This is a genomic window from Azovibrio restrictus DSM 23866, from assembly GCF_000429665.1.
GTDB classification, from domain to species: Bacteria; Pseudomonadota; Gammaproteobacteria; order Burkholderiales; family Rhodocyclaceae; genus Azovibrio; species Azovibrio restrictus.
In genome coordinates this window covers 218,859-276,246 of sequence record NZ_AUCH01000003.1, presented here as the reverse complement: position 1 = coordinate 276,246, position 57,388 = coordinate 218,859, and the positions used below count along the sequence as shown (strand labels likewise).

At 68.0% G+C, this 57,388-nt stretch carries 44 protein-coding genes (2 of these 44 only partly in view); 12 read left to right on the top strand and 32 right to left on the bottom strand.

The genetic code is table 11. The annotated features are described in order from the left end of the window. The 9 genes from G474_RS19585 to G474_RS0104895 all read right to left on the bottom strand — a co-directional run. Positions 1 to 898 carry the 5' portion of an HD-GYP domain-containing protein gene (locus G474_RS19585; protein ID WP_051281863.1) on the bottom strand. Its footprint begins 371 nt before the window's first position, so 898 of the gene's 1,269 nt are visible here — the first part of the coding sequence; it begins with the start codon at positions 896 to 898; the stop codon falls past the left edge of the window. Next, a complete protein-coding gene (locus G474_RS24395; RefSeq protein ID WP_026686010.1) occupies positions 895 to 2,157 on the bottom strand; it encodes a TolC family protein in 1,263 nt (420 codons plus the stop codon). Before G474_RS24395 ends, G474_RS19585 begins: the two co-directional genes overlap by 4 nt. Then, positions 2,154 to 2,468, bottom strand: coding sequence for a DUF3240 family protein (locus G474_RS0104925; protein ID WP_026686009.1), 315 nt, complete (start codon positions 2,466 to 2,468; stop codon positions 2,154 to 2,156). Before G474_RS0104925 ends, G474_RS24395 begins: the two co-directional genes overlap by 4 nt. Continuing rightward, entirely contained in the window at positions 2,461 to 5,547 is a 3,087-nt protein-coding gene (locus G474_RS0104920; protein ID WP_026686008.1) for an efflux RND transporter permease subunit, read from the bottom strand. The genes G474_RS0104925 and G474_RS0104920 overlap by 8 nt, the downstream gene beginning before the upstream one ends. Then, positions 5,547 to 6,647, bottom strand: a complete 1,101-nt coding sequence (locus G474_RS0104915) for an efflux RND transporter periplasmic adaptor subunit (RefSeq protein WP_026686007.1) — start codon at positions 6,645 to 6,647, stop codon at positions 5,547 to 5,549. The genes G474_RS0104920 and G474_RS0104915 overlap by 1 nt, the downstream gene beginning before the upstream one ends. Before the next feature lie 80 nt (positions 6,648 to 6,727). Next, positions 6,728 to 7,513 carry a phosphatase PAP2 family protein gene (locus G474_RS19580; RefSeq protein WP_051281861.1) on the bottom strand — a complete coding sequence of 262 codons (786 nt, stop codon included), beginning with the start codon at positions 7,511 to 7,513 and terminating at the stop codon, positions 6,728 to 6,730. Then, the gene (locus G474_RS0104905; RefSeq protein WP_084513564.1) at positions 7,501 to 9,192 is read right to left on the bottom strand and encodes a phosphoethanolamine transferase; all 1,692 of its coding nucleotides are present in this window, start codon (positions 9,190 to 9,192) and stop codon (positions 7,501 to 7,503) included. The genes G474_RS19580 and G474_RS0104905 overlap by 13 nt, the downstream gene beginning before the upstream one ends. 33 nt (positions 9,193 to 9,225) lie before the next feature. Then, a complete protein-coding gene (locus G474_RS19575; RefSeq protein ID WP_245589303.1) occupies positions 9,226 to 10,512 on the bottom strand; it encodes a sensor histidine kinase in 1,287 nt (428 codons plus the stop codon). A 1-nt stretch (position 10,513) separates the two neighbouring features. Continuing rightward, positions 10,514 to 11,182: a response regulator transcription factor gene (locus G474_RS0104895; RefSeq protein WP_043463302.1), complete on the bottom strand. Its 669-nt coding sequence runs from the start codon at positions 11,180 to 11,182 to the stop codon at positions 10,514 to 10,516. A gap of 78 nt (positions 11,183 to 11,260) precedes the next feature. On the opposite strand from G474_RS0104895, the gene recC reads away from it, so the two are divergent. From recC to G474_RS0104870, 5 genes are all read left to right on the top strand, one after another. Further along, on the top strand, positions 11,261 to 14,536 hold the full coding sequence (gene recC, locus G474_RS0104890; protein WP_026686004.1) for an exodeoxyribonuclease V subunit gamma: 3,276 nt from the start codon (positions 11,261 to 11,263) through the stop codon (positions 14,534 to 14,536). A 133-nt stretch (positions 14,537 to 14,669) separates the two neighbouring features. Beyond that, positions 14,670 to 15,578, top strand: coding sequence for a cation diffusion facilitator family transporter (locus tag G474_RS0104885; RefSeq protein ID WP_026686003.1), 909 nt, complete (start codon positions 14,670 to 14,672; stop codon positions 15,576 to 15,578). Continuing rightward, entirely contained in the window at positions 15,575 to 19,234 is a 3,660-nt protein-coding gene (gene recB / locus G474_RS0104880) for an exodeoxyribonuclease V subunit beta (RefSeq protein WP_026686002.1), read from the top strand. The genes G474_RS0104885 and recB overlap by 4 nt, the downstream gene beginning before the upstream one ends. 5 nt (positions 19,235 to 19,239) lie before the next feature. After that, a complete protein-coding gene (locus G474_RS0104875; protein ID WP_026686001.1) occupies positions 19,240 to 20,709 on the top strand; it encodes an FAD-binding domain-containing protein in 1,470 nt (489 codons plus the stop codon). 35 nt (positions 20,710 to 20,744) lie between these two features. Further along, positions 20,745 to 21,158, top strand: coding sequence for a c-type cytochrome (locus G474_RS0104870; RefSeq protein ID WP_026686000.1), 414 nt, complete (start codon positions 20,745 to 20,747; stop codon positions 21,156 to 21,158). A gap of 75 nt (positions 21,159 to 21,233) precedes the next feature. Here G474_RS0104870 and G474_RS0104865 read toward each other — a convergent pair whose 3' ends face one another. From G474_RS0104865 to G474_RS0104840, 6 genes are all read right to left on the bottom strand, one after another. After that, complete coding sequence (locus tag G474_RS0104865) at positions 21,234 to 27,098, bottom strand: Hpt domain-containing protein (RefSeq protein ID WP_026685999.1); 5,865 nt, start codon at positions 27,096 to 27,098, stop codon at positions 21,234 to 21,236. Positions 27,099 to 27,111: 13 nt separating this feature from the next. Then, complete coding sequence (locus tag G474_RS0104860; protein WP_026685998.1) at positions 27,112 to 29,268, bottom strand: methyl-accepting chemotaxis protein; 2,157 nt, start codon at positions 29,266 to 29,268, stop codon at positions 27,112 to 27,114. 14 nt (positions 29,269 to 29,282) lie between these two features. Then, a complete protein-coding gene (locus G474_RS0104855; RefSeq protein ID WP_026685997.1) occupies positions 29,283 to 29,798 on the bottom strand; it encodes a chemotaxis protein CheW in 516 nt (171 codons plus the stop codon). Positions 29,799 to 29,810: 12 nt separating this feature from the next. Further along, positions 29,811 to 30,176: a response regulator gene (locus G474_RS0104850; RefSeq protein ID WP_026685996.1), complete on the bottom strand. Its 366-nt coding sequence runs from the start codon at positions 30,174 to 30,176 to the stop codon at positions 29,811 to 29,813. Positions 30,177 to 30,203: 27 nt separating this feature from the next. Continuing rightward, positions 30,204 to 30,566, bottom strand: coding sequence for a response regulator (locus tag G474_RS0104845; RefSeq protein ID WP_043463299.1), 363 nt, complete (start codon positions 30,564 to 30,566; stop codon positions 30,204 to 30,206). A 133-nt stretch (positions 30,567 to 30,699) separates the two neighbouring features. Further along, entirely contained in the window at positions 30,700 to 30,897 is a 198-nt protein-coding gene (locus tag G474_RS0104840; RefSeq protein ID WP_051281885.1) for a rubredoxin, read from the bottom strand. Positions 30,898 to 31,001: 104 nt separating this feature from the next. Here G474_RS0104840 and thiD point away from each other — a divergent pair, with 104 nt between their 5' ends. Genes thiD through G474_RS0104820 form a run of 4 tightly spaced genes read left to right on the top strand, consistent with a single transcriptional unit; the run spans position 31,002 to position 34,497 of the window. Next, positions 31,002 to 31,844 (top strand): bifunctional hydroxymethylpyrimidine kinase/phosphomethylpyrimidine kinase, encoded by an 843-nt coding sequence (gene thiD / locus G474_RS0104835; RefSeq protein ID WP_043463219.1) that lies wholly within the window; start codon positions 31,002 to 31,004, stop codon positions 31,842 to 31,844. Beyond that, positions 31,837 to 32,493, top strand: a complete 657-nt coding sequence (gene thiE, locus G474_RS0104830; RefSeq protein ID WP_043463217.1) for a thiamine phosphate synthase — start codon at positions 31,837 to 31,839, stop codon at positions 32,491 to 32,493. Before thiD ends, thiE begins: the two co-directional genes overlap by 8 nt. Continuing rightward, a complete protein-coding gene (gene hemL / locus G474_RS0104825; protein WP_026685991.1) occupies positions 32,490 to 33,770 on the top strand; it encodes a glutamate-1-semialdehyde 2,1-aminomutase in 1,281 nt (426 codons plus the stop codon). Before thiE ends, hemL begins: the two co-directional genes overlap by 4 nt. A 40-nt stretch (positions 33,771 to 33,810) precedes the next feature. Then, positions 33,811 to 34,497 (top strand): UPF0149 family protein, encoded by a 687-nt coding sequence (locus tag G474_RS0104820; protein ID WP_026685990.1) that lies wholly within the window; start codon positions 33,811 to 33,813, stop codon positions 34,495 to 34,497. 122 nt (positions 34,498 to 34,619) lie between these two features. Here G474_RS0104820 and G474_RS0104815 read toward each other — a convergent pair whose 3' ends face one another. The 5 genes from G474_RS0104815 to folD form a co-directional block, all read right to left on the bottom strand. Next, complete coding sequence (locus G474_RS0104815; RefSeq protein ID WP_026685989.1) at positions 34,620 to 36,260, bottom strand: methyl-accepting chemotaxis protein; 1,641 nt, start codon at positions 36,258 to 36,260, stop codon at positions 34,620 to 34,622. A 113-nt stretch (positions 36,261 to 36,373) separates the two neighbouring features. Beyond that, the gene (locus tag G474_RS0104810; protein WP_051281859.1) at positions 36,374 to 37,363 is read right to left on the bottom strand and encodes an L-threonylcarbamoyladenylate synthase; all 990 of its coding nucleotides are present in this window, start codon (positions 37,361 to 37,363) and stop codon (positions 36,374 to 36,376) included. 2 nt (positions 37,364 to 37,365) lie between these two features. Next, a complete protein-coding gene (locus G474_RS0104805; protein ID WP_026685987.1) occupies positions 37,366 to 38,517 on the bottom strand; it encodes a 5-(carboxyamino)imidazole ribonucleotide synthase in 1,152 nt (383 codons plus the stop codon). Between the two features lie 2 nt (positions 38,518 to 38,519). After that, positions 38,520 to 38,984, bottom strand: coding sequence for a 5-(carboxyamino)imidazole ribonucleotide mutase (gene purE, locus G474_RS0104800; RefSeq protein WP_051281883.1), 465 nt, complete (start codon positions 38,982 to 38,984; stop codon positions 38,520 to 38,522). A 29-nt stretch (positions 38,985 to 39,013) separates the two neighbouring features. Then, positions 39,014 to 39,889: a bifunctional methylenetetrahydrofolate dehydrogenase/methenyltetrahydrofolate cyclohydrolase FolD gene (folD, locus tag G474_RS0104795; RefSeq protein ID WP_026685985.1), complete on the bottom strand. Its 876-nt coding sequence runs from the start codon at positions 39,887 to 39,889 to the stop codon at positions 39,014 to 39,016. 369 nt (positions 39,890 to 40,258) lie between these two features. Between folD and aceE the strand changes: the two genes are divergently transcribed. From aceE to lpdA, 3 genes are read left to right on the top strand one after another with little or no spacing between them, the layout of a single operon-like run. Next, positions 40,259 to 42,940, top strand: a complete 2,682-nt coding sequence (gene aceE / locus G474_RS0104790) for a pyruvate dehydrogenase (acetyl-transferring), homodimeric type (RefSeq protein WP_026685984.1) — start codon at positions 40,259 to 40,261, stop codon at positions 42,938 to 42,940. A 13-nt stretch (positions 42,941 to 42,953) separates the two neighbouring features. Continuing rightward, entirely contained in the window at positions 42,954 to 44,597 is a 1,644-nt protein-coding gene (gene aceF, locus G474_RS0104785; protein WP_026685983.1) for a dihydrolipoyllysine-residue acetyltransferase, read from the top strand. Positions 44,598 to 44,615: 18 nt separating this feature from the next. Beyond that, the gene (lpdA, locus tag G474_RS0104780) at positions 44,616 to 46,358 is read left to right on the top strand and encodes a dihydrolipoyl dehydrogenase (RefSeq protein ID WP_026685982.1); all 1,743 of its coding nucleotides are present in this window, start codon (positions 44,616 to 44,618) and stop codon (positions 46,356 to 46,358) included. A 68-nt stretch (positions 46,359 to 46,426) separates the two neighbouring features. On the opposite strand, the gene G474_RS0104775 is transcribed toward lpdA, so the two are convergent. The 12 genes from G474_RS0104775 to G474_RS0104720 form a co-directional block, all read right to left on the bottom strand. Next, positions 46,427 to 46,864 carry a nucleoside deaminase gene (locus tag G474_RS0104775; RefSeq protein WP_026685981.1) on the bottom strand — a complete coding sequence of 146 codons (438 nt, stop codon included), beginning with the start codon at positions 46,862 to 46,864 and terminating at the stop codon, positions 46,427 to 46,429. A 139-nt stretch (positions 46,865 to 47,003) separates the two neighbouring features. Beyond that, entirely contained in the window at positions 47,004 to 49,904 is a 2,901-nt protein-coding gene (locus G474_RS21880; RefSeq protein WP_051281857.1) for a DUF4132 domain-containing protein, read from the bottom strand. A 139-nt stretch (positions 49,905 to 50,043) separates the two neighbouring features. Beyond that, complete coding sequence (locus G474_RS0104765) at positions 50,044 to 50,646, bottom strand: 2OG-Fe(II) oxygenase (protein WP_026685980.1); 603 nt, start codon at positions 50,644 to 50,646, stop codon at positions 50,044 to 50,046. Positions 50,647 to 50,722: 76 nt separating this feature from the next. Further along, positions 50,723 to 51,385 (bottom strand): PT domain-containing protein, encoded by a 663-nt coding sequence (locus tag G474_RS19565; protein WP_211228052.1) that lies wholly within the window; start codon positions 51,383 to 51,385, stop codon positions 50,723 to 50,725. A 105-nt stretch (positions 51,386 to 51,490) separates the two neighbouring features. Then, positions 51,491 to 51,724, bottom strand: coding sequence for a hypothetical protein (locus tag G474_RS0104755; RefSeq protein ID WP_026685979.1), 234 nt, complete (start codon positions 51,722 to 51,724; stop codon positions 51,491 to 51,493). Beyond that, the gene (locus tag G474_RS0104750; protein WP_026685978.1) at positions 51,721 to 52,443 is read right to left on the bottom strand and encodes a GGDEF domain-containing protein; all 723 of its coding nucleotides are present in this window, start codon (positions 52,441 to 52,443) and stop codon (positions 51,721 to 51,723) included. Before G474_RS0104750 ends, G474_RS0104755 begins: the two co-directional genes overlap by 4 nt. Further along, complete coding sequence (locus tag G474_RS0104745) at positions 52,440 to 52,820, bottom strand: DUF1987 domain-containing protein (protein WP_043463213.1); 381 nt, start codon at positions 52,818 to 52,820, stop codon at positions 52,440 to 52,442. Before G474_RS0104745 ends, G474_RS0104750 begins: the two co-directional genes overlap by 4 nt. A gap of 7 nt (positions 52,821 to 52,827) precedes the next feature. Then, positions 52,828 to 53,379 carry a SiaB family protein kinase gene (locus tag G474_RS0104740; RefSeq protein ID WP_026685976.1) on the bottom strand — a complete coding sequence of 184 codons (552 nt, stop codon included), beginning with the start codon at positions 53,377 to 53,379 and terminating at the stop codon, positions 52,828 to 52,830. Further along, entirely contained in the window at positions 53,376 to 55,547 is a 2,172-nt protein-coding gene (locus G474_RS21875) for a SpoIIE family protein phosphatase (RefSeq protein ID WP_051281855.1), read from the bottom strand. The genes G474_RS0104740 and G474_RS21875 overlap by 4 nt, the downstream gene beginning before the upstream one ends. A gap of 79 nt (positions 55,548 to 55,626) precedes the next feature. Then, positions 55,627 to 56,112, bottom strand: a complete 486-nt coding sequence (locus G474_RS19555; protein ID WP_051281853.1) for a chemotaxis protein CheX — start codon at positions 56,110 to 56,112, stop codon at positions 55,627 to 55,629. Continuing rightward, positions 56,109 to 56,480 (bottom strand): response regulator transcription factor, encoded by a 372-nt coding sequence (locus tag G474_RS0104725; RefSeq protein WP_026685975.1) that lies wholly within the window; start codon positions 56,478 to 56,480, stop codon positions 56,109 to 56,111. Before G474_RS0104725 ends, G474_RS19555 begins: the two co-directional genes overlap by 4 nt. Beyond that, positions 56,477 to 57,388 carry the 3' portion of an Hpt domain-containing protein gene (locus G474_RS0104720; RefSeq protein ID WP_026685974.1) on the bottom strand. 1,140 nt of this gene lie beyond the right edge of the window, so only the last 912 of its 2,052 coding nucleotides appear in the window; its start codon lies off the right edge, out of view; its stop codon occupies positions 56,477 to 56,479. The genes G474_RS0104725 and G474_RS0104720 overlap by 4 nt, the downstream gene beginning before the upstream one ends.

Genomic DNA, 57,388 nt, shown 5'->3' with positions numbered 1-57,388 from the left:
TTTCCTGCCCCAGGGTCACATGGGTTTTCATGGTCTGGAACTCTTCCGGGGTGAGGCGACCGGGTTTGAGCAGGATGGTGTCGGAGATGCCGATTTTTCCCACGTCGTGGAGGAAGGCGCCGGCGATCAGGTTGCGCATTTCCTGGGCGGGAATTCCGGCGGCTTCACCCAGGGCCACGGCGTACAGGGTGACCCGGTAGTTGTGCACGTTGGTGTCGGAGTCCCGCTGGGCGATGGCGCTGCCCAGCACTTCCAGCAGTTCCAGGTTGCCCTTGAGGATGGAACGGCTGCGCTGCAGCACTTCCCGGTGCAGGGCCAGGACCACCGGATAGACCGTCAGGGTGGTCAGCACGATGGCCAGCACCACCAGGACCACGGCCCGGGTGATGTCGTCGCGGATCTGGGCCATGCTCTCCGGACTGGGCAGATACACCCCTTCCAGGTAACCCCGGGGGGCCTCCCCCGGCCGGGCGATGGGAACCGCCACCACCAGGGCGAACTGGCCCTGGACCAGGCGCTTCATGTAGCTGGGTTTGAGGGCCAGTTCCACGTGCCCGCCCTGCTTCAGCTCTTCTTCCAGGGCCTCCAGGGCGGGGGGCACGTATTCGATCAGGCGGTTCTTGTGGCGGTCGTAGAGCTCGACAATGCCGAAGTGGTCGGCCGCCACGTACTCCAGCATGGTCCCCAGGGCGGCATCGGAGAGGCTGCCCTGCTCGTGGGCTTCCAGGTTGGCGGGGGAGATGCGGTGGGCGGCGCTCACGGCCTGGGCCAGGACCTTCTCGTCAATGCGCTCGGTTTCCGTGTACCAGGTGATCAGACCGACCAGGATGGCGGTGATCGTGCCTACCAGGAGCAGGCGGCGGCGCAGGATCTGCTGGGCATTGTCAGTTTGGATCATGGCAGGGGCGGTGTCGGCGTTTCGTTCCGGGTGAAGTCCCAGAGTTTATGGCGGTCGATTTCCAGCCGGTAGTATTTTTCCAGGGCATCGAGCTGGGCCAGGGCAGCGTCCAGTTTGGCAGAAAATGCCAGGCGCCGGGCGTTCAGCAATTCCGCCAGGCTGCCTTCGCCCAGTTCGTAGGCCCGGGCTTGCAGGCTGGCGGCCCGGGCCATGCCGGCGGCGGCCTCCCGGCTGCGCAGCCAGGCCTGATAGGCCCCTTGGGCCTGCAGCCAGGCGGCCCGGACCGAGGCCCGGGTTTCCCGCAGCATCTGGGCCTCGTGCTCGCTGCTCAGGCGGGCTTCGGCCCTGCTGCGGTCTGCCTCGGCCTGGCGGGCGCTGCCGCCCAGGGGAATGGTGAGGGTGAGACCGAGCAGGCGCTCTTCACCATCCTTTTCCCGGGCGACCCGGACCCCCAGGCTGGGGTCGGCCAGGCGTTCCCGGTCTGCGCGCTGGGCCTGCAGCTGGCTGTAGGCGGATTCCAGCCGGGCCCGGCGCAGGCCGGGCTCATGGAGCAGCAGTTCCTGCTCCCATTGCTCCAGGGAGCCTTCCAGGGGGCGGGGCTGGCTCAGACTGGGCTGCTCCGGCAGGGGCAGGCTGGGAAACAGCTGCTTCAGCCGCTCCCGGGCGGACAGCAGTTCCCCCTGCCGGGCCTGAGTCTCGGCTTCCTTCTGGGCCAGGGCCGCAGCGACCTGCAGGGTTTCCAGCTCGGAGGCATCGCCCAGCTCCCGGCGCCGTTGCACGGCCCGGCTTTCCCGCTCCAGGGTTGCCCTGGCTTCTTCGGTCTGTTGCAACTGCTCCCGGGCCCGCAGCCAGGCGAACCAGCTTTCCAGCAGCAAACGGGCGCCGCCGGACATGCGCTCGGCGGCGGCGGCCTCTGCCAGGGTCCGCTGCTCCGCCCCGAGGCGGGAATCCAGCTCGGCCTTGCCCGGCAGTCGCCAGGCCCGTTCCAGCCCCACGGCCCAGTCGCGGCTGCGGCTGTCCGGGCTGCCGTCCACGCCGCTGGTGCGGCGCCGCTGGCCTTCCAGGGTCAGGGCCCATTCATGGGGGCCGGCTTCCAGCTGCCGTTGCTGGGCTTCTCCCCGGGCCAGTTCGTCCCGTCCGGCCCGGACCGAGGGCAGGTCGAGCAGGGCCTGGCGGACCGCCGGTTCCGGCGGCAGGTCGGTGGTGGCCTGGGACGATACCGCCCAGCAAATTCCCAGGAGCAGGAGGGCGTGTTTCATGCCAGCCTCCCGTGGGCCAGCACCGGGACTATCCAGTAATAGAGATTGGCCCCGGCAAAGGCTTGCCGCAGCAGGGCCAGGATGGCGTCGGCCTTGGCCTGGTCGCTGCAGACGGTATCGAGGCGTTTGCGGTGCACGTGGCCGCACACCAGCTCGGCGGCTTCCACCAGCTGGATGGAGCTGCCGTGGCCCTCGGTGGAGGTGGAAGAAAAGCCCGTGGTCAGTTCCGGGTGGGCCAGCAGGGTGTCGGCCACGGCTTCCTCCAGTTCATGGGGCACGATCAGGGTGAGCAGAAGAGGGGTGTCAGACATGGGCAGTCTCCCGGAAGGGGGTCTGGGGCCGCAGGCCGAAGCGGCGGTAGAGGATGGGCAGGATCAGCAGGGTCAGGAAGGTGGAGGTGACCAGTCCGCCGATCACGACGATGGCCAGGGGCCGCTGCACCTCCGAGCCCGGGCCGCTGGCGAACAGCAGCGGCACCAGGCCCAGGGCGGCAATGCTGGCGGTCATCAGCACCGGGCGCAGGCGGCGCTTGGCGCCTTCCACCACCACCTGGCCGATGGGCATGCCGGTGGCCAGCAGCTGGTTGAAGTAGCTGACCATCACCACCCCGTTCAGGACGGCGATCCCCAGCAGGGCGATGAAGCCCACGGAGGCGGGCACCGAGAGGTACTCGCCCGCCAGCAGCAGGGAAAACACGCCGCCTACCAGGGCGAAGGGAATGTTGGAGAGCACCAGCACCGCCTGGCGCACCGAGCGGAAGGTGGAAAAGAGCAGGAAGAAGATCAGCGCCAGGGCCATGGGCACCACCACGGCCAGCCGGGCGGCGGCCCGCTGCTGGTTCTCGAACTGGCCGCCCCAGGCAATCCGGTAGCCCGGGGGCAGCTGGATGCCGGCTTCCACGGCCCGGCGGGCGTCCTCCACGAAGCCCACCAGGTCCCGGCCGCGCACGTTGGACTGGACCACCACGAAGCGCTGGGCGTTTTCCCGGTCCACCTTCACCGGGCCGTCCACCCGTTCGATGCGGGCGACACTGGTGAGCGGGATGGCCTGGCCCTCCGGTGCGGTGATGAAGAGGCCGGCGAAGGCCGCCGGGCTGTCCCGCACATCCTCGGTGCCCTTGATCAGCAGTGACAGGCGGCGTCCCTTTTCGATCACGGTGCCCACCGTCTGCCCTTCCAGCAGGCCCTTCAGGGTGTCCTGGACGTCCTCCACGTTGAGGCCGAAGCGGCCGGCGGCCAGGCGGTCCACGCTAACCTGCAGGTACTGGACCCCTTCATTCTTGACGGTGAAGGTGTCTTCCGCCCCCGCTGTTCCCTTGATGGCGGTTTCCACCTGGCCGGCCAGCTGGTTCAGGGTGTTCAGGTCGGGGCCGTAGATCTTCACCGCCAGATCGCCGCGCACCCCGGTGAGCATCTCGGAAACCCGCATGTCGATGGGCTGGGTGAAGGAAAAACCGATGCCGGGGAAGTCGGCCATGACCTGGCGCAGCTGGTCCGCCAACCAGTCCGGGTCGGGCTCCCGCCATTCGTCCCGGGGTTTGAGCACCATGAAGGTGTCGGTCTGGTTCAGGCCCATGGGGTCCAGGCCCAGCTCGTCGGCGCCGGTGCGGGCGACGATGGCCTTCACCTCGGGCACCTGGGCCATGATGGCCTGCTGGATGCGGCCATCCAGGGCCAGGCTCTGTTCCAAGGTGATGGAGGGCAGCTTTTCCAGCTGCATGATCAGATCTCCTTCATCCATGGTTGGCATGAAGGTCTTGCCCAGCAGGGTATAGGCGCCCCCCGCCGCCACCAGACTGACCAGGGCGCCGATGATCAGGGGCCGGGTGTGGCTCAGGGCCCAGCCCAGCAGGCGGTCGTAGCCCGTATTGAGCTTTCTGACCAGCCAGGGCTCCTGATGCACGCCCCGCTGCAGCAGCCAGGAAGCGAGCACCGGCACCACGGTGAGGGAAAGCAGCAGGGAGGCCGAGAGGGCGAACACGATGGTGAGCGCCACCGGGCCGAACATCTTGCCTTCCAGGCCCTGCAGGGAGAGGAGTGGCAGGAAGACGATGATGATGATGAAAATCCCGGAAGCCACCGGCGCTGCCACTTCCCGGGCGGCCCGGTAGATCAGGTGCAGGGTGGGCAGATTTTCCGGGGCGTGGGCCAGCTCGGTTTCCACGTTCTCCACCACCACCACGGCCGCATCCACCAGCATGCCGATGGCGATGGCCAGTCCGCCCAGGCTCATCAGGTTGGCCGAGAGGCCGAAGCTGCGCATCAGGATGAAGGTGGCCAGGGCAGAAAGGGGCAGCATCAGGGCCACCACCAGGGCGGCGCGCAGGTTGCCGAGGAAGGCCAGCAACAGCACCACCACCAGCACGATGGCTTCGAGCAGGGCCTTGGAGACCGTCTGCACGGCCCGGTCCACCAGGGAGCTGCGGTCATAGAAGGGGACGATGCTGATGCCGGGGGGCAGCGACGGAGCGATTTCCGCCAGCCGGGTCTTGACCCCGGCCACCACGGCCCGGGCGTTGGCGCCCCTGAGCCCCAGCACCAGGCCCTGGACCGCCTCGCCCTCGCCGCTCCGGGTCACCGCCCCGTAGCGGGTCAGGTGGCCGTAACGCACGGTGGCCACATCGCCCACCCGCACCACGCCACCGGGCCCCTTGGCCAGCACGATGGCGGCCACGTCTTCCAGGCTCTGGATGGCGCCCTCGGTGCGCACCAGCAGGGACTCCTCTCCCTCATTGAGGCGCCCGGCGCCGTCATTGCGGTTGTTCTGCTGCAGCACCTGGCGCAGGGTGCCCATGGAAATGCCCCTGGCCGTCAGCGCCGTGTTGTCGGGAACCACCTCGAAGGTCCTGACGTAGCCGCCCAGGCTGTTCACGTCGGCGACGCCGGGCACCGTGCGCAGCTGCGGCCGGATCACCCATTCCAGCAGGCTGCGCTTCTCATCCAGGGGCAGGTCCCCCTCGATGGTGAACATGAACATTTCTCCCAGGGGGGTGGTGATGGGGGCCAGTCCACCATTGACGCCGGGGGGCAGGCTGTCCATGACGCTGGAGAGGCGTTCGCCCACCTGCTGGCGGGCCCAGTAGATGTCCGTGCCGTCCTCGAAATCGATGGTGATGTCGGTGATGGCGTACTTGGAGGTGGAGCGCAGCAGGCGCTGATTGGGAATGCCCAGCATTTCCTGCTCCACCGGGGTGACGATGCGGGCCTCCACTTCCTCCGGCGTCATGCCGGGGGCCTTGAGGATGATCTTCACCTGGGTGGTGGAGACATCGGGAAAGGCGTCGATGGGCAGCTGCAGGAAGGCGCGCACCCCCAAGCCGGCGAGGATCAGGGTGAGTACCAGCACCAGGAGGCGCTGGGTCAGGGAAAAGCGGATCAGGCGTACCAGCATCACTCGCCCTCCGCCGCGCCCAGCAGCATCGCCTTGAGGCTGGCGACGCCCTGGACGGCGACCCGGTCTCCCGGAGCCAGTCCTTCCACCATGACGGTGTCGCCCAGCTGGGAATGAATCCGCACCGGGCGGGGGGTGAAGTGGAGCTGATCACCGCTGCCCTGCTGGACGAAGGCCAGCAGCCGCCCCTCGTGGCGAACCAGGGCGCGGCTGGGGAGGGCCAGCCCCGGCTGGCCGCCGACCTGGATGTCCACTTCCACGGCCTGGCCCGGGCTCAGTTGTTCGCTGCCCTGGTCTACCTGGGCCCGCAGGGTGGTGTTCTGGCTCATGGGGTCCACGCTGCGGCTCACGGCCAGCAGCTTTCCTTCCACCCCCAGCAAGGGCAGGCTGACCCGGTCACCGGCCTTGACCTGGGCGGCCACGGCGGGCGGAACCTGCAGGCTGATCCAGAGGGGGCGCAGCTGGCCGATGCGGGCGATGGGGGTGGCGGCGGGGAGGCGGTCTCCCACCTGGGCCAGTTGATCCAGCAGGATGCCGTCCATGCCGGCCCGGAGTTCCAGGAGCGGTGCCAGCTGCCCTGGCTTGCCGCCCGCCAGGGTCAGGGACTGGCGGCTCTGGCTGAGCTGGGCGCCGGCCTCGCTGGCGCTGGCCCGGGTGCTTTCCAGCCGGGCGGCGGGGATGATGCCTTCCTTGAACAGCTGCTCGTCCCGGGCCAGGGCGTTTCTGGCCTGGGCGCTCCGGGCGCTGGCTTCGGCATGCTGGCGCTGCAGTTCCAGGGCCTGGGGACTGACCAGCAGGGCCAGGACCTGGCCTTTCTTGACCGGCATGCCGGGGGCTACCCGCAGTTCCTGCAGGGTACCTTCCAGAGGCGCCACCAGGACCTGCAACTGTCCGGCGGGGACTTCCACCTTGCCGGGCAGGTGCCGCAGCTGGGCGGTGTTTTGGGCGTCCAGGGTCTGGGTCTTGATGCCCAGGGAGAGCAGCTGGCGTCCGCTCAAGGTCTGTTGTTGGGGGCCGGCGGCCAGGGCCGGGAAGGCTGCGAGGCCCAGGGGCAGCAGCAGGCAGAGGACGGGGAGGGACAGGGAGCAAGGACGGGACATGGGTTGGGAGCGCCGGTAGCAAAACGGCTCCCACCTTAGCGTCCCGGCCTTAAGGCAGTCTTAAGGCCGGGGCTGGCCCCTCATTCGGCGCTGCAGGGGGCTTCTGCCGCGCCGCTCAGCATGCCTTCCCGCCCGGCTTCTCCGGCAGCGCTGCCCAGGCCCAGCTCGGCCTTGAGCAGCACGGCCAGGGTCAGGCTCATGGCCCAGGCGAACCACAGGGACCAGAGGGTGTGGGAGAGGAAGTGGGCGCCCTGGGCCATGCGCGCCAGTCCCATCACCCCGCCCAGTCCCAGGCCCAGGGCCAGGCCGAAGCGGGCCAGGCGGCGCCCGGCGGGGCGCAGGGCCAGGGCCCAGACGATCCACAGGAAACCGGCCGAGGCATGGCCGGCGGGGAAGCACTGGCCGGCCTTGATGCCTTCCGGGGGCGGGGCCAGGAGCGGCAGGTAGGGGGCGAAGCCGCCGAAATCCACCAGATCCCAGGGGCAGTGGCGGTGGGTCAGGTCCTTCAGGATGGTGGTGCCGATGGGGATCAGCAGCATGCCCAGGGCGGCCAGCAGGGCATTGCGCCGGGGCAGCCAGGCCAGCTCCCCCTTCCAGCCCAGGTAGCAGAAATAGAGGGCCCCGGCCACGGCCACGTAGGAGGCCTGCTTCATGCCGTGGTGCAGCACGTAGTCGAACAGCCAGTGGTGGCGCAGGGGGAATTCCCCCTGTCCCGGGTCGTAGAGGTGCCGGGCGATGTCCATGTCCAGGCTGGTGTTTTCGAACACCAGCAGCAGGAGCAGGGCGCTGACGATGAGCAGCAGGGCCTGGCTGGCGGGCCAGCGCCAGGGGGCGGTCCGGGAGGGGAAGGGGGTCAGCTGTGGCATGGGGCGGAAATGTCCAGTTGGGGGTCCCGGGCCTGGGTGCTCACATCCAGGAGGCCCAGCACCGTGTGGAACAGGTTGTCGTGGCTGGCGGGCTTGCCGGCCTCCCGGCGCAGGCAGGCGGTGTCCAGGCCGAAGCTTCTGGCGTAGCCGGGGGAAAGCCACATCAGCATGGGCACCCGGGTCTGCTCCCGGGGGGCGATGGCGTAGGGCATGCCGTGCAGGTAGAGGCCGTTCTCCCCCAGGGATTCCCCGTGGTCGGAGAGGTAGATCAGGGCCGTGTCGTAGCGCTCCGCCCTGGCTTTGAGGAAGTCCTGGGTGCGGGCCAGGAAATGGTCGGTGTACAGGAGCGCGTTGTCGTAGCTGTTGGCGATGGCTTCCTGGCTGCACTGACTCAGGTCGGCGGTGTCGCAGGTGGGGGTGAAGCGGCGGAAGCGTTCGGGATAGCGTTTGTAATAGGCGGGGCCATGGTTGCCCAGCTGGTGCAGCACCAGCACCAGGTTGCCCTGGGCGTCGGCGGCCAGCTGTTCGGCCCCTTCCAGGAGGATTTCATCCAGGCAGCGTTCCCCGTCGCACAGGCCCGGGAGCTGGGCATTGTGCAGGCGCTCTTGTTCCAGGCCCGAGCAGGTGCCCTTGCAGCCAGCCTGGTTGTCGCGCCAGACCACCTTGAAACCGGCCCGGTCCAGGACATGCAGCAGGGATTCGCTGTTCCTGATGGCGTCCTCGTCGTAGTGGCGGCGGCCCTGGGCCGAGAACATGCAGGGTACGGACACCTCGGTATTGGTGCCGCAGCTCGTCACCTCGGAGAACTGGATCAGGTCTCCCCGGCTGCCCAGCTCCGGGGTGCTGTTGCGGGGGGCGCCGTCGGGGCCCGGGTGCTGGCCCCAGTTGGCGGCCCGGGCGGTTTCTCCCACCACGATCACGAACAGCACCGGCTTTTGCCGCTGGCTCCAGGCGGCGCCCAGGGCGGCGTCGGGCCCGGTCACCTGTTTCGGGCCGGTTTCGGCCCGGGCATCCTTGCCCAGCACCCGGCCCAGGGAATAGAGGCTGTTGCCCGGGGTGATCAGGTAGCGCATTTCCTTGTTGTTGCGCATCAGGGCGGCCAGGTCCTGGAAGTTCAGGGCCAGACCCCCGGCCCCCAGGATCAGGGCCACGAGCAGCCCGGCGCCCCGGATCAGCAGCGCCCGGCCCCGGCTGACCGGGCGGAGCTGTACCCGTTGCAGCAGCACCAGGGGCAGGAGCAGGTAGAGGATCAGGTGGGGCAGCAGGTCCCAGGTGAGCAGCTCTTTAGCCTCGGCCGGGTCGGTGCGCAGCACGTTCCTGAGCATGTCCGGGTCCACGTAGATGCCGAACTTGGCCATGTAGAAGCTGGCGCAACAGGCCAGGGTGAGGAGCAGGGCAAGCAGGGGCTTCAGGGTATAGCGGTTGCCCAGCAGGCCGGGAATCAACGCATGCAGGGCGGTGATGCTGAGCCCCAGCCCCAGGGCCAGGCTCCAGGCGCCGGGGCTGGAGAGGGGCCGGGCTTGCAGCAGGGCGTGCCAGAAGGGGCCGTTGCAGGCCAGGGTGAACCACAGGCTGACGATCAGGATCAGGGTTTCCTGGCGGCAGGTGTAGTGGGGCAGCCGGAGCCGGGAGCGGAGGCCGTCCCCAGGATGGGCGGCGGACAGGGTCTGGGTGTTCATGGCCCGGGAGTCTGCCGGGCCGGGCGTGAGGCTTTAGTGAGATACCTGTGAGGAAATTGTGATGCCCCGGCCAAACTCCACTTCCAGCAGGGCGCCCCCTTCCGGGGCGTTGCGGGCCGTGGCCTGCCAGCCGCAGGCCTGGCAGATGTGGCGCACCAGGGCCAGGCCCAGGCCGTGGCCGGCGGCGGGGCCCTGGCGGGCAAAGCGGGCGAACAGCTGCTCCGGGTCCGTGGCGCCGAAGCCCGGGCCCTGATCTTGCACCTGCAGCCGGCTACCTTCCAGCCGGCAGCGCACCGGGCTGCCGTTCCCATGCTTCAGGGCGTTGTCCAGGAGATTGCGCAGCACCAGGTTGAGCAGGGCGGGGTCGGCCCGCAACAGGGTGCCGGGAGGCAGCTGCAGTTCCAGGCGGGCATCCGCCGGGGCCAGGCTCTGCCAGCTTTGCTCCAGGGCCTGGCCCAGGTCCACGTCTTCCTGCCACTGGGCGGCGGGGCGGGCTTCCCGGGCCAGCAGCAGCAGGCTTTCCGCCAGGCTGGTGATGCGGTCGCTGGCGGTCATGATGCGGCTGGCCCGGCGCCGGACGGCTTCCGGCAGCTCCGTCTGACTGGCCAGCAGTTCCGCATCGGTGCGGATGCCGGTCAGGGGGGTGCGCAGCTCGTGGGAGAGGTGGGCGTTGAAGTCCCGTTCCCGGGCCAGCAGGTCCCGCTGGCGCAGCTCGGCCGCATCCAGGGCCCGGGCCACGGCCAGCAGCTCCCGCTCCATGTCGGGCTGGGCGTAGGGCGCTTCGCCCCGGCCCTGGGCCAGGCGGGTGCTGAGGTTTTCCAGGCCCCGGGTGAGGCGGCCCGCCAGGGCGTGCACCAGCACCAGCACCAGGGCGCAGAGGATCAGGGCGCCGGAGAGGATCACCGTGCTCACCGCCTCCACCCGGGCCTGGTGCTCCGATTCGTCGTAGCGCAGGATGAAGCGGGCCCCCGGCGTGTCGCGCACCGCCAGGTGGTATTCCTGGTCGCCCAGGTAGATCTCGTGGTTGCCCACGGGCAGGGCGGCCAGCTCCGGGGTGAGTCCGGCGGGCAGGGGTTCCCCGGGGCGCAGGCGGTAGAGCTGCATGTTGGGGGTGTTGGGCAGGGCCAGCTGCTCCGAGGCGCCGCTGACGCGGATGCTGTATTCCAGCTGCTCGGCGAGGATGCTGTCGATGAATTCCTCTTCCATTTCCTCGTACATGAACACCAGGGCCAGAGCCTGGCCGAGGATCAGCAGCAGCACCAGAGCCGTCACCGAGACGGCGATTTTCAGGCGCATGCTGGGGGGGCGGCGGGGGCTCATCTCAGGCGCACACCAGCTTGTAGCCCAGGCCGTGCACATTGACCACCTGGACGCCGCTTTCTTCCCCCAGGGCCCGGCGCAGGGTATGCAGGACGCTGCGCAGGTTGTCGCTGGACTCCTGCTCGTGGCCCCAGATGGCGATTTCCAGCTCCCGCCGGGAGAACACCCGGTTCGGGTGGGGCAGCAGTTCCGCCACCAGCTTCAGAGCCTTGGGGGGCAGGCGCAGGGGCTGGCCGGCGAGCCGTACCTCCTGGGCGCTGCCGTCGTATTCCAGCGGCCCCTGGCGGCAGACGCCCGCTTGGGGCTGGGCTCCGGCGCGCCGGACCAGGGCCGAGAGGCGCACTTCCACCTCCTGCAGGGCAAAGGGTTTGACCAGGTAATCGTCGGCCCCGGCGGCGAAGCCCGTGAGCTTGTCTTCCAGGGTGTCCCGGGCGGTGAGGATGAGCAGGGGCAGGGCATTGCCAGCGGCGCGCAGGCGCCGGGCCAGGCCGATGCCGTCCCCGTCGGGCAGGTTGCGGTCCAGGATCGCCGCGTCGAAGCTGCTGCCCTGGAGCAGCAGGGTGGCGGCCGCCAGGGTGTGGGCGTAGTCGCACTGGTGCCCCCGGGCGTCCAGGTACTCGTAGAGGTTCTCGGCAATGGCCCGGTCGTCTTCGACGATGAGGATGCGCATGGCGGGGCGGCGGCGGGAAACGGGAGCGGCCATTATAGACGCCGGCCCGGCTTCCCCGGGCGCAGTACAATCCGGCCCATGCTGCATGTGCACACCTCCAACCGCTACGAGATCCTCAAGGCCCGCCTCCTGGCGCGCCTGGCCGAGGCACCGGCCGACCCCTTCCGGGCCCAGGAGGTGATCATCCCCAGCGCCGCCCTGAAGCGGGACCTGCAGCTGGCCATGGCCAGCCTGTACGGGGTGGCCGCCGGGGTGGAGTTTCCCTTCCTGGCCCAGTGGCTGTGGGACCGGATCGCCCAGCTGGTGCCCACGGTGGAAGCCGTTTCCCCCTTTGCGCCGGAGCGGGGCACCTGGCGCCTCTGGCGCCTGTTCCAGGAGGCGGATCTGGTGGCGGCCCACCCGCGCCTGGCCGGCTATCTGGCCGAGGCGGACCCGCTGATGAGCCTGGAGCTGGCCCGGCGGGTGGCCACCCTGTTCGAAACCTACATCACCTACCGGCCCGACTGGCTCGTAGCCTGGAGCCGGGGCGAGCCGGCCCGCCTGCCCGGCGCCGGGCCTCGGGAGCGCCAGGACGAAGCCTGGCAGATGGCCCTGTGGCAGCGCTTCACCGGAGGCTTGGGCACGGCCAGCCAGCATCCTTCCGCCGCCTTCTTCGACGCCCTGGAAGCCCTGGGCCCCGAGGGCGTGGCCCGGGCCGGGCTGCCGGCCGAGGCGCACATCTTCGGCCTCTCCTCCCTGCCGCCCCTGTACCTGAAGCTGCTGGCCCGGCTGGCGGACTGGACCGAGGTGCATCTCTACCTGCTCAATCCCTGCCGCGACTACTGGCTGGAGCTAGTGGCCAGCAAACGCCAGGCCCGGCTCGAAGCCGCCGGCCGGGACGCCTACCTGGACGACCGCTACCCCCTGCTGGCCGACTGGGGCCGCCAGACCCAGGCCCTGTTCGGGCTGATCCTGGAAACCGTGGCCGAAACCAGTGCCGAGGAGGGCCTGTTCCAGGCCAGCGGCGGCCCCCTGCTGCTGCAGCGCTTCCAGGACAGCCTGCTGGACCTGCAGCCGCCAGCCCCCGGGGCCTGGCCCCTGGCCGGGGACGACCGCAGCATCGAAATCCACGTGGCCCACTCCCTGGCCCGGCAGCTGGAAATCCTCCAGGATCAGCTCCTGGCCCGCTTCGAGGCCGACCCGGCCCTGGGACCCGGCGACGTGCTGGTGGCCCTGCCCGACCTGGATGCCGCCGCCCCCCTGATCGAAGCCGTGTTCGGCAGCGCCGGGCGGTTGCCCTACACCATCACCGGCCAGAAGGCGGCCCGGGACAACCCCGTGGCCCGGGTGCTGCTGCAGCTCCTGGACCTGGCGGCGCCGCCGGCCCGGCTGCCCGCCAGCCAGGTCTTCGCTCTGGTGCAGGAACCCCTGGTGGCCGCCGCCCTGGGGCTGGACGAAGCCGATCTGGAGCGCCTGCACCAGGCCCTGCAGGAAGCTGGCGTGCACTGGGGCCTGGACGCCCGGGCCCGGGCCGGTGCCGGGCTGCCGCCGGACGAGCGCCACACCTGGCGCGACGCCCTCGGCCGGCTGCTGCTCGGCTATGCCCGGGGCGATGCCGGGGAACCCTTTGCCGGCATCGCCCCGGCGGCTCGTCTGGGCGGCAGCCGGGCCCGGGTACTGGGCGCCCTGTGGCGGGTCCTGGAAAACCTGGAAGCCCTGGCCCGGGAGCTGGCCCAGCCGCGTCCGGCGGCGGCCTGGCGGGAACTGTGGCAGGGGCTGCTGCTGAACTGGCTGGGGGAGCGCCTGCCGGACCCGGAACAGGCCGAAGCCCTGCGCCAGATCCTCGCGGCCCTGGGGCCCCTGGCCCAGGCCATGGCCGAGGCGGACCCGGCCACCCCTATCCCCGCTGCGGCGGCCAGTCTGGCTCTCGAAGAAGCTCTGGAGGCCCAGGCCCGGGGCGGCATGCCGGCCGGCAGCATCACCTTCACCGCCCTGCCCAGCCTGCGCCAGCTGCCCTACAAGCTGATCTGCCTGCTGGGCCTGGACGACGGGGTTTTCCCCCGTCCCGAACGGCCCCTGGAGTTCGATCTCACCCCCCTGGAAACCCGGCCCGGGGACCGGCAGCGGCGCCAGGACGAACGCAACCTGTTCCTGGACCTGATCCTGGCGGCCCGGGAGGGGCTGTACCTGAGCTACACGGGCCGCAGCCAGCGGGACGATGCCCCCCTGCCGCCCTCCATCCTGGTGGCCGAACTGCTGGAATTCCTCTGCCGCGCCACCGGCGCTCCCCTGGAACGGCTGCGCCTGCAGCATCCGCTGCAAGCCTTTTCCCCTGTCTATTTCGACCCCCGGCGGCCGGACCCCCGGCTGTTGAGCCACGACGCCGCCCATGCCGCGGCCCTGGCCGCCCAAAGCCAGACCGCCGCCTGGAGCGCCCCCCTGGCGGCCGGGGAGGACGACGATGAAGCGGGCGGACCGCCCCCGGGCCAACCCCCGTTCTTCAACGCCGGCCTGCCGCCAGCGGTGCCGGATTCCCTGGGCCTGGCCCAGCTCCAGGCCTTCTTCCGCCACCCGGCCCGGGCCCTGCTGCGGGACCGCCTGGGCCTGGTGCTGCCCGGCAGCGAGGCGGAGCTGGAGGACGAGGAGCCCCTGCTCCTGGATGGCCTGGGCCGTTACGGTCTGGCCGGGCGGCTGCTCCCCGCCGCCCTGGCCGGGGCGGCGCCGGAGCAGCTCCTGGCCCAGGCCCGCAGCGGCCCCGAACTGCCCAGCGGCCAGGTGGGCGAGGCACTGCTGACCCGGGAGGTGGATGCCCTGCGCCGCTATGCCCGGGATCTGGCGCCCCGGCTGGCGGAGCTGGCCCCCGAACCCCTGGAGCTGCGCCTGGAACTCCAGGGGCTGGAACTGCACGGCCAGCTCCAGGGCTGGGGCCCCGCCGGCCTGCTGCGCTACCGCTGTGCCTCGGCCCGGGCCGGGGACTACCTGGCCGCCTGGCTCGATCACCTCTGCCTCAACCTGCTGGCTCCCCCCGGAGTGGCGCGGGAAACCCTGCATGTGGCGCGCAACAAGACCTTCCGCCTGCTCCCCGTGTCAGATCCTGCTGCTCTGCTGGCGGTCTGGTTGCAGGCCTGGCAACAGGGGCAGCTGCGCCCCCTGGCTTTTTATCCGGCTACGGCCTGGGCTTGGCACACGGCCGGTGAGGCCAAGGGGCGCCAGCACTGGCTGGGAACGGCCCAGCGCGCCGGCGAAGCCGCCGATCCCTGGTGGGCCCTGGCCCTGCGCGGCCAGGGCGAGCCCCTGGGAGCGGAATTCCTGGACTGGCAGGAGTGCCTGTTGGCCCCCTTGCTGGCCCATCTGGACGATCCGGAACTGGGCTGAGGCGGGCCCCCAGGCCGTGGGGGCAGGGGCAAGAACGGTGGCGGCCGTCCCGGGGCCGTCCGGCTTCCCGGTCCGATCCGGCGGGCTGCTAGAATCCGGGCCTCGGGGTTCCCCATTTCCGGCCTGTTGATCCATGACCCAACCTTCCCTCAAATCCTATGTCTGGCTGTCCATCGGCGCCGCTATTGCCACCATCGCCCTGAAGGCCTGGGCCTGGTGGCTCACCGGTTCCGTGGGGCTGCTCTCCGATGCCCTGGAATCCCTGGTGAACCTGGCCGGGGCCCTGATGGCCCTGTGGATGATCACCCTGGCGGCCCAGCCCGCCGACGACCGGCACGCCTATGGGCACAGCAAGGCCGAATATTTTTCCAGCGGCTTCGAAGGCTTCCTGATCCTGGCGGCCGCCTGCAGTATCGCCTATGCCGCCGTCGGCCGTCTGCTCGCGCCCCAGCCCCTGGAAGCCCTGGGCGTGGGCCTGCTGGTCTCGGTACTGGCTTCCCTGATCAACCTGTTCACCGGCTGGGTGCTGCTGCGGGCCGGGCGCCAGCACCGCTCCATCACCCTGGAGGCGGATGCCCACCACCTGCTCACTGATGTGTGGACTTCCGCCGGGGTGCTGCTGGGGCTGGTGGCGGTCTGGGCCACCGGCTGGCTGTGGCTGGACCCGGTGCTGGCCCTGCTGGTGGCGGCCAACATCGTGTGGACCGGGGTGAAGCTGGTGCGCCGTTCCGCCTCCGGGCTCATGGACGAGTCCCTGCCGCCGGAGCAGCTGCAGACCATCCATGGCGTCCTGGCGGCCTACGAGGCCCAGGGCATCGCCTTCCACGCCCTGCTCACCCGCCAGGCGGGGGCCCGGGCCTTCGTCACCGTGCATGTGCTGGTGCCCGGCCACTGGAGCGTGCAGCAGGGCCATGACCAGGTGGAGCTGATCGAGACCGACATCCGCCGGGCCCTGCCCCACGTGCACGTGCTCACGCACCTGGAACCCATCGAGGACCCCCTGTCCCTGGCCGACCAGGAGCTGGAACGACCCTGCCCATGAGCCTGCCCCTGGACGTCCATGACTGCCCCCTGGATGGCCTGGCCCTGATCGAGGCCTCCGCCGGCACGGGCAAGACCTGGGCCATCTGCGGCCTGGTGCTGCGGCTCCTGGTGGAGCGGGAGCTGTCCATGGACCAGGTGCTGGTGGTCACCTTCACCAATGCCGCCACCGCCGAACTGCGCGAGCGGGTGCGGGCCCGGCTGGTGGAGGTGCTGGACTGGCTGGCGGGGGAGGCGCACCGGGAAGATCCCTTCATTCCCCGCTTCGTGGCCGCCCAGGAGGCCCGGGGGCGGGACCGGGAAAGTCTCCGGGCCCGGCTTCGGGCGGCCTTGACCGCCTTTGACGAGGCTTCCATCTTCACCATCCACGGCTTCTGCCAGCGGGCCCTGGGGGAAAGCCCCTTTGCCGCCGCCCAGCCCTTTGCCCTGGAACTGGGGGATGGCAGCGACCTGGTGCGCCAGGTGGTGGCGGATTTCTGGCGGCTGCAGGTGGCCCACGGGGAGCTGCCGGCCCCCCTGGTGGACTGGCTCACCGGCCAGGGCCTGAGCCCGGAGCAGCTGGAACGGCTGCTGCAGCGGGCCCTGAAGAAACCCCTGGCCACAGTCCTCTGGCCGGAGCTCCCGGCGGCCCTGGCAGCCCCGGATACGGGTCCCCTGGAGCAGGCTTTTGCGGCTCTGGCCGGGTGCTGGCAGCAGGAGCGGCAGGCGGTGCTGGCACTCCTCAGCGCCCGCCTGCCGGACCTGAAGTATTTCAAGGAGGAGGACCTGGCCGCCGGCGCCCGGGACTGGGACGCCTACCTGGAGGCCGGGCAGCCCCTGGGGCCCCTGTCCGAGAAGGCCCTGGCCTTCCGGGCCTCGGTGCTGGCGGAAAAGAAGACCCGGGCCGGCAAGCAGCCCCCGCTCCATCCCTGTTTCGATCTGGCCGATGCCCTGGCCCGGGCCCGGGAATCCCTGGAAACACTGCTGGAAGCCCACCGCCTGGCCCTGTTCCGGCGCTTCCTGGAATGGGCGCCGGGGCAGGTGGCGGCGCGCAAGCGGGCCAGCCACCGGGTGGATTTCGACGATCTCCTGGGCAACCTGCACCAGGCCCTCACCGGGCCCCGGGGCGAGGCCCTGGCGGCCAGCCTGCGGCAGCGCTATCCGGCGGCCCTGATCGACGAATTCCAGGACACCGACCCGCTCCAGTTCGGCATCTTTCAGCGCATCTACGGCGGCGGCGAGCAGCCGGTGTTCCTGGTGGGCGACCCCAAGCAGGCCATCTACAGCTTCCGCCAGGCGGACCTGCACACCTACATGGCGGCCCGGAATCTGGCCAGGGCCCACTATCATCTGGATGCCAACCAGCGCTCCACGGAGGGGGTGATTGCCGGCATCAATGCCCTGTTCGGCGCCAATCCCCGGGCCTTCATGCTCGACGGACTGACGTTCCAGCCCACCCGGCGGGGGGAAAAACCCCTGGCGGAGCTGGCAGACAGCAGCACCCCGGAGCGGGCCGCCCTGCATTTCTGGCAGCTGCCGGAAGCGGACGGGACGCTGCTGGACAAACCCACGGCCCTGGCCCGGGCGGCCCAGGCCACGGCGGAGGAAATCGCCCGCCTGCTCCAGGCCGGGCGCCAGGGCCAGCTGCGCATCGGCAGCGCAGCCCTGCAGGCCGGGCGGATCGCGGTGCTGGTCCGGACCCACAAGCAGGGACGGCTGATCCGCCAGGCCCTGGCGGCGGTGGGCCTGAAAGCCGCCGAACTGGCTCAGGACAACGTCTTCCAGTCCGCCGAGGCGGAAGACCTGGAACGCTTCCTGGCGGCCCTGCTGGAACCGGCCCGCACGGGATTCCTCAAGACCGCCCTGGGGACGCCCCTGCTGGGCCAGACGGCCGAGGCCATTGCCGCCCTGGCCGAGGATGAGGCGGCCCTGAACGCCTGGGTGGAGCGCTTCGGCCGCTGGCACCGGCTGTGGCAGGAGCGGGGCATCATCCCGGCCCTGGGCGCCGCCGGGCGGGAGCTGCACCTTTCGGCCCGGCTGCTGGGCCTGCCCGAGGGGGAGCGGCGCCTCACCAACCACCTGCATCTCCTCGAGCTGCTGCACCAGGCCGAAGCCCTCACGCCCCAGCCGGTGCGCCTGTTGCGCTGGTTTGCGGCCCAGCGGCGCGAGCCCCGGGCCGACGAGGTGGCCCAGCTGCGCCTGGAGTCGGACCGGGACCTGGTGAGCATCGTCACCATCCACAAGGCCAAGGGCCTGGAATACGACCTGGTGTTCTGCCCCTTCCTCTGGGAGGGGGGCATCAAGCCCCGCAGCGACGGCCTGCCCGGCCATGCCTACCACGACGAAGAAGGGCGATTGCTGCTCGACTACCGTCCGGAAGGGGAGGCCCCGGGCAAGCAGGCGGCCAAGCTGGAGCAGGCGGCGGAACTGCTGCGTCTCTACTACGTGGCCCTGACCCGGCCCGTGCAGCGCTGCTACCTGGTCTGGGGCGCCTATGGCCGCGCCGTGGCGGGAGGCAGCATGAGCCGGGCCGAGAGCAGCCGCAGCCTGCTCAACTGGCTGGTGGCCGGGGCCGGCCTCAGTCCTGAGGACTGGCTGGGCATGGAAAGCCGCAAGCTGCCCGACGGCCCCACCCTGGCGGCCGCCTGGCAGCAGCTGATTAAGGACCTGGGGGCGAGTAGTGAAACCCTGCCCGAGCCGGGCCGCTACCGGCTCGACGCCCTGCCGGCCGGGCCTGATCCGGAAGTGGCCCAGGCTCGCCGCCCCCTGCGCCCGGACTGGCGCATCGATAGTTTTTCCGGGCTGGTGCGGGGCGCCAGCCTGGGGGACGGCAGCGACCACGACGGCCTGCTCGGGGTGGAGCCCTTGCCCCAGCTCCAACCCGAAGTCACCCTGCCGGCCAGCGACGTGCTGCACTTTCCCCGGGGCCCCCGGGCCGGGGACTGCATCCACCACCTCTTCGAATTCGCGGATTTCACCAGCCCGGACAGCTGCCGCAACGCGGCCCGGGCCGCCTTGATCCAGCATCCCCCCGGCGACCCGGCCCAGGGGGAGCTGTACCTGGCCATGCTGGAGGGCCTGGCGGCTGACGTGCTGGCCACGCCCCTGGCCCTGCCCGGTGCCAGCGCCCCCCTCTGCCTCAGCCGCCTGGGCTGGGAACGGCGCCTGGTGGAGATGGAATTCCACCTGCCCGTCGCCCGGCTGGCGCCGGAGCGGCTCCAGGCCATCATGCACCGGTACGGGGAGGCCATACCCCAGCTGGCCTTTCCCGCCCTGCAGGGCTTTCTCAAGGGTTTCATGGATCTGGTGTTCGCCCACGAGGGGCGCTACTACGTGCTCGACTGGAAGAGCAACCACCTGGGCTGGCAGCCCGCCGACTATGGCCCCGGCCCCATGCAGCGGGCCATGTTCGAGCACGGCTACAACCTCCAGGCCCGGCTCTACCTGCTTGCCCTGCACCGGTTCCTGGCCTTCCGTCTGCCCGACTACGACCCGGCCCGGCATCTGGGGGGCGCCTGCTACCTGTTCGTGCGCGGCGTGCGCCCGGGCTGGCGCCTGGAGGACGGTAGTCAGGCCGGGGTCTGCCTGCTGCCGCCCCGGCCGGAGTTGATCCTGGAACTGGAAACCCTGCTGGCCGATCCGGTCCGGGAACGGCTGGCCCTGGAGATCGCCCCATGACTACCCTGGATGCCGCCCTGGTCTGGTTCCGCCGGGACCTGCGCGACTACGACCACGCCGCCCTGTACCAGGCCCTGAGCCAGGCCCGCCGGGTCTATTGCGCCTTCGTCTTCGACCGGGACATCCTCGACCTCCTGCCCCAACCCTGGGATCGGCGGGTGGAGTTCATCCACGGTTCCCTGGTGCAGCTGGCGGCCGCCCTGGAAGCCCGGGGCGGCGGGCTCCTGGTGTTACACGGCCGGGCCGGGGAGGAAATCCCTGCCCTGGCCCGGGAGCTGGGGGTCCAGGCCGTATTCGCCAACCGGGATTACGAGCCCGCCGCCAAGGCCCGGGATGCCCGGGTGACGGCACGCCTGGAGGAAGCGGGCATCACCTTCGTCTGTCCCAAGGACCAGGTGATCTTCGACCGGGACGAGGTGCTGACCCAGGGAGGGCGTCCGTACACGGTATTCACCCCCTACAAGAATGCCTGGCTGAAAAAGCTGGCGGCCCCGGGGGGCGACTTCTGGCTGCGCCCCTATCCGGAACAGCCTGCTGGCGGCGGCCAACTGGTTCCGCCGCCCCGGGCGAGCGCCCTGCCGGATCTGGCGGCACTGGGTTTTGCCCCCAGCAACCTGGCGGAACTGGGCATCCGCCCCGGCATGGCCGGGGCCCGGGCCGCCTGGGCAGATTTCCAGGATCGCCTGGGCCGTTACAAGGCCCTGCGGGACTTTCCCGCCGCGAAGGGAGTTTCCTACCTCTCGGTGCATCTGCGCTTCGGTACCCTGTCCATCCGCGAACTGGCAGCGGCGGCCTGGCGCCAGGGCGGGGAGGGAGCGGAAACCTGGCTTGCGGAACTGGTCTGGCGGGACTTCTACTTCATGCTGCTGGACCACTTCCCCCACGTGGAAGGCGCCAGCTTCAAGCCTGAGTTCGACGCCCTGGTCTGGGACGACTGGCCCGAGGGGCTGGCCGCCTGGCAGCAGGGGCGCACCGGCTATCCCCTGGTGGACGCGGCCATGGCCCAGCTGAACCAGAGCGGTTACATGCACAACCGCCTGCGCATGGTGGTGGCGAGTTTTCTCACCAAGGACCTGGGGATCAGCTGGCAGGCCGGGGAGCGCTATTTTGCCGGGCAGCTCAACGATTTCGACCTGGCCGCCAACAACGGCGGCTGGCAGTGGGCCGCCTCCACGGGCTGCGATGCCCAGCCCTGGTTCCGCATCTTCAACCCGGTGACCCAGTCGGAAAAGTTCGATCCCCAGGGCAAGTTCATCCGCCGCTACCTGCCCCAGCTGGCGGCCGTGCCGGACAAGTACATCCACGCCCCCTGGACCCTGCCGCCCCTGCTGCAAAGGCAACTAGGGGTGCAGATCGGGCGCGATTACCCGGCCCCCATCGTGGACCACGCCCAGGCCCGGGCCCGTACCCTGGCCCGTTTCGAGGCCATCAAGGGCAAGGGAAAACCTGACGCGGGGCCGGGCGAAGAGGGATAATCCCCGGGCCAAGTGAGTACGAAAAGGAGATGAGCATGATCAAGCGCCTGCTGCCGCTGACCCTGGTGTCCCTGTTGCTGGCTGCCGGGATGGCCCGGGCCGACGATGCGGACCTGGGCAAGCTGGAGTTCAAGAACAGCTGCGCCGCCTGCCATGGCATGGACGGCAAGGGAGGAACGGAAATGGGCGAATTCCTGCGCATCCAGCCCCCGGACCTGTCCCAGCTGCAGAAGAACAATGGCGGCGTCTTCCCCACCGCCCGGGTGTACAACACCATAGACGGCCGCCAGGCCGTCAAGGCCCACGGTCCCCGGGCCATGCCCGTCTGGGGTCAGCGCTACACCGACGACGCGGCCCAGGTCTATGCCGATCCCCTGCTGGGCGAGCGCACCGTCCGGGTCCGCATCCTGGCCCTGATCGACTACCTGTACCAGCTGCAGCGCCCCTGAACCAGGGTTTTCCCTTCACCATGCAAAAGGCCCGGCATTGCGCCGGGCCTTTTTGCTGGGGCTGGGAGGGACGGGTCAGCTGCGGCCCGTATAGCCCGCCAGCAGGCGCAGCAGCTCCTCTTCGTCGTAGGGCTTGCCCAGGTAGTGGTTGGCACCGATTTCCATGGCGTAGTTGCGGTGCTTGTCCGCCGTGCGCGAGGTGATCATGATGATCGGCACCTGGGTCAGCCGCTCGTCGGCGCGGATGTTGCGCACCAGGTCGAAGCCGTCCATGCGGGGCATCTCGATGTCCGACAGGATCACGTCGGGAATCTTGTCGATCAGCTGTTCCAGGGCATCGACCCCGTCCTTGGCCAGTTCCACCAGGTAGCCTTCCCGGGCCAGCAGCTTGCTGGTGATCTTGCGCACCGTGAGGGAGTCGTCCACCACCAGCACCGTGGGCTGATGGGTGACGGGGGCTGGCGCCGGGGTTTCCTGGGGCGCCACCGGGGCGGCGGACTCGATGCTGGCGCTGATGGCCGGCTGGCGGGTTGCCAGGGCCACCGGGTTGAGGATCAGCACCACCTGGCCGTCCCCCAGCACCGTGGCGCCGGCGATGCCGACCACCCGGGCCATCTGGGGCCCCACGTTCTTGACCACGATTTCCTGGTTGCCGCGCATTTCGTCCACCAGCACGGCCACCCGCTGGGCGCCGGAGCGCAGCAGCAGCACCCAGTACAGGCGCCGGTGCGCCGGCTGGGTCTGGTTGTCCCCCAGGAGGCGGGGCAGGTAGTGGAAGGGGTAGTGCTGGTCCTGCCAGACGGCTTCGCCCTTCTCGCGCATCTCGTTCAGGGGCTTGTCGCGGATTTCCATGACCTGTTCGATCATGGCCGAGGGAATCGCGAACAGGCGCTCGCCCACCTGCACCAGAACGGTCTGGGTGACCGCCAGGGTGAGGGGCAGGTAGAGGCGGAAGGTGGTGCCCTGGCCGGGTTGAGTGATGACTTCGATACGGCCGCCCAGGGAGGTGACCTCGGTCTTCACCACGTCCATGCCGACACCCCGGCCGGCCACCTGGGAGACTTCGGCGGCGGTGGAGAAGCCGGAGTGGAAGATGAAGTCCACCAGCTTGTGGTCGTCCACCTGTTCGCCGGGGGCGATCAGGCCGGCGCTTTCGGCCTTGGCGCGGATGCGGGCCAGGTCCAGGCCGGCCCCGTCGTCGGACAGGGTGAGGATGATTTCGTTACCTTCCTGGGCCAGACCCAGGCTGATTTCACCGATTTCCTCCTTGCCGGCGGCCAGCCGCTTGTCCCGGGTTTCCAGACCGTGGGCCACGGCATTGCGCAGCATGTGTTCCAGGGGGGAGAGGACTTTTTCCAGCACCGAACGGTCCAGTTCCACCTGGCCCCCGTGCAGTTCCAGGTTGGCCCGCTTGCCCACTTCCTTGGCCGTCTGGCGCACCAGCCGGTAGAGCCGTTCGCTCTGGCTGGCGAAGGGCACCATGCGCACGCTCATCAGGGACTGCTGCAGGCTGCGGTTGAGGCGGGCCTGGGCGGTGATGGCGGCGTTGGCGTCATCCAGGTTCTTGAGCAGGTTCTGCTGCACCGTGGCCACGTCGTTTACCGACTCGGCCATCATCCGGGTGAGTTCCTGGAAGCGGGTGAAGCGGTCCAGCTCCAGAGGGTCGAAATCGGCCTTGGTCTCGTGGCTGGTGTTGGCCTGGATCTGGGTTTCCGCCTGGATTTCGATTTCCCGCAGCTGGCGCCGCAGGCGGATCACGTTTTCCGTCAGGTCCAGGAGGGAGTCCTTCAGTTCCCGCATTTCCCCTTCGATCCGGGCTCGGGCGATGGAGAGCTCGCCGGCTTCGTTCACCAGCTGGTCCACCAGGTCGGCCCGTACCCGCAGCAGGGCCCGCTGGCCCCCTTCGGCTTCCGCCGCTTCCGGGTGCTGGGGTGCCGCCGGGGCGGCAGTGCTGATGCTGGCGGCCGGAGCGGCCTGGACCGGGGCCGCAGGGGCTGCCGGGGCGCCGGTTTCGGCGGGGCTGCTTTCTTCGGTGGCGGCGGCCGGTAGGCCGGGCAGGCTGTAATCACCGGCCTGGTAGCGTTCCACGGTCTGGGCCAGGATGTCGCAGGCGGCCTCGATTTCTTCCAGGTCCCCGTCGCTGATCTGCTGGCTGCGGGTCAGTTCGCTGACCCGGCTTTCCACGGCGTGGGTGAGCTGGCCCAGGTTCATGGCGCCGGCCATGCGGGCGCTGCCCTTGAAGGTGTGCAGCAGGCGCGCCAGGGAGTGGGGGGCTTCCTCACCGGCCTTGTCGGCCTGCCAGGCGGCGATCTGGGTCTGGAAGCCTTCCACCAGTTCCTGGGCTTCTTCCAGGAAGATGGGCAGCAGCTGTTCGTCCAGCTCGTCCTGGAGCATGGGGGGCAGGTCGCCGCTGGGGGCTTCATGGACCGCCGCCGGAGCGGCGGCTTCGGGGGCGGCAGGAACCGCCGGCTCCGCCACCGGGACCGGGGGCTGTTCCGCTTCCAGGATTTCTTCGTGGGCGGCGGCGCCGAGCACGGCGGCCAGGTCCTGGTCGGGTGCGGGCTGGCTGCAGGGGTCCGGTTTGGGCGGATAGAGCTGGGACAGGGCGTCGATCAGGCTGGGCTGGGCTTCGGGCATGTGCCCTTCGGCCAGCCGGGCGAGCATGCCTTCGAGCATGTCCAGGGTCTGGCGCAGGATTTCCTGGCCTTCCAGGCTGTCCGGGTGCTGGGCGGCGTCCCGGCGCAGCAGGGCGTGCTCCAGGGCCTGGCCCAGCTTGTTGACCGGAATGATGCCCACGGTGCCGGCGATGCCGGCCAGGGTATGGGCGGCCCGGCCCACTTCGAAGGGGGTGCTCATGGCCGGGGCCTGGGCCAGCTCTTCCAGGAAGTGCTGCAGATTGTCCAGGTGGCCCCGGGCCTCGTCCCGGAAGATTTCGTAGAGCTGGGGCGAAACGGTCAGGGTCTGGCCTCGGCCTTCGTCCTCGGGGATCGTCGGGGCCTCGGGTTCGCTGAGCGCTTCAGGTTCGGGCTCGGCTTCCGGCTCGGGGGGCGCTGCTTCTTCGGGGAAGGTGATTTCCTCTTCCACCGCTTCCGCTTCCGGGGGGAATTCGATTTCCAGGGGGCCGGGTTCCGGGGCCGTTTCCGGCAGCGCCGGCTCGGCCATGAAGGACGGGGCTTCCGGTTCGGCGGCGGGAGGCGCGGGCAGGTCCTCGTCCAGGTCGAAGCTCATGTCCAGGGCCGGCATCAGTTCCAGGGATTCCACTTCCTGGGGCTGCATCTGGACGGGGGCCGGTTCCGGTTCTTCTTCGATGTCCAGGGAGCCCAGTTCGAAGCGGGAAGCCAGCAGGTCGGCGGGCATTTCCTCTTCGTCGGCTTCGGGGCCGGCCACCGGGGCGGGAGCTTCTTCCCGCAGCAGCTCGGCTGCCGGGGCTTCCAGCTCCGGAGGCGGTGGCGGGGCGGCGGGGGCTTCGCTTTCCACGCCGCGCAGCCGTTCCGCCAGGGTGATCAGGGGAGCGGGGTCGGGCATCAGGCCGTCGCCGCTGGCCAGGTGCTCCACCCAGACGCTGAACACCTGGTGGGTGAGGCTGATCATTTCCAGCAGTTCGGGGCTGGTTTCCTGTTCCTGGCGCAGCCACAGGTTGAGGGTCTGCTCCACGGCCCAGGCGGTTTCGCCCAGATCCTTGAGCCCCACCATGCGGCCGCTGCCCTTGAGGGTGTGTACCGAACGGCGGATGGTGGTCAGGGTGTCGGTGTTGTGGGGCTGCTGGCGCAGGGTGGCGAGGCTGTCGCCGATGGTGCCCAGCACTTCCTGGGCTTCTTCCAGGAAGATGGAGAGCAGTTCCGCATCCAGCTCGTCGGTGCTGGCCTGGGCCAGCTGCAGGGTTTCCTCGGACGGGGCTGGGGCTTCGGGCTGGGCACCGATGGGGGCCAGGGCTTCGGCCACGGCCTGCATCTGCGGCTGGTCGGCCTTGCTCTCGGCCAGGGCGGAGAGGGCGGCCTTGGCCTGGGCCAGCAGGGCCTGGTCGGCCACCAGGTCGGCATCTTTCTGCAGGGCCTGCAGGTGGGCCTGCAGGTCGTCCCGCAGGGCCGGGTCTTCGGGCCGTGTCTTGATGGCTTCGAGCAGGTGCCGGGTCTCGGCCTTGAGCCGTTCGAGCTGGCTTTCGACGCTGGCGACCGGGGCTTCTTCCTCTTCTTCCGGCTCCGGGCTGGCCAGTTCTTCCTCGGGCTCGGCCTGGGCTTCGGCTTCGCTGTCCTGGCCCTGGAGCTTCTGCAGGAATTCCTGGAAGTCCACGTTGCCGTGCTGCAGGGCGTCGATGAAGAAGCCCAGGATGGAGAGCTGCTGGGCCACGGCTTCGAAGTCCGCGGCTTCGTGGGGCTGGTCCGGGCGGGTGAAGGCGAGGATGCGCTGTTCGCACTCGCCCAGATAGGCCACGGCGCCATCCTGGCCCAGGATGGTCAGGGCGCCGGAGATCTGGCGCAGGGGGCCTTCCAGGCTGGTGGCTTCGGGGCGCTTGCTGGTGTCGCGGAAATAGGCGTCCAGGACCTGTTCGATCTGGGCCAGGTTGCTCTGGATTTCCCGGGCCACCTGGGCCATGAGCAGACGCTCCTGGGCCCGGCGGGACATTTCGTCCAGGAGCGGGATGTCGCTGTCGGCGGGGGTTTCCCCGGCCATGCAGGTGTGCAGGCGCTCCACCATCAGGTCCACCTGCTGGGCGAAATCCTGGCCCAGGCGGGTGTAGTTTTCCAGGGCGGTCTGGATCAGCAGCAGGGCCGTGGCGATTTCCATGGCCACGCCATCGGACTGGCGCGAGGGCTGCTGGGCCAGCCAGTTGGCGGCGGCGGTGAGGGCCTGGGCCAGGCGCTTCAGGTCCGTGTGGTCCAGGTCAGCTGCCAGCTGGGCACTGTTGCGGGTCTGGTCCACGAAGGCGGTGAGGGCCGAGGCGCTGCCGGCGCAGAAGCGGTTCCACTGCTCCTCGGCGGTGGCGATGGTTTCCTTGAGCCGGCGCAGGGTGGCTTCCTGGGGTGCGTGGCCCGGGCTCTTGATCCGTTCCGGGGCGGGAATCAGGCGTTCCAGCTGGTACGTGGCCTGGATTTCCGCCAGCAGGGGGTCGGCGCTGGCCGGGCTGTGGGCGACGAAGTACAGGGAGTCCCGCAGCAGCCGTTCGGCCACCCCGGGGTTACCTTCCAGCAGGCGGCGGATCTGCAGGTCGATGCGGGCGCACAGGGAGCGGGCATCACCGGCGCGGCTGGCGCCATGGGCCAGGGCTGTGACCAGGCCCAGGGCAGCCCACCAGAAGGCCCGGGCCGAGGGGGAAATCTGGGTGGCTTCGATGCGGCGCAGGGCTTCCTGCATCAGGGTCAGGCCGTCGTTGCTGGCGCTGCTGCCTTCGGGCTGGCGCAGCCAGGCGAGCAGGCCCTTCTGGAAGCGGCTGCGTTCGGAGCGGATCAGCTTCAGCCGTTCTTCCTGGGTCAGGGGAACTCCGGCCGGACGCTTGGGCGGGCGCAGGTTCAGGTCCGGGAAGAACAGGTCGGTGGGGTTGGCCGGACGCTTGCCCAGGGCTGCCGCCAGGGTCTGGTAGGTGGGCAGCAGGCGCAGGGGCTGGTTGGGCTCCCCGGCCATGAGGTCGTCCAGATACTGGCGCAGGGCGGCCAGGGCATCCTGGATGGCGGGCAGGGCTCGGGTCGGGGGGCTGACCGCGCCGCTTTCCAGGGCGCCCAGCAGGGTTTCCAGGGCGTCGGTGAGCTGGGTTACCCCGTCCAGGCCCACCACCGACAGGGCCCCGTGCACCTGGTGCAGGTGGGTGCGGCAGAATTTGAGCTGGGTGGCGTCCCCGTGTTCCCGGAACTGCTGGAGTGCTTCCGTGGCCCGTTCCAGGGCGAGGTCGATCTCCCCCTTGACCCAGGTCAGGGGGCCGAGATCGAAGTCCGTGGCTGCATTCATGGGCAATGGTTTCTCAGCTGACCTTGAAGCCGGCGACCGAACCCTTCAGTTCGGAAGCCAGGGCGGTAAGTTCATCCACAGCCTCGGCGGTGCGGGTGGTACCGGCGGTGGTCTGTTCGGTAATGCGCAGAATGTCCTGCATCAGTTCGGCCACCTGGGTGGCGGACTGGGCCTGTTTCTGGGTGGCGGCCGAGATGTTCTCGATCAGGGCAGCCAGATCCCGGGACACCTGGCCGATTTCGGACAGGGCCTGGCCGGCGGCGTCGGAGCGCTTGGCCCCTTCCACCACGCCCTGGGTGGATTGTTCCATGGCGGACACGGCGTCCTGGGTGTCGGTCTGAATGGTCTTGACCAGGGCCGAGATCTGCTTGGTGGCTTCGGCGGAGCGTTCGGCCAGGCGCTGCACTTCTTCCGCAACCACGGTGAAGCCGCGCCCGGCTTCACCGGCGGAGGCCGCCTGGATGGCGGCGTTCAGGGCCAGCACGTTGGTCTGTTCGGTAATGTCGGAAATCAGTTCCACGATTTCGCCGATCTCCTGAGAGGATTCACCCAGACGCTTGATGCGCTTGGAGGTTTCCTGGATCTGCTCGCGAATTTCGTTCATGCCGCGGATGGAGTCCTGCACGGCGGTGGCGCCCTTTTCGGCGGCGTCCAGGGAGGCTCGGGCCACCTGGGCGGACTGGTTGGCGTGGCCGGACACGGCGTTCATGGAGTGGGCCATCTGCAGGGCCGACTCGCCGGCGGTGCCGATCTCGGAGCCCTGCTTCTCGGCGGCTTCCAGCAGTTCGGCGGAAGTCTGGCGGGCGATTTCCGTGGCCTGGGTCACCCGGTTCGCCGCGTCGTTGATGCGGCCCACCAGCACCCGCAGTTCTTCAATGGTGTAGTTGATGGAGTCGGCGATGGCGCCGGTGATGTCTTCCGACACGGTGGCGGTCACGGTCAGGTCACCGTCGGCCAGGTCGCCCAGTTCGTTCATCAGGCGCAGGATGGCCTCCTGGTTCTGACGGTTGGTGGATTCGGACGCCTGACGCTGGCGCTCGGATTCCTCGGCCCGGCGGCGGGTGTCATCCAGGTAGATCTTGGCCAGCCAGCCCAGGGTTACCACGGCCAGGGCGGTGAGCACCAGGACGCTGACGATGAACAGGCCCCGGGAGGAGAGCTCCCGCTGATAGGCGGCCGCCAGGGCGTCGGTTTCGGTCAGCAGGGCGTCGCTTTCCTTGAAGATGCGGGCGCCGGACTGCTTGGCCAGCACCAGGGGCTGCATGTTCCCCAGGATGCCGCCGATGGCCTCCCGGTATTCGCCGAACACGGCTTCCAGCTGACCCAGCTTTTCCCGGGTTTCGGGCATGTTGGCATTGCTCTCCAGCAGGCTGGCGAGGATGTCCCGGAAGGCGTTGGTGTCCTTGCCCAGCAGGAAGGCCACTTCCGGGTTGATGGATTCGCCGCCCAAGAGGGCGCTGGCGTTCTTGGCAATCCGTTGGGTCAGCATCACCAGCTGGTTGGCGGCGGCGATTTCCTTGGCGCTGCTGCCGCCCTGGAGCTTGAGGGCGGCGACCTGTTCGGCCAGGTCAAGCAGCTCGGGGTTGCGGCCGTCGATGGAGGCCACGTTCTTGCCCAGACCCACCAGGTTCTTTTCCTGGGCGATCAGGGTGTTGGCATCCTTTTCCATGGTGGCCCAGTGCTTGGCCAGGGATTCCAGTTCGGCGCGCACGTTGTCCGGGGAGGGGGGCACGGCCACTTCGTTGATCTGGCCGCCGGCAGTCAGCTGCTGCAGCAGGCGGGAGAAGGTATCCCGGGATTCCTTCAGCTGGTTGAAGGCCGTGGGGTTGCCTTGCAGGGCCAGGGAGGAGGCCTTGGCCATGCGCTGGGAGAGCATGCGCATCTCACCGGCGGCGGACACGTAGGCGGTGCCGTGGGTGGACTGGCGGTTGTCCTGGAACACCAGGGTCCCGATGATGATCAACAGCAGGATCAGGGCGCCGCCCAGCATCTGCATCTGCTGGATGACCGGCTTGCTGCCCTGGGCACCACCCTTGCCCGCCACCTTGCCGGCCTTGGCTGCGGGGCGGACAGGAACCGGCGGGTGATCCGGCGAGATGGTCATGTCGTTGTCGGGGCTGGGTTTCTTTTTCCCGAAGGACAGTTTGGGCAGGTTCAGCTTGAAGGCCATGTTGATCTCCGCGGTCAGGCCACGATATTCATGAATTGGGGATCGGAAAGCAGGGCTTTCAGATCCAGGCGATGCCACTCGCGCCCATCGGGGTCCACGAGGGTGGCGGCATTCCAGGCGGGGGCCTGGGCCGGTGGGGTGCCGGCTTCAAAGTCGGCGGGGTTTTTCAGGCCCAGGAGGCGGGTCACCAGCAGGGCCACGTTGTTGCCATGCTTGGCCCCCACCAGCAGCAGCCGGGCCGCCGGGTTGTGCAGGGAGGTGGGTTCCTCGCCCAGGAAGGCGGGAAAATCGGTCACCGCGTGCAGATTGCCCCGGATGTTGGCCAGGCCGGCGAAGGCCTTGTGGGTCAGGGGAACCGGGGTCAGGCTGGGCAGGGGAACGATTTCGCCGGACTCGGACAGGTCCAGGAGCCAGAAGCGCTGGCCGGCCTGTACCCCGAGCAGGGACGAGGCACTCTCACCCTGGGCCACGCCGGAGAGGCGGCGGGACAGGTGCTCCTGGAACTCGCGCAGGCTGATGCGTCTGGCCATGGGGGCCGCCGATCAGGGAAGAACAGCGATCTTTTGCAGCAACTCTTCCGGGTTCACCGGTTTGACCAGGTAGTCCATGGCGCCCTGGCGCAGGCCCCAGATCTTGTCGGTTTCCTGACCCTTGGAGGTGCACACGATGACGGGAATGCTCTTGGTGGCTTCATCCCGGGTCAGGGTGCGGGTGGCCTGGTAGCCGTTGAGGCCGGGCATCACCACGTCCATGATCACCAGGTCGGGCAGTTCAGCCTTGGCCTTGGCGATGCCTTCCTCACCGTTTTCGGCGGTGATGACCTGGTAACCGTTCTTGGTGAGCAGGTCGGTGACAAAAAAACGTTCCGTGGGGGAATCATCGACCACGAGAATTTTCTGAACTGGCATTTGCAGCTTCTCCCTAGCTAAAACGGATTATTGGACACCCTGGGGGGCGAAACTCGCCACCGTCTGCAGCAGGCTGTCCTTTGTGAACGGTTTGGTCAGATACTGGTCCGAGCCGACCATGCGGCCCCGGGCCCGGTCGAACAGGCCGTCCTTGGAGGACAGCATGATCACCGGCGTACTGCGGAAACGGGCATTTTTCTTGATCAGGGCGCAGGTCTGGTAGCCGTCTAGGCGCGGCATCATGATGTCGCAGAAGATGATGTCCGGCTGGTGGTCGGCGATCTTGGCCAGGGCGTCGAAGCCATCTTCGGCCAGGACCACCTGGCAGCCGGCCTGGACCAGGAAGATTTCCGCGCTGCGGCGTATGGTGTTGCTGTCGTCAATCACCATGACTTTCGTGCCGCGCAGGTTTGCGATGTCCGTCAATTCTTTCCCCTCGACCCCAGGTTGTGCCGTTCTTGTAGTGCCCGGGTTATTTTCAGACGTGAAACGAAGTGTAAGCCGTAACGGTGCAGGTGCCTATTCATAACTGGACCATTTCGAAATCTTCCTTGCGCGCCCCGCATTCGGGGCAGGTCCAGTTCATGGGCACATCCTCCCAGGGGGTGCCTGGGGGAATGCCGTCCGCCGGGATGCCGACCGCCTCATCATAGACCCAGCCGCAGGCCAGACAGACCCAGGTCCGGCAACTCCGTGTAGTGGAATCCTGCAGCTCTGTCATGGTGATGGGGCGCTTTCGGGTAAAATCCCTGCCAATCTTACCCAATCGTCCTTTGCTCCGCCACACTTCCGCCGCATTCGCCGGGCGTGATGGCCGGTAAATCCATGATCGCTACTCCCCCCGTGCCTCCTCTGGTCCTGGTCTTCGCTGCCAGCGACCCCTCCTGCGGTGCCGGCATCCAGGCCGACATCCTCACCTTGGCCAGCCTGGGCTGCCATCCCCTGGCGGTGGTCACCGCCCTGACCGTGCAGGACACGGTGGGGGTGGAAAGCGTGCACCCGGTGGATTCGGAGACCGTGGAACGCCAGGCCCGGGCCCTGCTGGAGGACATGCCGGTGGCGGCGTTCAAGGTGGGGGTGCTGGGCAGCGTGGAGAATGTGGTGGCGGTGGCCGAGATCGTTGCCGACTACCCGGACATTCCTCTGGTGCTGGACCCGGTCCTGGCCTCGGGGCGGGGCGACGAATTCGCCAACGAGGACCTGCGTGCTGCCATGCGCGAGCTGCTGCTGCCCCAGTGCACCCTGATCACCCCCAATACGGTGGAAGCCCGCCGCCTGGTGGAGGATGAGGCTGAGGAAGAGGGGCCCGAGGATGACCTGGCCCAGGTGGCGGCCCGTCTGCTCGCCCTGGGGTCCCAGTACGTGCTGCTCACCGGTGCCCACGAGCAGACAGCCCAGGTCAGCAATACCCTGTATGGGGAAAACGGTCTGCTGCGCCAGGATGACTGGGAGCGCCTGCCGGGCAGCTACCACGGCTCCGGTTGCACCCTGGCCTCGGCCATCGCCGCCTGCCTGGCCGGGGGCAGCGAGGTGGAGGAGGCGGTGCGGGAAGCCCAGGAATACACCTGGCAGACCCTGGCCCACGGGTTTCGCCCCGGCATGGGGCAGTTCATCCCGGATCGCCTGTTCTGGGCCCGGGGCGAGGCGGAGGCGGGCGAGGATGCCTGAGGTTCAGGCCCTGCCGCCCCTGAGGGGGCTCTATGCCATCACCCCCGACGGGCTGGCGGGTTCCGCCCTGATGCAGGCCGTGGAGGCGCTGCTCTCCGGGGGCTGCCGCTGGCTCCAGTACCGGGACAAGTGCTCCGGGCCGGAGCAGTTGCGCCGCCAGGCGGCAGACTTGAACGAGCTGTGCCGGGCCCATGGCGCCGCCCTGATCATCAATGACGACCTGGAGCTGGCCCTGGAAATCGGGGCGGCCGGGGTGCATCTGGGGCGGGAGGACGGGGCTCTGGCCGCCGCCCGCCGCCAGCTGGGGCCGGAGGCGGTACTGGGAGCCTCCTGTTACCAGGATTTCCAGCTGGCCCGCCAGGCCCAGGCGGCTGGAGCCAGCTATGTGGCCTTCGGCGCCGTCCATCCCTCAGCCACCAAGCCCCAGGCGGCCCGGGCCTCCCTGGAGCTGTTCCGCCAGGCCGCAGCCGGGCTGCCGCTGCCGGCTTGCGCCATCGGCGGCATCACCCTGGCGAATGCCGCCCCGGTGATCGCCGCCGGCGCCCGCCTGGTGGCGGTGATTGCCGACCTGTTCCAGGATCCCGGCGACCTGGCGGCCCTGCGCAGCCGGGCTGCCGCCTATCAACGACTTTTCGAGGACCTTCCATGACTTCCCGCAACCAGACTCTGTTCGAACGCGCCCAGCAACACATTCCCGGCGGGGTGAATTCCCCGGTGCGGGCCTTCCGTTCCGTGGGCGGGGTGCCCTGCTTCTTCGAGAAGGGCGCCGGGGCCCGGGTCTGGGATGCGGACGGCAAGGAGTACCTGGATTACGTGGGCTCCTGGGGCCCCCTGATCCTCGGCCACGCCCACCCGGACGTGCTGGCCGCCGTCCAGCAAGCCGCCGTCAAGGGCCTCTCCTTCGGCGCTCCCACCGAGGCAGAGCTGGATATCGCCGACCTGCTCTGCCAGCTGGTGCCGTCCATGGACATGGTGCGCCTGGTGTCCTCCGGTACCGAAGCGACCATGAGCGCCATCCGCCTGGCCCGGGGTTACACCGGCCGGGACATGCTGGTGAAGTTCGAGGGCTGCTACCACGGCCATAGCGACAGCCTGCTGGTGAAGGCCGGCTCCGGCCTGCTGACCTTCGGCAATCCTTCCTCGGGCGGCGTGCCGGCCGACCTGGCCCAGCACACCCTGGTGCTGCCCTATAATGACCCGGCTGCCCTGGCCGAGGCCTTTGCCCAGCACGGGGACAAGATCGCCACGGTGATCCTGGAGCCGGTGGTGGGCAACATGAACCTGATCGTACCCAGCGCCGAATTTCTCCAGGCCCTGCGTGAACTGACGGCGAAGCACGGCGCCGTGCTCATCTTCGACGAGGTGATGACGGGTTTCCGGGTCGGCCTGGGTTCCGCCCAGGGCCTGTTCGGCATCACCCCGGACCTGTCCACCTTCGGCAAGGTGGTGGGCGGCGGCATGCCCCTGGCGGCCTTCGGCGGCAAGCGGGAAATCATGGAGCAGATCGCGCCCCTGGGGCCCGTGTACCAGGCCGGCACCCTGTCCGGCAACCCGGTGGCCGTGGCCGCCGGTCTCGCTACCCTGAAGCTGATCCAGGCCCCGGGCTTCTACGAGAACCTGACGGCCCGTACCCACCAGCTCTGCGAGGGGCTGACGGCGGCGGCCCGAAAGCACGGGGTGAAGTTCTGCGCCCAGCACGTGGGCGGCATGTTCGGCCTCTATTTCGCCGAGACCTGCCCGGACAGCTTCGACGGGGTGATGGCCTGCGACAAGGAGGCCTTCAACCGCTTCTTCCATGCCATGCTGGCGGCCGGCCACTACTTTGCTCCTTCCGCCTTCGAGGCCGGCTTTGTCAGCGCCGCCCACACCGAGGCGGACATCGCCGCCACCGTGGCCGCCGCCGAGGCCTGGTTCGCGGCCCGGTGATGGCGGCCGTTCCCTCTTGCCCCACTTTCAAGGAGCCCCTATGGCCCATCAAGCCCTGAGTGAAACCGAACTGGATGAACTGGAAACCCTGCTGGATTCCGAAGCGCTGGCTGGCGAAGCCATGGGGCTGGATCAGCTGCAGGCCTTCCTCTGTGCCGTGAGCAGCGCGCCCCAGGCCGTGCCCCGGGAGCTGTGGCTGCCCGAGGCTCTGGGACAGGCGGAAGGCGAGGCCGGCGCCCGGGCCCGGGATCTGGCCCTGCGCCTGCAGGTGCAGATTGCCGATGACCTGGCCCAGGGCGAGGGGGTGGCGCCGCTCCTCTATCCCCTGGAGGAGGAGGGAGATGAGCTGGATTACGGCACCTGGGTGGATGCCTACCTGTTCGGCACCGGCCTGGGAGAGCAGCCCTGGCAGGAGGCCGCCGGGGAGCACTGGGAGGATCTGGCCGAGCTGATGGAAGTGTTCTTCCTGCTCAACGGCAGCTTGAAGGAAGACGTGCTGGCTGCGGGAGAGGCCTGGGTTTCGCCCCGGGAAGAGGCGCGCTGGGTCCAGGAAAGCCGGGAGGCCCTGCCGGAACTGGTGCAGTCGGTTTACGACTTCTGGGAAGCCCGGCGCAACATTCCCGCGCCGATCCGCCGGGAAGGCCCCAAGGTGGGCCGTAACGACCCCTGCCCCTGTGGCAGCGGTCGCAAGTACAAGCAGTGCTGCGGCAAGGAAACCCTGCACTGAAGTGAAAACCCCGGTGCAGGCACCGGGGGCGGGGAGGGGGGTAGCGGCGTCCCTGTATTCAGGCTGGGGCGGCCCCGCTGCGCTATGCCCGGGGTCCCGGGCCAGGGCGGGGTTTCTGCTCCTTAGCTGACCCGGAAGTAGGACACCAGGCGGCCCAGTTCCACCGCCAGCTGTTCCAGTTCCTGGGCTGCCGCCGCGTTGTTCTTCATGGTGGCGTTGGTTTCCTCGGACATGCTGGCGATGTGTTCCACATGGCGGGCAATGTCGTTGGCCGTGGTGGCCTGTTCCCGGGTGGCCAGGGCCACGTCCTTCACCTGGGTCAGGGATTGCAGCGCCTGGCTGTGGATGTTTTCCAGCATCTTGCGGGCGGCCTCGGCCAGTTCCATGCCCTTGTCCACCTGGGGCATGGTGGTGTCCATGGCGCTCACGGCCGACTGGGTTTCGTTCTGGATGGCGCTGATCATGGCGCTGATTTCCCCGGTGGCCTGGGTGGTGCGCTCGGCCAGCTTCCTCACCTCGTCGGCCACCACGGCAAAGCCGCGTCCCGCTTCCCCGGCCCGGGCCGCTTCGATGGCGGCGTTCAGGGCCAGCAGGTTGGTCTGGTCGGCAATTTCCCGGATCACGTTGGCGATGCCGCCGATTTCCATGGATTTCTGCATCAGGAGCTGGATCTGCTCGGAAGAGGCTGCCACGGTGCTGGAAATCTTGCCCATGGCGTCGCCGGCATCGCCCACCAGTTTTGCGCCTTGTTCCGCGTGCCGGGCGGTCTCTTCCGAATTGGTTTCGGTCTGGCCGGCGATTTCCGACACCTCGTTGATGCTCACCGTCATCTGCTCGATGGAGGCGGCGGTGGCGGAGGTGGACTGGGCCTGCTCGTGGGAGGCGGTGCTGGTCTCCGCCGCGGCGGTGGCGACGTGCTCGGCATTCTGGGAGAGGTGGGCCGCCATGCTGTTGATCTGGCGGAACATCTCCGCCAGCTTCTGCTGCATCTGGCCCATGGCGTGGAGCAGGCTGCCCTGGTTTTGCGGATCGGTCCGGACTTCCCGGGTCAGGTCGCCCTGGGCGATGGCGCGCACCACTTCCGCCGCGTAGGCGGGCTCGCCGCCCAGCTGGCCCAGGATGCTGCGGTTGATCATCAGGGAGATGCCCACCATGATCGCCAGGATCACCACGATCATGATGCCCAGCAACGTAGCCTGTTTCTGGAAGGCCTTGTCCACGTCATCCAGGTAGATGCCGGTGCCATAGATCCAGTCCCAGGGGGCGAAGTAGGCCACATAGGAAATCTTTGCCACCGGAGCGCTGGACCCGGGCAGGGGCCAGTAGTAATCCACGAATCCCCCCTTGGGGTCGGCTTCGATGGTCTTGCGGAACTCCTGGAACAGCAGCTTGCCGTTGGGGTCCTTGATATCCGTGGCATTGGTGCCTTCCCGTTCCGGTGCCGGCCCCATGACCTGGTACACCAGATTCTTGTTGAGGACGAAGAAGTACTCCTTGCCCTCGTAGCGGGTGGTGCGCAGCATTTCCTTGGCCAGGCGCTGGGCTTCTTCCTGGGTGATGCTGCCGGCCTGGACCTGCTTCTGCAGCCCTTCCAGCATGCCGCCGGTGGAAGCTACCAGGGACTGGGTCTTCTGGTAGCGGTCTTCGAGCATGGCCGTGCGCATGTCGAACAGGGAAACGCCCCCCAGGAGGATCAGGCCGATGAAGACGAAGCTGGAAAAGACCCAGAGGCGGGCATTGACGCTGTATTTGTCCAGTTGCATGGCTCTTCTCCCTGTGTCAGCTATTACTTTATATATAGCCTAATGATTATGTAGGTGTGAGGATAAAGCAATTCCCCCGTTAGGACTAAGGGGGTTCTTTCCCTTGCCGAGGGTCAGGCTGCGGCCCGCCGCAGGCGGTCCTGGACGGCGCTCCAGGCCGGGCTGGCCGGTGGTGCTTCCACCACGATCAGGCCCAGTTGCTGATGGTCCAGGTCCCGCAGGGCGCCGTAGAGGTCGTGGGCGTAGCCGGCCGGATCGGCGGGCAGCATGCGCCAGAGGTGGGGCATGCCGGCCTGGGCGGGCTGGTCGTAGGCGAGGACGCCGCAGCGGACGCCGGCGTGACGCTGCAGGGTGAGGAAATCCAGCAGCCGTTCAGGGGCCAGCAAGCGCACCGGGGTGACCGGGGCGTAATGGGATTCCAGGGAACCGGACACCCGGGGGGCGCCCTGGCTCTGGTGCATGGCGGGCAGGTCGCCCAGGACCTCTGCCAGCCGTTGCGGCCCGATGTGACCGGGACGGAGGATTTCCGGCCGGCCTCGGGAGAGGTCGATGATGGTCGATTCTATGCCCACCTGGCAGGGGCCGCCGTCCAGGATCAGGGGGACCCGCTCGCCCAGCTCCTCCTGCACATGGGCAGCGGTGGTGGGGCTGATGCGGCCAAAACGGTTGGCCGAGGGGGCGGCGATGCCGCCCGCGTGTCGTCCATGGCTGCCGGCGTCGGCAAAGGCCTTGAGCAGCTCCAGGGCCACCGGGTGGCCGGGCACCCGCAGGCCCACCGTGTCCTGGCCGCCGGTGACGGCGTCGGGCACCCAGGGCTGCTTGTTCAGGATCAGGGTCAGGGGGCCGGGCCAGAAGGCCTCGGCCAGGTCCCAGGCGGCTTGGGGAATGTCGGCGGCCCACTGGTCGAGCCAGTCGTCGCCGGGCAGGTGCACGATCAGGGGATGGTCGGCGGGGCGGCCCTTGGCGGCGAAGATTTTCGCCACCGCTGCCGGGTTGGCGGCATCCGCACCAAGGCCGTACACGGTCTCCGTGGGCAGGGCCACCAGCTCGCCGGCCTTGAGCAGGTCGACGGCCCGGGCCAGCAGGGCGGGGTCCAGGGACATGCTCAGTCGTTGATGCCGATGGCCTTGCGGGCGGCGAGGGCGGTGGCCAACACTGCGTCGAGCTGTTCGCCCACCACGGTGAAGTGGCCCATCTTGCGGCCCGGACGGGCGTGGTGCTTGCCGTACAGATGCAGCTTCAGGTTGGGGATGGCGTACAGCCGGGACCAGTCCGGCTCCCGGTAATGTCCGTTGGCATGGCCGCCCTCGTACCAGAGTTCACCGAGCAGGTTCACCATTACCGAGGCCGAGTGAGCCCGGGCTTCGCCCAGGGGCAGGCCGCACAGGGCGCGCACCTGCTGCTCGTACTGGCTGTTTACGCAGGCATCGATGGTGTAGTGGCCGCTGTTGTGGGGCCGGGGGGCCATTTCGTTCACATAGAGCCGGCCCTTGCTGACGAAGAACTCCACGGCCAGGGTGCCGATGTAGCCCAGCTTTTCGGCAATCCGTTCGGCGATTTCCTGGGCGTTGTCGGCCAGGCAGGCGGAGGCCCGTGCGGGCACGATGGAGACGTCGAGGATGCCCCGGGTGTGCTGGTTTTCGGCGGTGGGGAAACACTTCACCCGGCCGTTCTCGTCCCGGGCCAGGACCACGGAGACTTCGTAATCGAGGCTGAGCTTCTGCTCCAGGACGCAGTGTTCGCCCTTGAAGGCGCGGAAGGCAGCCAGGGCTTCCGCGCAGCTGTGCACCACCGCCTGGCCCTTGCCGTCGTAGCCGAAGCGGGCCACCTTGAGGATGCCGGGGAACAGGCCGGCATTGGCGGCTTCCAGGTCCGCTTCCGAGGTGACGGCGATGAAATCTCCGTGGGGCAGATCGTGGTCGCGCAGGAAGCTCTTTTCGGCGATGCGGTTCTGGCACACGGAGACCGCCTCGGCCGAGGGGCGCACCGGGATGAACTTGGCCAGATAGGCCAGGGTGGCGGCGGGCACGTTCTCGAACTCGGTGGTGACGGCGGCGCAGCGGGCGGCCAGTTCATCCAGGGCGGCGTAATCCTCGTAGGCGGCGCACAGGTGCCGGTCGGCAATCAGGCCGGCGGGGCTGTTCTTGTCCGGGTCCAGGACCCAGACCTGGTAGCCCATCTCGTGGGCAGCGGCGACGAAGAAGCGGCCCAATTGGCCGCCGCCGAGCATGCCTAGGGTGGCGGGGGGCAGGATCATGGTCACACTTCCGGCAGTTTCATGGCCAGGACCTTTTCGGTCTGGGCCTGGCGGAACTTCTGCAGCTTTACCGCCAGTTCCGGGTTGTCATTGGCCAGCATGGCCACCGCGAACAGGGCGGCATTGGCGGCGCCGGCTTCGCCGATGGCGAAGGTGGCGACGGGGATGCCCTTGGGCATCTGCACGATGGAGTGCAGGGAATCGACGCCGGAGAGGGCCTTGGACTGCACCGGCACGCCCAGCACCGGCACCGTGGTCTTGGCGGCCAGCATGCCGGGCAGATGGGCGGCGCCACCGGCCCCGGCGATGATGGCCTTGAGGCCCCGCTCGCCGGCCATGGCGGCGTAATCGAAGAGCAGGTCCGGGGTGCGATGGGCGGAAACCACCCGGGCCTCGAAGGGGACGCCGAAATCCTTGAGGATCACGGCGGCGGCCTGCATGGTGGGCCAGTCGGAGTCGGAGCCCATGACGACGCCGACCAGGGGGTGATGGGGGCTCACCGACCGGCCTCCTGCTGGGCGTTGCGTTCTGCGGCTTCGATGGTGTTGGCCAGCAGCATGGTGATGGTCATGGGGCCGACACCGCCGGGCACCGGGGTGATCTGGGCGGCCACTGCCTTGCAGCCCTCGAAATCCACGTCGCCGCAGAGCTTGCCGCCCTGGTCGGCGGGCAGGCGGTTGATGCCCACGTCGATGACCACGGCGCCGGGCTTGATCATGTCGGCGGTGACGAACCTGGGCTTGCCCACGGCGGCCACGACGATGTCGGCCCGGCGGGTGTGGAAGCTCAGGTCCTTGGTGCGGGAGTGGCAGACGGTGACGGTGGCGCCGGCATTGATCAGCAGCAGGGCCATGGGCTTGCCGACGATGTTGGAGCGGCCGATCACCACGGCTTCCTTGCCGCTCAGGTCCACGTTGCCCTTCTCGAACATCTTCATGACGCCGTAGGGGGTGCAGGGGATGAAGCGGGGATTGCCCTGGGCCAGGGCGCCCACGTTCTCGGCATGGAAGCCATCCACATCCTTGGCGGCGGCGATGGCTTCGAGCACGGCTTCCTCGTCGAAGTGTTTGGGCAGGGGCAATTGCACCAGGATGCCATGCACCTGGGGGTCGGCATTCAGTTCGGCGATCTTTTCCATGACCACGGACTGGGCCACGTCGGCGGGATAAACCAGCTTCTCGGAATGCATGCCCACGGCCTCGCAGGCATTGACCTTGTTGCGCACGTAGACCTGGGAAGCCGGGTCTTCGCCCACCAGGATCACCACCAGCCCGGGCTTGTGCCCCTTGGCCGTCAGGGCTGCCACCCGTTCCTTGAAGCTGGCGCGCAGTTCCTGGGCCAGGGCGTTGCCGTCGAGAATTTGAGCCGTCATCGTTGCATCCGCAAAAAAAGAAAACGGGAAAGGCGGTCCCTTTCCCTTTGAAGGGCAAGGATTTTATCAGATTCACGGCCCAGGCCGAAGGGGCCGGCGGCATAGATAGGAAGAAGCCGGAAAAGCGTCTGGCCGGGATAGAAAACTTGTATGGCAAAAGCACCGGGAGGGGCTGGATTCGCAGGAATTTGCCGGTTATATTATTGCGTTATACAAAAGCGTGTTTTGTATCGTGAAAAACGGCGGGTATCTAAGGGTTCCTGTTCGTATTAAGCTAGGCGTTGCGGCTCAACAGGCAGGCAGCGAAGACCAACCGGCCGCTCAACTACAAATCTGCGCGGCCCGACCGCAGTGGAAGGAGACAAAACCATGGCTCAACTGCCAGTAATCCAGCATCTGGTGGACAAGGATCCCCAGGAAACCCAGGAATGGGTGGATGCCCTCGAATCGGTCATCGAGAAGGAGGGCGCCGACCGGGCCCACTACCTGATCGAGGCCGTGATCGCCGAGGCCCGCGAAAAGGGCGCCGAGATTCCCTACAGCGCCAACACCGAATACATCAACACCATCCCCGCCGAGCGGCAGCCCAAGTACCCGGGCGACCCGGACCTGGAAATCCGGATCCACTCCCACATCCGCTGGAACGCCATGGCCATGGTGGTGCGCGCCAACAAGCACACCAACGTGGGCGGCCACATCGCCTCCTTCGCGTCCGCCGCCGCCCTCTACGACGTGGGCTTTGCCCATTTCTGGCATGCCCCCTGCGCCGAGCATGACGGCGACCTAGTGTTCTTCCAGGGCCACTCGGTGCCCGGCGTCTATGCCCGGGCCTTCATGCTGGGCCGCCTGACCGAGGAGCAGATGGACAACTTCCGCCAGGAAACCGGCGGCAAGGGCATCTCCTCCTACCCGCACCCCTGGCTGATGCCGGACTTCTGGCAGTTCCCCACCGTTTCCATGGGCCTCGGCCCGATCCAGGCCATCTACCAGGCCCGCTTCATGAAGTACCTCGCCTCGCGCGGCCTGATCGACGCCGCCAAGGCCGAGCAGCGCAAGGTCTGGGCCTTCCTGGGCGATGGCGAGACCGACGAGGTCGAATCCCTGGGCGCCATCGGCATGGCCGGCCGGGAAAAGCTCGATAACCTGATCTTCGTCATCAACTGCAACCTGCAGCGCCTGGATGGCCCGGTGCGCGGCAACGGCAAGATCATCCAGGAACTGGAAGGTGAGTTCCGTGGTGCCGGCTGGAACGTCATCAAGCTGATCTGGGGCACCCACTGGGACGCCCTGTTCAATCGCGACAAGAAGGGCATCCTGAAGAAGCGCATGATGGAACTCTGCGACGGCGAGTACCAGACCTTCAAGGCCAAGAACGGCGCCTACGTACGCGAGCACTTCTTCAACACCCCCGAGCTCAAGGCTCTGGTGGAAGACTGGACCGACGACGACATCTGGCAACTGAACCGGGGCGGCCACGACATCTTCAAGATCTTCTCCGCCTACAGCGCCGCCGTGCACCACAAGGGCCAGCCCACCCTGATCCTGGCCAAGACCATCAAGGGCTTCGGCATGGGCCAGTCCGGCGAGGCCATGAACACCAGCCACCAGCAGAAGAAGATGGACCTGGAGTCCATCAAGGGCTTCCGCGACCGTTTTGGCCTGCCGGTGCCCGATGATCAGCTGGAAAAGCTGCCCTACCTGAAGTTCCCCGAGGACTCTCCCGAGCAGCAGTACATGCAGGCCCGCCGCGCCGCCCTGGGCGGTTACCTGCCCCAGCGCCGGCGCAAGGCCGAGCCCCTGGCCGTGCCCGCCCTGTCCGCCTTCGAGGCCCTGCTCAAGGCCTCCGGCGAAGGCCGGGAGCTGTCCACCACCATGGCCATCGTGCGCATCATGAACATGCTCCTGAAGGACAAGGCTGTGGGCAAGCACGTGGTGCCCATCGTGCCCGATGAGTCCCGCACCTTCGGCATGGAAGGCATGTTCCGCCAGTACGGCATCTGGAACCAGGAAGGCCAGAACTACGTGCCGGAAGACCATGACCAGCTCATGTTCTACAAGGAATCCAAGACCGGCCAGGTGCTCCAGGAAGGCATCAACGAGGCCGGGGCCATGAGCGACTGGATCGCCGCTGCCACCGCCTACTCGGTGCACGGGGTGCAGACCATTCCCTTCTACATCTGCTATTCCATGTTCGGTCTGCAGCGCACCCTGGACCTGTGCTGGGCGGCAGCCGACCAGCGCGCCCGGGGCTTCCTGATCGGCGGTACCGCCGGCCGCACCACCCTGAACGGCGAAGGCCTGCAGCACGAGGACGGTCACAGCCTGATCCTCTCCAACCTGATTCCCAACTGCGTCAGCTACGACCCCACCTTCCAGTACGAAGTGGCCGTGATCGTCCAGGACGGCCTGCGCCGCATGAACCAGGAGCAGGAAGACGTCTACTACTACCTGACGGTGATGAACGAAAACTACGAGCACCCGGAAATGCCGGCCGGGGCCGAGGCGGACATCATCAAGGGCATGTACCAGTTCAAGAAGGGCCTGGCCTCCGACGGTCCCCGGGTGCAGCTGCTGGGGTCCGGCACCATCTTCCGGGAAGTCATCGCCGCTGCCGAGCTGCTCCGGAACGACTGGGGCGTGGAATCGGATCTGTGGGGCTGCCCGGGCTTCAACGAACTGGCCCGGGAAGGTCAGGACGCTGCCCGCTGGAACCTGCTCCATCCCCTGGAGCCCCAGCGCCTGTCCCACGTGGAGCAGTGCCTGAACGACACCCGTGGTCCGGTCATCGCCTCCACCGACTACATCCGTCTCTACGCGGAACAGATCCGTCCCTTCATCCACCGCCGCTACGTCACCCTGGGCACCGACGGCTTCGGCCGCTCCGACACCCGGGAGAAGCTGCGCCACTTCTTCGAGGTGGACCGTCACTGGGTCACCGTGGCTGCCCTCAAGGCCCTGGCCGACGATGGCACCATCGCCCGGGAGAAGGTGGCCGAGGCCATCGCCAAGTACGGCCTGGATGTGAACAAGCCCAACCCCATGAAGGTTTGAGGGAGAGACGACTATGAGCCAACTGATTGAAGTGAAGGTGCCCGACATCGGCGATTTCGATGCGGTGCCTGTGATCGAACTATTCGTGAAGGTGGGCGACACCATCAAGGTGGACGACGCCATCTGCACCCTGGAGTCCGACAAGGCCACCATGGATGTGCCTTCCAGCGCCGCTGGGGTGGTGCAGGAAGTGCTGGTGCAGCTGGGGGACAAGGTGTCGGAAGGCGTGGTGCTGATCAAGGTGGAAGCGGCGGGTGCCGCTGCCGTGGCCGCACCTGCCCCGGTCGCCGCTCCAGCTCCCGTCGCTGCTGCGCCGGTGGCGGCGGCTCCTGCAGCCCCTGCGGTGGCGGCCGGCCCCATCGAGGTCAAGGTGCCGGATATCGGCGACTTCTCCGAAGTGCCGGTGATCGAGGTGTTCGTCAAGCCAGGGGACACCGTTAAGGTGGATGACGCCCTGGTGACCCTGGAATCCGACAAGGCCACCATGGATGTGCCCTCCAGCGCTGCCGGCGTGGTCAAGGAAGTGAAGGTCAAGCTGGGCGACAAGGTTTCCGAAGGCGCCGTGATCGTGGTGCTGGAAGGCGCTGCGTCTACTGGCGCTCCGGCCGTCGCTGCTCCCGCTGCTGCGTCGGCGGCCAGTGGCTCCGCCGCTCCAGTTGCGGCTCCGGCTGCCGCAGTTGCCTCTGTGGCCACACCCGCCGCAGCCCAGAACCTGCCCCCTGTGCCGCCCCTGGGCAGCAAGGTGCATGCTTCCCCCTCGGTGCGCGCCTACGCCCGGGAACTGGGCGCCGACCTGAACAAGGTCAAGCCCTCCGGCCCCAACGGCCGCATCCTCAAGGAAGACGTGACCGCCTTCGTCAAGGGCGTGCTCACCGCACCGCCTGCCGTTGTTCCGGCCGCCAGTGCTTCCCTGGGCGGTGGCCTCGATCTGCTGCCCTGGCCCAAGGTGGATTTTTCCAAGTTCGGCGAGATCGAGGTGCAGCCCCTGTCCCGCATCAAGAAGATTTCCGGCCAGAACCTGTCGCGCAACTGGGTGATGATCCCCGCCGTCACCTACCACGAGGATGCCGACATCACCGACCTGGAAGCCTTCCGCGTCCAGCTCAACAAGGAAAACGAGAAGGGCGGCGGCGCCAAGCTCACCATGCTCGCCTTCATCGTCAAGGCCTGTGTCAAGGCGATGCAGAAGTATCCCGAGTTCAACGCCTCCCTCGACGGTGACAACCTGGTGCTGAAGAAGTACTTCAACATCGGCTTCGCGGCCGACACCCCCAACGGTCTGGTGGTGCCCGTGATCAAGAACGCCGACAAGAAGTCGGTATTCGAGATCGCCCAGGAATCCGGCGACCTGGCCAAGCAGGCCCGGGACGGCAAGCTGAAGCCCGCCGACATGCAAGGCGCCTGCTTCACCATTTCCAGCCTGGGCGGCATCGGCGGCACCTACTTCGCCCCCATCGTCAATGCGCCGGAAGTGGCCATCCTGGGGGTCAACAAGTCCGCCATGAAGCCGGTCTGGGACGGCAAGCAGTTCGTACCGCGCCTGACCCTGCCCCTGTCCCTGACCGCCGACCACCGGGTCATCGACGGAGCCCTGGCCACCCGTTTCAACGTCTATGTGGCCCAGCTGCTGGCGGACTTCCGCCGCGTGGCCCTGTAAGCCGGGAAGGAGATCATCATGAGTCTCGTGGAAGTCAAAGTCCCGGATATCGGCGATTTCGATGCGGTGCCCATCATCGACCTGTTCGTGAAAGTGGGCGACAGCATCAAGGTGGACGACGCCATCTGCACCCTGGAGTCCGACAAGGCCACCATGGACGTGCCGTCCTCGGCTGCCGGCGTGGTCAAGGAAGTGCTGGTCAAGCTGGGCGACAAGGTGGCCGAAGGCACCCTGCTGATCAAGGTGGAAGCCGGCGCTGCTGCATCGGCACCTGCCCCCGCAGCCTCTGCGCCGGCCGCCGCGCCGGTTGCGGCGCCCGTAGTTGCCCCCGTGGCTGGCAGCCACAGCGGCGGTGCCGACGTGGAATGCGACATGCTGGTGCTGGGTGCCGGCCCCGGCGGCTATTCCGCCGCCTTCCGTTCCGCCGACTTGGGGCTAAAGACCGTGCTGGTGGAACGTTACGCCACCCTGGGCGGGGTTTGCCTCAACGTAGGCTGCATCCCCTCCAAGGCTCTGCTGCACGTGGCCGCCGTGGTGGAAGAAGCCCAGCATCTGGCCGACTGCGGCGTCAGCTTTGCCGCGCCGACCATCGACATCGACAAGCTGCGCGCCCACAAGGACAAGGTGGTGGGGAAGCTCACCGGCGGTCTGGCCGGCATGGCCAAGGGCCGCAAGGTGCAGCACCTCCAGGGCCTGGGGCAATTCATCGACCCCAATCACATGGAAGTGACGGCCGCCGATGGCACGAAGCAGGTGGTGAAGTTCAAGAACGCCATCATCGCCGCCGGCTCGCAGCCCGTGGCCCTGCCCTTCATGCCCAAGGACGACCCGCGCGTCATCGACTCCACCGGCGCCCTGGAACTGCGCCAGGTGCCGAAGAAAATGCTGGTCATCGGCGGCGGCATCATCGGCCTGGAAATGGCGACGGTGTACAGCAGCCTGGGTGCCCGCATCACCGTGGTGGAACTGGGTCCCGGCCTGATGCCCGGCGCTGATCGGGACCTGGTCAAGGTCTGGGAAAAGAAGAACGCCCACCGCTTCGATCGCATCCTGCTGGCCACCGGCGTCACTGCCGCCGAAGCCAAGGCTGAAGGCATTGAGGTCACCTATTCCAGCGGCGAGAAGGAAGCCTTCGACCTGGTGCTGGTGGCCGTGGGGCGCACCCCCAACGGCAAGAAGATCGCTGCCGACAAGGCTGGAGTCGCGGTGACCGACCGGGGCTTCATCAACGTGGATGCCCAGATGCGCACCAACGTGCCCCACATCTTCGCCATCGGCGACATCGTCGGCCAGCCCATGCTGGCCCACAAGGCGGTGCATGAAGCCCACGTCGCCGCCGAGGTTGCTGCCGGTGAAAAGGCTGCGTTTGATGCCCTGCAGATTCCCAGCGTCGCCTACACCCACCCGGAAATCGCCTGGGCCGGCAAGACCGAGGATCAGTTGAAGGCCGAAGGCATCAAGTTCGAGAAGGCCGTGTTCCCCTGGGCCGCCTCGGGTCGCGCCATCGCCAACGGCGCCGAGGAAGGCTTCACCAAGCTGCTCTTTGATGCGGCAACTCACCGCATCCTGGGTGGCGCGGTGGTGGGCATGAACGCCGGCGACCTGATCGGCGAAGTCTGCCTAGCCGTGGAAATGGGCTGCGACGCGGTGGACATCGGCAAGACCATCCACCCCCACCCGACCCTGTGCGAATCCATCGGCATGGCGGCGGAAGTGGCACACGGCAGCTGCACCGACCTGCCGCCGGCGCGCAAGAAGTAAATCAGCCTCTCCTGAAAGCAGAACGGCGACGGTTCAACCGTCGCCGTTCTTGTTTCTGCCCTCGGGATTCAGACGCCGATATCCTCGTTCCACAAGTCCGGTCGGGCGGCGATGAAATCCCGCATCAGGGTGATGCAGCTTTCGTCCTGCAGCACCTCGACCCTCACGCCCCGGCTGCGCAAGAGCTCCTCTTCCCCCATGAAGGTCCGGTTTTCCCCGACGACGATCCGGGGAATGCCGTAGAGCAGGATGGCGCCGCTGCACATGCTGCAGGGTGATAGGGTGGTGTACAGCACCGATTCCCGGTAGACCCGGGCCGGCTGCCGCCCGGCATTTTCGAAGGCGTCCATTTCCCCATGCAGGATGGGGCTGCCCTGCTGGATGCGGCGGTTATGCCCCCGGCCGATGATGCGGCCCTGGTGCACGATCACCGAACCGATGGGAATGCCTCCTTCGGCCAGGCCCTGGCGGGCTTCGGCGAGGGCGGCTTGCATGAATTCGTCCATGGGGTATGGTCTCCGTGCTTGAGGGTCGGGGCGGTGCGGGGGACCGGTATTTTCCGGCACCCCACTACCACCGTCAGAGTTTACTCCCTTTCCCCTGGATGGCAGACAGGGGCCCCGGGCTCGTCCGACGGAGTACCGATTACCTGGGTGAGAGGAGTTCGATGTCGCGGATCAGCTCGCTGACCCAGACCGGGGAAGTCTGAGTCGAGGGCAAATCCAAGCGCACCAGGGTCTGCTCCGGCTCGGCGGCCAGTTCTCCGAGCAGGATGCCGGGTTCCAGCTCCAGACATGCCTGTTCGCCGCTGGCCAGGGTCTTGGTGAAACTGCGGATCGAATAGCCCCCTTCTTCCGGCTCCCAGTCTCGGGCGCTCAGGCCCATGAGGGCGCCGGAATGCACCACCTTGTCCTTGAACCGCAGCAATTCACCTGCCCGGTGTTCGGCCTCGTCCACTACATAGGTTTCCCGGCCCAACTGTCGGAAGGGCTGCATGATCTCGTATTCGGCAAAGCGCAGCCCGAAGGCAGTCAGCAGTTCCGGCGGCAACTCCAGGGGGTGGGCGATGCCGATTTCGGCGCCGCTGTCCGGGGCCGGCAGGACATAGGTTTCGTCATCCCGGTCGGCCAGGGTGCCATCTTCGGCCACCCGGAAGGCGTCCATGGCGATGCCGTCGCGATACACGCCCCAGAGCAGGCGCCGGGCCAGCTGGCGTAGCAGCGGATGGTGGATGAACAGCATCTGGAACACTTCGGGCTGCCAGCGCCGCTGGGCGGCCATGGCCCGCTCCAGACGCGGAATGTGCAGGGCGGCCACGGCCTTGGCTTCCTTCTTCAGGGCCTTGAACTGGGCGATGGCGGCCTCCGCCAGCTCCGTTTCGTCCTGGCGCCCCGGCTTGGGCAGGTCCTTGAGTATCTTGCCGCTGCCATCGAACAGCCGGGGCTTCAAGGCCTCGTCCAGCTGCACCCGGAACTGGCGCGGGCCGAAATCGAGCCAGACCGAACCCTGCTCGTCCAGCCTCAGGTCGGGCACCAGCCGGTCGGACAGCTCTGCGGGGCTCAAGCCCCGGGTCTGGGCGATGTGGTCGATACGCTCCCGGGCCCGGGCCTGCAGGCCCGCGTGCTTGACCTTCTCGGCGATGGCGTTGAGCTGCATCAGGGCCGCGTCGCTCCCCAGGGCGGCCAGGATGTCCAGGCCCAGGGTGGCGCGGGCGTGGGCGGACTGGCCCGGCCACAGGCGGATCAGGGGCGCCAGCTTGTAGGCGGTGCCGGCGTTGCCCAGCAGGCCCAGGGCGCTGAAGGCCCAGGACTGCTTGCTGGGGGAGCCCGCCACCTGCCAGGCGCAGAACAGGCTCCAGGCAAAATCGGCCAGGGATTCCGGGGTGCAGGCGGCGCGGACCTCGGCCAGTTCCGGGCGGGGCGCTTCCAGGGTGCTGGCGGCGAGCAGCCGGCCGAGAATTTCCATGGCCGCCAGTGGCAGGGCGCCGCCGCCCAGTTCGGCGCGCAGCAGGGGCCGGCGCAGGGTCGGGGCCTGAAAGAAGTCCGGCAGCAGCGGCTTTTTGCCCTTGGCCGCCGGCAGGTCGGCCGGCGCCTGGCGCAAGGCCGGGGGCAGCCTGGCACTGTCGGCTTCGACCGGGCGCAGCCGCTGGCGCACCACTGTTTCCAGGCGGGCTCGTTCTCCCGGGGTGCTGGCCGCCAGGACCGTATCGATGATGTCCGGGCGCTCCACCCCGAGACGGACGGCCCAGTCCTCCAGGGCGTCGCTGCGGCGCGGAGTGAGCAGGGCCGTCTTGAACAGGGCGGCCGGCCAGCGGGCGGCCAGCCGTTGCAGCAGCTCCCGCACCGGCGCCGCTTCCACGTGCCGGAACAGGAGCGGAAACACCTCGGGGGCCTCCAGCTGTTCGAGCAGCTGGAGCAGATGTTCCAGGGCGGGCAGGAAGTAGGAGTACTGCCGGGTGTACTGCTTGAGGGCGGCTTCGAACAGGGGCAGGGCGGCGACGCCGTGCAGCTGCAGTTGCAGCAGGATGGGGCCGGGGGAGTGGCGGCTGCCGTCCCAGCCGAAGGCTTCCCCGTAACGGCCGCGCAGGATGCGCAGCAGGGTTTCGGGGGAGAGGGCGGTGTCGTACAACAGCGCCAGGATGTCCGTGTCCTCCTGGACCTCGGGGTTGGCAGCGCAGGCCTCGGCCCAGGCCTCTTGCTCGGGGAACAGGTGGCAGATGAGGCTGTCACCATAGATGTCCGCACCCCGGAAGCGCTCGGCAACGGCGACGCAGCGGCCATGGTCGGCATCGCTGCAGGCGGCGATATATTTGCGCAGCCAGCGGGCCGGGCGGGAGAGCCCGAAGGAATACTTGAGGTGACTGCTTTGGCGCCAGTCGGCGGCGGTGTGCAGCAGCAGTTCCACCGCGAAGGGGACCCCGTGCAGGGCGGCGGCCGCCTTCACCAGCGGGTACAGCCCTTGCCCCAGGCCAGCCTCCGCCGGCAGGGACTGCTGCCAGGTCTTCAGGTCGGTGCAGTGGCGCGGGTCCCCCTCGAAGGGCAGCTTGTCGAGATCGCCGGCTTCCAGGGGCTCAGTTGCCACCCGCACGCCCCGTACCACCGGCAGCCGGGCACGCCACGCCTCGGTCCAGACAAAGCCGGCCGAAGGCCAGGCCAGGCCGTCCGTCGTGTCGTGGACGGTGGCTGGGTCGTCTTCAGGGGCCGGGGCGGGAGGCGTGCTGGTGCTGGCCTGGGGGGGCAGGGCGGCCGGAGCTGCCGGGGCTGCGGCAGCTACTGCCCGGGGCGGGGCGCTGCGGCTCGCCTGGGGGGCTGCGGGCTGTCCGGCGTCGGTGTCGGGATTGCCGCTCACTTCGGCGTAGCCCTTGCCTGTCTTCTCGCGGATCAGCCTGGCGGCTTCGGCCTGGGCCGCGGCCTCACTGGTAAAGGTCTTGGTCTTGCTTTGTCCCTGGGTACCTATGCGGCCGTAGTTGACCGTGAGTTCCTCGTTGCTGACCGTGATTTCCCAGAATTTGCTCGATTTTCCGTCGATGAACTCGAAGCGCCGCATGCAGAAGTCCTAGTTGGCCGTAGCGGGGGAGGCCGCGTACGGACGGGTTGGCAGGAACGGGGGATTATCCCCATTCCTGGCCTTCCCGTACCAGGCAAAGTTGTCAGGTGTTCCGGAGCTCCGCTGGCGGGCCGGGGCTTCAGAAGGGGCTGCCCCGGCGGCGGTACCAGCCGGTCAGGGTCAGGCGGTCCCGGCGGGTGGGCAGCACTTCGTGGGGGAATTCGGCAGAGAGGAAGGACACGAAGGTGCCCAGGCGGGGCAGCACCGTGGCCTGGCTGCCGTCGGGCAGGTCGATGCTGAGCAGGCCGCCGTCTTCGGCTTGCCAGTCCGGGTTCAGGTAGAGGATGGCGGTGAGGGTGCGGGCATCATCGTCCCGGTGCCGGTCCAGGTGCCGGCCGTAGTGGGCGCCCGGGGGATAGTAGGCGGCGTGGACTTCCACGTGGTCCAGGCCCAGCAGCAGCTCCCGGTTCACCTGCTGGCGGTAGGCCTCCAGGGCGTCCAGGTAATGCTGCAGGGGGGCGGGGAGATCGCTGTCCAGCCAGCAGATCAGGTCGCTGCGGATGGCTTCGTGGCGTTGCTTTTCCTGGGCCCGGCCGATGCGGGCGGGGCGAAAGCGTTCCTGCCGCTTCAGTTCCTGGCAGGCTGCAGTCATGGCCAGCGCCTCGGACGCTGGCCAGAACTGCTCGCCGACGAAATAACCTTTCTGGTGGATGGCTTCCACCGCACTATCGAAACAGGGCATTCATGACTCCCGGGCAAAAAGCGGGAGTTTAGCAGCCAGTTCCCCGGGGCCAGGAGGCGGCCCGGGGGCTGTTTCCTTACTTGCTGTTCCTGGCGGGGCGCCCGGTCTTGATCACTTCCACCCCTGCCAGGGCGGCGCCCAGGGCCTGGTCGTCGAGCTTGGCCAGCAGGGCGACGCCGGCGCGCAGCAGCTCGCTCTTCTTGGCGGCCACGCCCAGGGGCAGCAGGCGCTTCTTCAGTTCGCCCAGGGCGGCGTATTCGTGCTCGGGCATGGTGAAGCTGTCGCGTATCAGCTTGGCTTTCTTCGGCTTGCTGACCTTTTCCGGCTTGGCGGCCTCTTTCACCTCTTTTTCCTCCTTTACCGGCTTGGCGGACTTGGGCGCCGCCGGGGTTTTCTGCCGGGGGGGCTTGGGGACGACGGCAGGTTTGGGGGCAGCCTTCACGGTCTTTGCAGCGGTGGTGCTTGGTGTGGCTGTCGCGGCGGCTTGTTTGGTGCTTTGTTTGGCCGCCGGAGCCGCTGCCTTGGCGGGCGGCTTGCGGGTTCCGGCGGCGGGCTTAGCGGCGGGCTTGGCGGTAGGCTTGGCGGTAGGCTTGGCGGTAGGCTTGGCGGTAGGCTTGGCGGTAGGCTTGGCGGCGGCGCCCTTGGTGCTCCGGGGTTTGCCTGCCGCTGTTCCGGCAGGGGCTGCCGGCTCCGGGGTGGTGGCGGGGGCGGGGGCCGCCGGGGTGACTGGCTCGGTCATGCTGGACTCCTGTTTATCGGTTATTACGGAATAAACAGTATATACAGTTTATGGGAATCCGTGCGGCATGATGCGGCGTTTATCCCTGCCTTTTCGGAGCGGGCCTCAGGGGAAAGCGGGGCTGTCTGGTTGATCCAGCTTGGGCTCAGGCCTGGCGGCCGAGCGGGACTGACGGGGGCGGCCTTGCCGGGGCTCGGCCCCGAGCTTGGCGTTCGTGAGGGGGCGGGCGGCCAGTTGCTGCAGCCACCGGGTTTCGCAGTCCGGGCAGAGGATTTCCCCGGCCCGCACGCGCTGCGGCGCCAGGGGCTTCAGGCAGGTGGCGCAGCGATGCTGGCTCATTCGGCGACCTCGACCCGGTTGCGGCCATTGCGCTTGGCGGCGTAGAGGGCCTGGTCGGCGCGTCGATAGACCTCTTCGAAGGAGTCGCCGGGCTGGCAGAGGACCAGGCCGAAGCTGAGGGTGATGTGCAGGACCTGGTCGGCGCCGTCAAAGGGGGTGAGCTCCACGTGGCGGCGCAGGCGTTCGGCGAAGCCCTTGCAGACGATCAGGGAGGGCTGGCGCAGGATGATCACGAATTCCTCGCCGCCAAAACGGCCAAGCCGGTCCTCGGGGCCCAGGCTTTCCTGGACCAGGTCTGCCAGGTTCTGCAGCAGTTTGTCGCCGCAGGGGTGGCCATGGTTGTCGTTGACCCGCTTGAAGAAGTCGATGTCGAAGAGCAGCAGGCCGAACTCTTCCCGTTCCAGGGCCGCCTCGATCAGGCGGGTGGCCGCTCCCTTGTTGTAGGCGCCGGTCAGCGGGTCCCGTTCGGCCTGGTAGGCGAGGGTGCTGGTCAGTTGTTCGAGCTTGCGGTTGAGGCGGTTCAGCTCCCGTTCGCGCCGGTCGGAGAGGCGGATCAGTTGCCGGGTCTCGCGCAGCAGCTTGTTGTAGCCGCCCAGCAGTTCCCGGCAGGGGGCCTCCAGCTCTGCCGGCAGGGTCTGACCGGCAAGCAGCTCGGCGGTGCGGCGCGCCAGGCTCTCCTCGGCTTCGAAGAGGTTGAAATCGTCCGGGTCAGGGGTCATTTGGCCACCGGGTTGTAGACCAGGGCGGTGTAGTCCTCGGCCAGGTCGGCCCCGAATTCCTGCACGGTTTCGTCTTCCGGGTCGTAGTGCCAGTTGAGTTGCACCTGGTTGTCCCGGGCCGCCTGATCAAGCATTTCGAACAGGGAAAGCAGGATCTTGGTGCTGCTGCTGTTGAAATAGATCAGGTCCATGTCCACGGTGATGTGTGCGCCCCGGGTGTCGTTCAGGTAGACCCGCAGGGCGGCCAGGATGGGGCCGTAGAACTGGGCGGCATTTTCCGGGTAGGTCTCGCCTTTCAGGCTCAGGTGATGGCGGGAGAACTTGAAGTCCACCTCGGGTTTGTCCCGTTCCGGGGCAAGGTACAGGTCGGGGATCATGGGGGCCTCAGATGGTGGCTTTCAGGAAGAAATGCTGGATGTCCTGGTTGCGGGCATCGGCGTGAAAGTCGAACTCTATGGGTTCGCTGGCGTCCCGGGCCACGGTGAGGAAACCCAGGCCGGCGCCCTTGCTGTCGGGTTCCGGCTCCTCCCGCAGGCGACGCTTGTACTCCTGCTTGATCTCCTCCAGGGACAGGGTGCGGATGTGTTCGAGCTTGCCCCGCAGCCGGCTTACGTGCTCCTCGCCCATGCTGTTGCCGCACACCACGAAGAAGCGTTCCCCCGCATTGCCGATGGCTACCGTTCCCATCTGCAGGATGGCCTTGTCGCCTTCTATGGCCGGGTTCTCGGCATAGTTGAGGATGTTCTGCATCATCTCGATGAAGGTGGAGAAGATGCGCCGGGCCGTGGGACCCTTGATGTCCTCGGCCTCGAGCTTGCTGCGCAGGGCGTCGCCGATGGCGCCGATGATGTTGTGGGACAGGTAGCCGGTGTAATAGAAGATGACGCCGCTGTCATTGACCAGGCGGCGGAAGCGGTCGAAGTCGTCCAGGTTCATGGGCAGTCTCCAGGGGGTTGGTGGCGGAAGGTGAACAGGCAGATGTCGTCACGCCGGCTTTCCTTGCCCTGCCAGGCGTGCAGCTCGGCCATGATTTCCGCCTGCAGCTCGGGTACGGCAAGGCCCCGGTTGTAGAGCATCTGCTGCTTCAGGCGTTTCTTGCCGAAGGCCATGCGCCGGGCTTCTCCCACCTGGTCCACGAGGCCGTCGGTACTGACGCAGACGATGCTTCCCGGTTGCAGCTCGATGACCTGGTTGCGCCAGGCAAAATCCATGGGGGTGGCCACGTAACCCACGCCCATGCGCTCCCCGTCGTACTGGAGCACTTCCGGGGCGTCCGGGGGCAGCAGGTAGAGGGGCGTCCGGGCTCCGGCATAGGTCAGTTGCTGGTGCTGGCTGTCCACCCAGCAGAAGGCGGCGTCCATGCCGTCGTCGGAAGCGTGTTCCGGTGCCGCCACGCCGGTTCCGGTCTGGCCCAGGGCGCCCTTGACCGCCTGGTTCATGCGCGCCAGCAGGCCCGCCGGGTCGTGGCGGTTGGCTTGGGTGAGCAGGTTGTTCAGGTAGGAGGCCATGATCAGGGTCATGAAGGCGCCAGGTACCCCGTGCCCGGTGCAGTCGATGAGGGCGAAGAAATAGCCGTCGGCGAAGCGGCGGAAGTAGAGGTAATCGCCGCCCACCACGTCCCGGGGCTCCCAGACCATGGCGCAGTCGGCCAGGGTGCTGGCCATGTCGGCCTGGGAGGAGCGCAGATAGGATTGCTGGATCACCCGGGCGTAGTTGATGCTGTCCATGATCAGCTCGTTCTTGGCGGCCAGGTCGGCGGTGCGTTCGGCCACCTGCTGCTCCAGGTTGTCCCGGGCATAGCGCACCGCTTCGGTCATGGTGTTGAAGGCCCGGGACAGCTGACCGATCTCGTCGTTGCGGTCCACCTCCAGCTTCACCGTCAGATCACCCCCGGCCACCAGTTCGGTGGCGCTGATCAGTTTCCTGATCGGGAAGGCCACATACATCAGCCAGAGCATGTAGATGACGATGATCAGGGCGGTGGCGGCGACGATCAGATTCAGGGCCAGCTGCTGGTAGAGCACCCAGAGGCGCTGCTCGATGGTGACGTCGAGAATTCGGGTGAATTGATCCAGGGTGCCGTAGACCCGGCCGATCGGACCCGGGGCGATGGGTTCGCCGGTATCCAGCGAGGTATCCCGGGGGCCCACGTCGTAGGCTCCCAGCCGGCTCGTGTCGCCGTAGCTCATGGCCCCGAAGAAGGCGGTGGGGCTGGAGTCGAACAGCATGCCCATCAACTTCATCTGGGTGAAGGCGTCCACGCTGCCGGCCACCTGGGTCATTTCCTGGAGCCGGGGGGTGAGTTCCTTGCCCAGTTCCGGCATGGTGGGCAGCACCTTGTCCTGCACCGTCTGGCGCAAGCCATCCAGGCTGGCAGCGGTCATGGTGTTGAGGGAAATGAGCAGATGCTTGTCATCCCGGTCGATGTAGTGGCTGGCATAGAAGCCCGTGCCCATGTCGCGGATGCGGGCCATCTGTTCCAGGACGGCAGGCAGATTCTGGGTCACCATCTGGGCCAGGTAGAAGGTGCCCACATAGGGATCCACGGACAGATGGGTGGCATCGGCGGCAGCGGAAATCAAGGCATTGAGCTGGGCCACCAGCTGGTTGTGCCGTTCCAGGCTGGCCCGGGGCTCCAGGTCGCTGCCCTGGGCGGCGGCACGCCAGGAATGGCGGAATTCCTGCCAGCGCCGGTCCTGGAGCAGGGCCGGCAGATGGGTCTGGAAGGCGTTTTCGGCGGCGCCTATGGCCGCGTCCACGCTGGCCCGGCGCTCGTCCAGCAGGCGTTGCAGCCGGGGGCCCTGGGTCGCCCGGAATCCTTCGTCGCCGGAGAGATAGGCATGGGCCAGGCCCCGGTGCTCCTGCAGGGGTTCGAGAATCTGCCGGACCGGGACCACCAGGTAGAGGCCGGAGCGCTCCAGGCGGGCTCGCTCGATCTGGCCCGAGAGGCTGAAGAAGAGCTGCCCGGTGAGGAGCAGGATGGCGATGCCGGCCACCAGCCCCACCACCTGAATCTTCTTCGGGTAGGTGAGGCGGGCCATCAGGTCCACCGCCGGATTGTCGGTGAGCAGGCGGGACAGGGTCAGGCTCGCGGGGCTGGACATGGGCAATACCTCCAGCCTCCAGCCTATATGACCAAAGTTACATCCCCTTGCCGTTCAGGTTGCCGGAATATGAAGCCCCTCAGCCGAGCACGTCCAGGTGCACCACCAATACCGCCGCATAGATCTGCCAGGTGAAGGGAATTACCAGGGGTGTGCCGCTGGCCGGGGAGGGCAATGCCCGGCCGGCCCGGGTGTAGGTGTGGGGAGGGGTGATCTCCAGGCCTTCCCCGAGCACCCGCCGGGCCCGGCCGGCCAGGGTATTGGCGATTTCCCCCACGATGTCCAGGTGATCCGCGTCCGAATATTCCTGCTGCCCCATGCGCATCAGGACATGGGTCAGCAGGCCACGGGGGGCGGCGAAGCAGACGCTGCCCTGGTAGCTGCCATGCACGATGATCATGCCGTTGAAGTCGTCCTGGGGGGGCGCTTCGGTTTCGAGCAGGTAGGCGGTGCGCACCAGGGCCTTTTCGCCGGTGATACGTTCGAAGTAGTGGCCGATGGTCTCGGCAAAAACCTCCACGTCGGCGGGTTTGAGGGCCTTCTTGATGGGGGTGGGGGCGGTCAACGGATCAGCTCCAGCAAGGATTCCACCAGTTGTTCATCACTGAAGGGCTTGCGCAGGAAGCCCTGGGCTCCCTTCTTGATGGCTTTCAGGGCGGTGGCTTTGTCAGACAGGGCGGAGACCACCAGGATGCGGGTCTCGGGCAGGCGGTCGACGATACGGGAAATGCACTCGTCGCCATCCATCTGGGGCATGGTCAGGTCCATGGTCACCAGTTGGGGGCGGAATTGTTCGGCCAGGGCCAGGGCCTGGCGGCCATCGCCAGCCAGGCCGACGATTTCCAGGCAGGGCAGGCGCATGTCCTGGCAGAGTCGGGCGATCCGGTTGCGGATCACCGTGGAGTCATCCACGATCAGCAGTTTCAGGGTCATGGTGCGGGCTGGAACTGCAGGGTGAATTGGGTGTAGGTGTTGGGCAGGGTGGACAGCCGCAGCCGGGCACCGGCCCGGGCCGCCATGTCGCGGATCAGGTCCAGGCCGACGCCCCGGCCGGCGTGTTCATGGGCCTTTTCCAGCAGGCTGAAGCCGGGGGTGAACAGGCAGGCCAGCAGTTCCTTCTCGCTCATGGCCTGCACCCGCTCCGGCGTGTGTCCCAGTTCCAGCAGGCGGGCGCGGATGCGGGCGCAGGAGATGCCGCGTCCATCATCCCGCACCGACAGGGAGAGGCTGCCGTCCGCAGCCGGGAGGAATTCCACCCGTACCGTACCTTCGGGGAACTTGCCCGCCTGCAGCCGCTCCTCTTCGGCCTCTATCCCATGGGCCACGGCGTTCCTTACCAGTTGCGGCAGCATCTCGCGCAGGTTGCGCAGCAGGCGTTCGTCCAGGTCCGGGGCCTGGCTGGGGAAATCCACTTCGATGCGCACTTTCTTGTTCAGGTCTTCGGCGACCTTCAGGGCCAGGTGCTCGATCTGCTTCTTCAGCTCGGCAAAGGGATGGGACGCGCCGACCTCCGTTTGCCGCTGGCGGTTCACCCGGGCGAGCACGGTCTGGACCCTTGCCAGCTTTTCCCTCAGTTCGCCCACCTGGAAGGCGATGGGAATCAGGTCGTCGCCGGTCAGGTCATGGCGCCGCCGCAGGGGCGTGAGCAGATCCTCGAACTGGTGTGCCTGAGCGGAAATGTCCATCAGGCCCAGGGCACCGGCCTCACCCTTGATGGAGTGCACGCCCCGGAACACCTGGTTGATCAGTTCCGCGTAGGCCCGGGTATCCGGCTTCACGTCCTGGAGCGCTTGATTCACCAGGTTGAGCCGGGTGTCCCCGGCCTGGAGGAAGTCGCGCAC

Excerpts from the sequence above, each read along its gene's own strand:
- purE (WP_051281883.1), bottom strand. The coding sequence starts at position 38,984 with ATGGGCTCCGACTCCGACTGGCCCACCATGCAGGCCGCCGCCGTGATC.
- thiE (WP_043463217.1), top strand. The coding sequence starts at position 31,837 with ATGCCTGAGGTTCAGGCCCTGCCGCCCCTGAGGGGGCTCTATGCCATC.
- G474_RS24395 (WP_026686010.1), bottom strand. The coding sequence starts at position 2,157 with ATGAAACACGCCCTCCTGCTCCTGGGAATTTGCTGGGCGGTATCGTCC.
- G474_RS0104755 (WP_026685979.1), bottom strand. The coding sequence starts at position 51,724 with ATGAGCCAGCATCGCTGCGCCACCTGCCTGAAGCCCCTGGCGCCGCAG.
- G474_RS0104765 (WP_026685980.1), bottom strand. The coding sequence starts at position 50,646 with ATGCCCTGTTTCGATAGTGCGGTGGAAGCCATCCACCAGAAAGGTTAT.
- G474_RS0104905 (WP_084513564.1), bottom strand. The coding sequence starts at position 9,192 with ATGAACACCCAGACCCTGTCCGCCGCCCATCCTGGGGACGGCCTCCGC.
- G474_RS0104725 (WP_026685975.1), bottom strand. The coding sequence starts at position 56,480 with ATGACCCTGAAACTGCTGATCGTGGATGACTCCACGGTGATCCGCAAC.
- G474_RS0104745 (WP_043463213.1), bottom strand. The coding sequence starts at position 52,820 with ATGATCCCCGACCTGTACCTTGCCCCGGAACGGGACAAACCCGAGGTG.
- G474_RS0104870 (WP_026686000.1), top strand. The coding sequence starts at position 20,745 with ATGATCAAGCGCCTGCTGCCGCTGACCCTGGTGTCCCTGTTGCTGGCT.
- G474_RS0104915 (WP_026686007.1), bottom strand. The coding sequence starts at position 6,647 with ATGTCCCGTCCTTGCTCCCTGTCCCTCCCCGTCCTCTGCCTGCTGCTG.
- G474_RS19565 (WP_211228052.1), bottom strand. The coding sequence starts at position 51,385 with ATGACCGAGCCAGTCACCCCGGCGGCCCCCGCCCCCGCCACCACCCCG.
- G474_RS0104775 (WP_026685981.1), bottom strand. The coding sequence starts at position 46,864 with ATGGACGAATTCATGCAAGCCGCCCTCGCCGAAGCCCGCCAGGGCCTG.
- G474_RS0104920 (WP_026686008.1), bottom strand. The coding sequence starts at position 5,547 with ATGCTGGTACGCCTGATCCGCTTTTCCCTGACCCAGCGCCTCCTGGTG.
- G474_RS21880 (WP_051281857.1), bottom strand. The coding sequence starts at position 49,904 with ATGCGGCGCTTCGAGTTCATCGACGGAAAATCGAGCAAATTCTGGGAA.
- G474_RS0104845 (WP_043463299.1), bottom strand. The coding sequence starts at position 30,566 with ATGGTGATTGACGACAGCAACACCATACGCCGCAGCGCGGAAATCTTC.
- G474_RS0104865 (WP_026685999.1), bottom strand. The coding sequence starts at position 27,098 with ATGAATGCAGCCACGGACTTCGATCTCGGCCCCCTGACCTGGGTCAAG.
- G474_RS19580 (WP_051281861.1), bottom strand. The coding sequence starts at position 7,513 with ATGCCACAGCTGACCCCCTTCCCCTCCCGGACCGCCCCCTGGCGCTGG.
- G474_RS0104815 (WP_026685989.1), bottom strand. The coding sequence starts at position 36,260 with ATGCAACTGGACAAATACAGCGTCAATGCCCGCCTCTGGGTCTTTTCC.
- G474_RS0104850 (WP_026685996.1), bottom strand. The coding sequence starts at position 30,176 with ATGCCAGTTCAGAAAATTCTCGTGGTCGATGATTCCCCCACGGAACGT.
- G474_RS0104740 (WP_026685976.1), bottom strand. The coding sequence starts at position 53,379 with ATGAACCTGGACGACTTCGACCGCTTCCGCCGCCTGGTCAATGACAGC.
- G474_RS0104895 (WP_043463302.1), bottom strand. The coding sequence starts at position 11,182 with ATGCGCATCCTCATCGTCGAAGACGACCGGGCCATTGCCGAGAACCTC.
- lpdA (WP_026685982.1), top strand. The coding sequence starts at position 44,616 with ATGAGTCTCGTGGAAGTCAAAGTCCCGGATATCGGCGATTTCGATGCG.
- aceF (WP_026685983.1), top strand. The coding sequence starts at position 42,954 with ATGAGCCAACTGATTGAAGTGAAGGTGCCCGACATCGGCGATTTCGAT.
- thiD (WP_043463219.1), top strand. The coding sequence starts at position 31,002 with ATGATCGCTACTCCCCCCGTGCCTCCTCTGGTCCTGGTCTTCGCTGCC.
- G474_RS0104855 (WP_026685997.1), bottom strand. The coding sequence starts at position 29,798 with ATGGCCAGACGCATCAGCCTGCGCGAGTTCCAGGAGCACCTGTCCCGC.
- hemL (WP_026685991.1), top strand. The coding sequence starts at position 32,490 with ATGACTTCCCGCAACCAGACTCTGTTCGAACGCGCCCAGCAACACATT.
- recB (WP_026686002.1), top strand. The coding sequence starts at position 15,575 with ATGAGCCTGCCCCTGGACGTCCATGACTGCCCCCTGGATGGCCTGGCC.
- G474_RS0104860 (WP_026685998.1), bottom strand. The coding sequence starts at position 29,268 with ATGGCCTTCAAGCTGAACCTGCCCAAACTGTCCTTCGGGAAAAAGAAA.
- G474_RS0104885 (WP_026686003.1), top strand. The coding sequence starts at position 14,670 with ATGACCCAACCTTCCCTCAAATCCTATGTCTGGCTGTCCATCGGCGCC.
- G474_RS21875 (WP_051281855.1), bottom strand. The coding sequence starts at position 55,547 with ATGTCCAGCCCCGCGAGCCTGACCCTGTCCCGCCTGCTCACCGACAAT.
- aceE (WP_026685984.1), top strand. The coding sequence starts at position 40,259 with ATGGCTCAACTGCCAGTAATCCAGCATCTGGTGGACAAGGATCCCCAG.
- G474_RS0104925 (WP_026686009.1), bottom strand. The coding sequence starts at position 2,468 with ATGTCTGACACCCCTCTTCTGCTCACCCTGATCGTGCCCCATGAACTG.
- G474_RS0104805 (WP_026685987.1), bottom strand. The coding sequence starts at position 38,517 with ATGATCCTGCCCCCCGCCACCCTAGGCATGCTCGGCGGCGGCCAATTG.
- G474_RS19575 (WP_245589303.1), bottom strand. The coding sequence starts at position 10,512 with ATGAGCCCCCGCCGCCCCCCCAGCATGCGCCTGAAAATCGCCGTCTCG.
- G474_RS0104840 (WP_051281885.1), bottom strand. The coding sequence starts at position 30,897 with ATGACAGAGCTGCAGGATTCCACTACACGGAGTTGCCGGACCTGGGTC.
- G474_RS0104810 (WP_051281859.1), bottom strand. The coding sequence starts at position 37,363 with ATGTCCCTGGACCCCGCCCTGCTGGCCCGGGCCGTCGACCTGCTCAAG.
- G474_RS0104750 (WP_026685978.1), bottom strand. The coding sequence starts at position 52,443 with ATGACCCCTGACCCGGACGATTTCAACCTCTTCGAAGCCGAGGAGAGC.
- folD (WP_026685985.1), bottom strand. The coding sequence starts at position 39,889 with ATGACGGCTCAAATTCTCGACGGCAACGCCCTGGCCCAGGAACTGCGC.
- recC (WP_026686004.1), top strand. The coding sequence starts at position 11,261 with ATGCTGCATGTGCACACCTCCAACCGCTACGAGATCCTCAAGGCCCGC.
- G474_RS0104820 (WP_026685990.1), top strand. The coding sequence starts at position 33,811 with ATGGCCCATCAAGCCCTGAGTGAAACCGAACTGGATGAACTGGAAACC.